The sequence below is a fragment of the Paenibacillus sp. FSL R5-0473 genome, assembly GCF_038004565.1.
GTDB classification, from domain to species: domain Bacteria; phylum Bacillota; class Bacilli; order Paenibacillales; family Paenibacillaceae; genus Paenibacillus; species Paenibacillus amylolyticus.
The window spans coordinates 1-57,671 of sequence record NZ_JBBORL010000003.1 but is presented as its reverse complement, the minus strand read 5'-3'; the positions used below and the strand labels follow the sequence as shown (position 1 = coordinate 57,671).

General features: G+C 46.1%; 51 protein-coding genes and 1 riboswitch (1 of these 52 running past the window's edge). Of the genes, 16 read left to right on the top strand and 35 right to left on the bottom strand.

Translation table 11 applies throughout. The features are described 5' to 3' along the window. The 8 genes from MKY28_RS31650 to MKY28_RS31615 form a co-directional block, all read right to left on the bottom strand. A protein-coding gene (locus tag MKY28_RS31650; protein WP_340938585.1) for a glycoside hydrolase family 32 protein crosses the window boundary here: on the bottom strand, positions 1 to 582 show its 5' portion. 981 nt of this gene lie to the left of the window's left edge; the window shows 582 of its 1,563 coding nt (coding positions 1–582); it begins with the start codon at positions 580 to 582; its stop codon lies off the left edge, out of view. Positions 583 to 624: 42 nt separating this feature from the next. After that, positions 625 to 1,452, bottom strand: a complete 828-nt coding sequence (locus MKY28_RS31645; protein WP_026081462.1) for a carbohydrate ABC transporter permease — start codon at positions 1,450 to 1,452, stop codon at positions 625 to 627. Beyond that, the gene (locus MKY28_RS31640; RefSeq protein WP_340938581.1) at positions 1,452 to 2,336 is read right to left on the bottom strand and encodes a carbohydrate ABC transporter permease; all 885 of its coding nucleotides are present in this window, start codon (positions 2,334 to 2,336) and stop codon (positions 1,452 to 1,454) included. The genes MKY28_RS31645 and MKY28_RS31640 overlap by 1 nt, the downstream gene beginning before the upstream one ends. Before the next feature lie 147 nt (positions 2,337 to 2,483). Further along, the gene (locus tag MKY28_RS31635) at positions 2,484 to 3,809 is read right to left on the bottom strand and encodes an ABC transporter substrate-binding protein (protein ID WP_100529866.1); all 1,326 of its coding nucleotides are present in this window, start codon (positions 3,807 to 3,809) and stop codon (positions 2,484 to 2,486) included. A 160-nt stretch (positions 3,810 to 3,969) separates the two neighbouring features. Continuing rightward, on the bottom strand, positions 3,970 to 4,950 hold the full coding sequence (locus MKY28_RS31630; protein ID WP_340938579.1) for a LacI family DNA-binding transcriptional regulator: 981 nt from the start codon (positions 4,948 to 4,950) through the stop codon (positions 3,970 to 3,972). A 92-nt stretch (positions 4,951 to 5,042) separates the two neighbouring features. Then, the gene (locus MKY28_RS31625; protein ID WP_076253541.1) at positions 5,043 to 5,486 is read right to left on the bottom strand and encodes a FixH family protein; all 444 of its coding nucleotides are present in this window, start codon (positions 5,484 to 5,486) and stop codon (positions 5,043 to 5,045) included. A 19-nt stretch (positions 5,487 to 5,505) separates the two neighbouring features. Beyond that, positions 5,506 to 5,955: a disulfide oxidoreductase gene (locus MKY28_RS31620; RefSeq protein WP_047841622.1), complete on the bottom strand. Its 450-nt coding sequence runs from the start codon at positions 5,953 to 5,955 to the stop codon at positions 5,506 to 5,508. A gap of 187 nt (positions 5,956 to 6,142) precedes the next feature. Further along, positions 6,143 to 7,765 carry a copper amine oxidase N-terminal domain-containing protein gene (locus MKY28_RS31615; RefSeq protein ID WP_100529916.1) on the bottom strand — a complete coding sequence of 541 codons (1,623 nt, stop codon included), beginning with the start codon at positions 7,763 to 7,765 and terminating at the stop codon, positions 6,143 to 6,145. A 336-nt stretch (positions 7,766 to 8,101) separates the two neighbouring features. On the opposite strand from MKY28_RS31615, the gene MKY28_RS31610 reads away from it, so the two are divergent. Beyond that, entirely contained in the window at positions 8,102 to 8,308 is a 207-nt protein-coding gene (locus tag MKY28_RS31610; protein WP_017692174.1) for a hypothetical protein, read from the top strand. 203 nt (positions 8,309 to 8,511) lie between these two features. Beyond that, entirely contained in the window at positions 8,512 to 9,618 is a 1,107-nt protein-coding gene (locus MKY28_RS31605) for a stalk domain-containing protein (RefSeq protein WP_340938577.1), read from the top strand. 74 nt (positions 9,619 to 9,692) lie between these two features. On the opposite strand, the gene MKY28_RS31600 is transcribed toward MKY28_RS31605, so the two are convergent. The 3 genes from MKY28_RS31600 to MKY28_RS31590 form a co-directional block, all read right to left on the bottom strand. Next, positions 9,693 to 11,651, bottom strand: coding sequence for a hypothetical protein (locus MKY28_RS31600; protein ID WP_340938575.1), 1,959 nt, complete (start codon positions 11,649 to 11,651; stop codon positions 9,693 to 9,695). 221 nt (positions 11,652 to 11,872) lie between these two features. After that, complete coding sequence (locus MKY28_RS31595; protein ID WP_340938573.1) at positions 11,873 to 12,916, bottom strand: hypothetical protein; 1,044 nt, start codon at positions 12,914 to 12,916, stop codon at positions 11,873 to 11,875. Between the two features lie 95 nt (positions 12,917 to 13,011). After that, positions 13,012 to 14,727, bottom strand: coding sequence for a DUF6138 family protein (locus tag MKY28_RS31590; RefSeq protein ID WP_340938571.1), 1,716 nt, complete (start codon positions 14,725 to 14,727; stop codon positions 13,012 to 13,014). Positions 14,728 to 15,024: 297 nt separating this feature from the next. Between MKY28_RS31590 and MKY28_RS31585 the strand changes: the two genes are divergently transcribed. Further along, entirely contained in the window at positions 15,025 to 15,267 is a 243-nt protein-coding gene (locus MKY28_RS31585; protein WP_036606815.1) for a DUF7662 domain-containing protein, read from the top strand. 123 nt (positions 15,268 to 15,390) lie between these two features. On the opposite strand, the gene MKY28_RS31580 is transcribed toward MKY28_RS31585, so the two are convergent. From MKY28_RS31580 to MKY28_RS31570, 3 genes are all read right to left on the bottom strand, one after another. Next, positions 15,391 to 17,043 carry an extracellular solute-binding protein gene (locus MKY28_RS31580; protein ID WP_076328860.1) on the bottom strand — a complete coding sequence of 551 codons (1,653 nt, stop codon included), beginning with the start codon at positions 17,041 to 17,043 and terminating at the stop codon, positions 15,391 to 15,393. A gap of 120 nt (positions 17,044 to 17,163) precedes the next feature. Next, a complete protein-coding gene (locus tag MKY28_RS31575) occupies positions 17,164 to 18,756 on the bottom strand; it encodes a response regulator transcription factor (RefSeq protein WP_340938568.1) in 1,593 nt (530 codons plus the stop codon). After that, positions 18,731 to 20,491: a sensor histidine kinase gene (locus MKY28_RS31570; protein WP_340938566.1), complete on the bottom strand. Its 1,761-nt coding sequence runs from the start codon at positions 20,489 to 20,491 to the stop codon at positions 18,731 to 18,733. Before MKY28_RS31570 ends, MKY28_RS31575 begins: the two co-directional genes overlap by 26 nt. Positions 20,492 to 20,806: 315 nt before the next feature. Here MKY28_RS31570 and MKY28_RS31565 point away from each other — a divergent pair, with 315 nt between their 5' ends. Both MKY28_RS31565 and MKY28_RS31560 read left to right on the top strand, forming a co-directional pair. Continuing rightward, positions 20,807 to 21,727, top strand: a complete 921-nt coding sequence (locus MKY28_RS31565; protein WP_237178266.1) for an ABC transporter permease — start codon at positions 20,807 to 20,809, stop codon at positions 21,725 to 21,727. A gap of 12 nt (positions 21,728 to 21,739) precedes the next feature. Further along, on the top strand, positions 21,740 to 22,618 hold the full coding sequence (locus tag MKY28_RS31560; RefSeq protein ID WP_211084928.1) for a carbohydrate ABC transporter permease: 879 nt from the start codon (positions 21,740 to 21,742) through the stop codon (positions 22,616 to 22,618). 45 nt (positions 22,619 to 22,663) lie between these two features. Here the strand turns inward: MKY28_RS31560 and MKY28_RS31555 are convergent, their stop codons facing one another. The 6 genes from MKY28_RS31555 to MKY28_RS31530 form a co-directional block, all read right to left on the bottom strand. Next, entirely contained in the window at positions 22,664 to 22,855 is a 192-nt protein-coding gene (locus MKY28_RS31555; protein WP_340938561.1) for an aspartyl-phosphate phosphatase Spo0E family protein, read from the bottom strand. Positions 22,856 to 23,102: 247 nt separating this feature from the next. Continuing rightward, the gene (locus MKY28_RS31550) at positions 23,103 to 24,122 is read right to left on the bottom strand and encodes a hypothetical protein (RefSeq protein ID WP_340938560.1); all 1,020 of its coding nucleotides are present in this window, start codon (positions 24,120 to 24,122) and stop codon (positions 23,103 to 23,105) included. Between the two features lie 27 nt (positions 24,123 to 24,149). Beyond that, positions 24,150 to 25,148, bottom strand: coding sequence for a hypothetical protein (locus tag MKY28_RS31545; RefSeq protein WP_340938559.1), 999 nt, complete (start codon positions 25,146 to 25,148; stop codon positions 24,150 to 24,152). Between the two features lie 28 nt (positions 25,149 to 25,176). Continuing rightward, positions 25,177 to 26,097: a helix-turn-helix transcriptional regulator gene (locus MKY28_RS31540; RefSeq protein ID WP_339284352.1), complete on the bottom strand. Its 921-nt coding sequence runs from the start codon at positions 26,095 to 26,097 to the stop codon at positions 25,177 to 25,179. A gap of 83 nt (positions 26,098 to 26,180) precedes the next feature. Then, positions 26,181 to 26,369: a hypothetical protein gene (locus MKY28_RS31535; RefSeq protein ID WP_074096524.1), complete on the bottom strand. Its 189-nt coding sequence runs from the start codon at positions 26,367 to 26,369 to the stop codon at positions 26,181 to 26,183. Positions 26,370 to 26,511: 142 nt separating this feature from the next. Then, positions 26,512 to 26,835: an ArsR/SmtB family transcription factor gene (locus tag MKY28_RS31530; RefSeq protein ID WP_340938557.1), complete on the bottom strand. Its 324-nt coding sequence runs from the start codon at positions 26,833 to 26,835 to the stop codon at positions 26,512 to 26,514. Between the two features lie 205 nt (positions 26,836 to 27,040). On the opposite strand from MKY28_RS31530, the gene MKY28_RS31525 reads away from it, so the two are divergent. Then, positions 27,041 to 28,420, top strand: a complete 1,380-nt coding sequence (locus tag MKY28_RS31525) for an MFS transporter (RefSeq protein ID WP_340938555.1) — start codon at positions 27,041 to 27,043, stop codon at positions 28,418 to 28,420. Positions 28,421 to 28,622: 202 nt separating this feature from the next. On the opposite strand, the gene MKY28_RS31520 is transcribed toward MKY28_RS31525, so the two are convergent. The 3 genes from MKY28_RS31520 to MKY28_RS31510 form a co-directional block, all read right to left on the bottom strand. Next, the gene (locus MKY28_RS31520; protein WP_074096526.1) at positions 28,623 to 29,072 is read right to left on the bottom strand and encodes a nuclear transport factor 2 family protein; all 450 of its coding nucleotides are present in this window, start codon (positions 29,070 to 29,072) and stop codon (positions 28,623 to 28,625) included. A 213-nt stretch (positions 29,073 to 29,285) separates the two neighbouring features. Beyond that, positions 29,286 to 29,693: an RrF2 family transcriptional regulator gene (locus MKY28_RS31515; RefSeq protein ID WP_017692155.1), complete on the bottom strand. Its 408-nt coding sequence runs from the start codon at positions 29,691 to 29,693 to the stop codon at positions 29,286 to 29,288. Between the two features lie 106 nt (positions 29,694 to 29,799). Beyond that, on the bottom strand, positions 29,800 to 30,639 hold the full coding sequence (locus MKY28_RS31510; protein ID WP_036606789.1) for a helix-turn-helix transcriptional regulator: 840 nt from the start codon (positions 30,637 to 30,639) through the stop codon (positions 29,800 to 29,802). A gap of 118 nt (positions 30,640 to 30,757) precedes the next feature. Between MKY28_RS31510 and MKY28_RS31505 the strand changes: the two genes are divergently transcribed. Together MKY28_RS31505 and MKY28_RS31500 are read left to right on the top strand one after the other, a co-directional pair. Next, positions 30,758 to 31,762, top strand: coding sequence for a Gfo/Idh/MocA family protein (locus MKY28_RS31505; protein ID WP_047841637.1), 1,005 nt, complete (start codon positions 30,758 to 30,760; stop codon positions 31,760 to 31,762). Between the two features lie 20 nt (positions 31,763 to 31,782). Next, on the top strand, positions 31,783 to 32,730 hold the full coding sequence (locus MKY28_RS31500) for an aldo/keto reductase (RefSeq protein WP_340938554.1): 948 nt from the start codon (positions 31,783 to 31,785) through the stop codon (positions 32,728 to 32,730). Between the two features lie 271 nt (positions 32,731 to 33,001). Here MKY28_RS31500 and MKY28_RS31495 read toward each other — a convergent pair whose 3' ends face one another. Together MKY28_RS31495 and MKY28_RS31490 are read right to left on the bottom strand one after the other, a co-directional pair. Continuing rightward, positions 33,002 to 34,021, bottom strand: coding sequence for a Gfo/Idh/MocA family protein (locus MKY28_RS31495; protein ID WP_127546673.1), 1,020 nt, complete (start codon positions 34,019 to 34,021; stop codon positions 33,002 to 33,004). A 55-nt stretch (positions 34,022 to 34,076) separates the two neighbouring features. Then, positions 34,077 to 34,853 (bottom strand): sugar phosphate isomerase/epimerase family protein, encoded by a 777-nt coding sequence (locus MKY28_RS31490; protein WP_036606781.1) that lies wholly within the window; start codon positions 34,851 to 34,853, stop codon positions 34,077 to 34,079. A gap of 375 nt (positions 34,854 to 35,228) precedes the next feature. On the opposite strand from MKY28_RS31490, the gene MKY28_RS31485 reads away from it, so the two are divergent. From MKY28_RS31485 to MKY28_RS31465, 5 genes are all read left to right on the top strand, one after another. Beyond that, positions 35,229 to 36,059: a helix-turn-helix domain-containing protein gene (locus tag MKY28_RS31485; RefSeq protein ID WP_036668130.1), complete on the top strand. Its 831-nt coding sequence runs from the start codon at positions 35,229 to 35,231 to the stop codon at positions 36,057 to 36,059. Between the two features lie 236 nt (positions 36,060 to 36,295). Then, on the top strand, positions 36,296 to 36,997 hold the full coding sequence (locus MKY28_RS31480; RefSeq protein WP_340938549.1) for a response regulator transcription factor: 702 nt from the start codon (positions 36,296 to 36,298) through the stop codon (positions 36,995 to 36,997). A gap of 20 nt (positions 36,998 to 37,017) precedes the next feature. After that, entirely contained in the window at positions 37,018 to 38,460 is a 1,443-nt protein-coding gene (locus MKY28_RS31475) for a HAMP domain-containing sensor histidine kinase (protein ID WP_340938548.1), read from the top strand. 113 nt (positions 38,461 to 38,573) lie between these two features. Next, complete coding sequence (locus tag MKY28_RS31470; RefSeq protein ID WP_340938546.1) at positions 38,574 to 39,332, top strand: ABC transporter ATP-binding protein; 759 nt, start codon at positions 38,574 to 38,576, stop codon at positions 39,330 to 39,332. 2 nt (positions 39,333 to 39,334) lie between these two features. Further along, positions 39,335 to 41,737 (top strand): ABC transporter permease, encoded by a 2,403-nt coding sequence (locus MKY28_RS31465; protein ID WP_340938544.1) that lies wholly within the window; start codon positions 39,335 to 39,337, stop codon positions 41,735 to 41,737. A gap of 83 nt (positions 41,738 to 41,820) precedes the next feature. On the opposite strand, the gene mmuM is transcribed toward MKY28_RS31465, so the two are convergent. The 8 genes from mmuM to MKY28_RS31425 all read right to left on the bottom strand — a co-directional run bounded on the left by mmuM (position 41,821) and on the right by MKY28_RS31425 (position 51,334). Then, entirely contained in the window at positions 41,821 to 42,888 is a 1,068-nt protein-coding gene (gene mmuM / locus MKY28_RS31460; RefSeq protein WP_340938541.1) for a homocysteine S-methyltransferase, read from the bottom strand. Next, a complete protein-coding gene (gene mmuP / locus MKY28_RS31455; protein ID WP_340938539.1) occupies positions 42,866 to 44,278 on the bottom strand; it encodes an S-methylmethionine permease in 1,413 nt (470 codons plus the stop codon). The genes mmuM and mmuP overlap by 23 nt, the downstream gene beginning before the upstream one ends. A 92-nt stretch (positions 44,279 to 44,370) precedes the next feature. After that, positions 44,371 to 44,472, bottom strand: a riboswitch (SAM riboswitch). 70 nt (positions 44,473 to 44,542) lie between these two features. After that, positions 44,543 to 45,745 (bottom strand): Ger(x)C family spore germination protein, encoded by a 1,203-nt coding sequence (locus MKY28_RS31450; RefSeq protein WP_340938538.1) that lies wholly within the window; start codon positions 45,743 to 45,745, stop codon positions 44,543 to 44,545. Next, positions 45,742 to 46,842, bottom strand: coding sequence for a spore germination protein (locus MKY28_RS31445; RefSeq protein ID WP_340938536.1), 1,101 nt, complete (start codon positions 46,840 to 46,842; stop codon positions 45,742 to 45,744). Before MKY28_RS31445 ends, MKY28_RS31450 begins: the two co-directional genes overlap by 4 nt. A 38-nt stretch (positions 46,843 to 46,880) precedes the next feature. After that, the gene (locus tag MKY28_RS31440) at positions 46,881 to 48,593 is read right to left on the bottom strand and encodes a spore germination protein (protein ID WP_036668138.1); all 1,713 of its coding nucleotides are present in this window, start codon (positions 48,591 to 48,593) and stop codon (positions 46,881 to 46,883) included. Between the two features lie 148 nt (positions 48,594 to 48,741). Beyond that, complete coding sequence (locus MKY28_RS31435) at positions 48,742 to 49,647, bottom strand: methyl-accepting chemotaxis protein (protein ID WP_036607056.1); 906 nt, start codon at positions 49,645 to 49,647, stop codon at positions 48,742 to 48,744. 490 nt (positions 49,648 to 50,137) lie between these two features. Continuing rightward, positions 50,138 to 50,662, bottom strand: coding sequence for a VOC family protein (locus tag MKY28_RS31430; RefSeq protein WP_340907159.1), 525 nt, complete (start codon positions 50,660 to 50,662; stop codon positions 50,138 to 50,140). 228 nt (positions 50,663 to 50,890) lie between these two features. Continuing rightward, positions 50,891 to 51,334 (bottom strand): VOC family protein, encoded by a 444-nt coding sequence (locus tag MKY28_RS31425; protein WP_076253518.1) that lies wholly within the window; start codon positions 51,332 to 51,334, stop codon positions 50,891 to 50,893. Between the two features lie 87 nt (positions 51,335 to 51,421). On the opposite strand from MKY28_RS31425, the gene MKY28_RS31420 reads away from it, so the two are divergent. Further along, the gene (locus MKY28_RS31420) at positions 51,422 to 52,390 is read left to right on the top strand and encodes a helix-turn-helix transcriptional regulator (RefSeq protein WP_340938533.1); all 969 of its coding nucleotides are present in this window, start codon (positions 51,422 to 51,424) and stop codon (positions 52,388 to 52,390) included. Positions 52,391 to 52,428: 38 nt separating this feature from the next. Here MKY28_RS31420 and MKY28_RS31415 read toward each other — a convergent pair whose 3' ends face one another. Beyond that, positions 52,429 to 53,610, bottom strand: a complete 1,182-nt coding sequence (locus MKY28_RS31415) for an MFS transporter (protein WP_340938531.1) — start codon at positions 53,608 to 53,610, stop codon at positions 52,429 to 52,431. Between the two features lie 168 nt (positions 53,611 to 53,778). On the opposite strand from MKY28_RS31415, the gene MKY28_RS31410 reads away from it, so the two are divergent. Both MKY28_RS31410 and MKY28_RS31405 read left to right on the top strand, forming a co-directional pair. Further along, positions 53,779 to 54,660 carry a LysR family transcriptional regulator gene (locus MKY28_RS31410; RefSeq protein WP_340938529.1) on the top strand — a complete coding sequence of 294 codons (882 nt, stop codon included), beginning with the start codon at positions 53,779 to 53,781 and terminating at the stop codon, positions 54,658 to 54,660. Between the two features lie 21 nt (positions 54,661 to 54,681). After that, positions 54,682 to 55,356, top strand: coding sequence for a VOC family protein (locus MKY28_RS31405; RefSeq protein WP_340938527.1), 675 nt, complete (start codon positions 54,682 to 54,684; stop codon positions 55,354 to 55,356). Between the two features lie 112 nt (positions 55,357 to 55,468). Here MKY28_RS31405 and MKY28_RS31400 read toward each other — a convergent pair. Next, positions 55,469 to 57,671, bottom strand: a 2,203-nt coding sequence (locus MKY28_RS31400) for a condensation domain-containing protein (protein WP_340938525.1), incomplete at its 5' end; no start/stop codon positions are given.

Sequence of the window (57,671 nt, the reverse complement as noted above, 5' to 3'; positions counted from 1 at the left end):
ACGGAAGTCCTTCGTACTCGTATGCTCCGGAATCTGATCCAGCCGAATGACCGGATTCATCGTGCTTTTGACAAAATCAATCCCATTGTCCGAGACAGCGATATTCTGTGTCTGCAAGTAATCGTTATCCTTGTCAGGTCCAGTCACGACATGTCCCGTGTACATCAGCACCAACTTGCCATCCTGCACGATTGCACTTCCGGAGAAACAGCCTCCACTGTCGTAGCTCTGATCGGGCGCCAGTGCAACAGGCAGGTAAGACCACGTAACCAAATCACGGCTCACCGCATGGCCCCAGTGCATCGGCCCCCATACCGGTTCATAGGGATAATGCTGATAGAACAAATGATACATCCCACCGAAGTATATGAAGCCGTTGGGATCATTCATCCAGCCCACCTCTGGCATCAAATGATAGGCCATTCGATAGGTTGGATCAACCTGATGTCGATGCGCCTTGATATATGCGTTGGCCCGGGCGAGTGTATACCTCTCCTTTGTTTGAGCCGAAGAACTCGTCAGTCCAAGGTCTGTCTCTTGCCTTGTGTCTATTTCCTGCTTCTCGTGTCGTTCCTGGTTCATATGTCCTTCACTCCTGTCTCTCTCTATATCACCCGACTGAACTTATTTGATTGCCCCTTGCATGACCCCCTGAATAATGTACTTCTGCGCAAACAGATAAACGATCAGGACAGGTAGCAGGGTCAACACCAGACCAGCCATCAATGGACCGTAATCCACTGTATATGTCCCATAAAAATAAAACGTGGACAACGGCAGCGTACGCTGCTCGGATGAAGTCAGTACTAGAGAAGGCAGCAAAAAATCATTCCATATCCACAATACATTCAGCACGCTAATCGTTACGGTTGTTGGCAGTAACACTGGCAGTACGATACGGAAAAAGGTCTGCACTCTGCCGCAGCCATCCATTAGAGCCGCTTCTTCAAGCTCCAGGGGAATACTTTTGATAAAGCCATGGTAGATAAATACGGCGAGCGGACTGCCAAAGCCAATATACATGTAGATCAGCGACCACTTGTTATCCAGCAGGCTGAGCGAGCCGTATATTTTAACCAATGGAATCATAATGGCCTGGAACGGAATAATCATCGCAGCTACCATCAGGAAAAAGAGATACTGATTTAGCTTGCTTTTGTGACGAACAAAGTAATGGGCTGTCATCGCCGCAAAAAGAGCAATCAGTAATACACCTGCAATGGTAATGAGCAACGAATTGCTGAATGCGGATACATATCCCATTTTGTCAAACGCATTGACGTAATTATCGAATTGAAAGGAGCTTGGCAAGCCCAGCGGATCGGAGGTAATTGCCTGGTTAGCCTTGAACGAATTGACGATTAGAAGCACAAACGGAAATACAAACAAAATCATCACAATGATTAATGCAATAAACTTCATCCAGTTGAGAATGCGCGATTGTCCAGCCATCATGCCTCGACCTCCAGTTTTTTGCTGAAATAGACCTGGAGCAATGTAATGGCGGCTACAAGGATAAACAGAACAAAGGCTTCTGCCTGACCCAATCCGTAGTCACGAGCAAGAAAGGCCTGCTCATAAACATGCATGGATACCATCTCTGTGCTCTTGAAGGGCCCGCCACTGGTCAAAGAGACGTTCAGATCATACACCATGAATCCCCGTTGCAGTGACAAAAAGATGCATACAATAAACGAAGGAACCATCAGTGGCAATACAATGCGCGCCAGCATTTTGCGATTACTTGCCCCATCAATGCTGGCTGCCTCCATAACATCCTTCGGCACATTCATCAGTCCTGCAATGTAGATAACCATCATATAACCGGCATACTGCCAAACGGTCACCACAACGAGAGCCCAGAACGCTTTATCCGGATCAGCCAACCAAGAGGTGGAGAACAGCGTGAGATTCATTTTTTGTCCTGCAAAGACGAGTACTTGATTAAAAATAAACTGCCAGATGAAACCAAGCACGATTCCGCCCACCAGATTTGGCAGGAAAAATCCAGCCCGAAACCAGCCCTGTGCCTTCATTCCCCGAGTTACAACGTAAGCGAGCAGGAAGGCAACCGCATTGGTCAGCACAACGGTAATAAATACGTACTCCAGCGTCATCCCAAATGATTTCCAGAACACGGTGTCCTTGAACACACCGATGTAATTATCCCAGCCAACAAAGTTTTGATCTATGGCAATGCCATCCCAGTTCGTAAACGTCAAATAAATACCATACAAAAATGGAATAATCATCACCGTAGCAAACGCAAATAATGTCGGGCCAGTAAAGATCAGGCGGGTGCGCAGACGTGTCCATAATCCTTTTTCGGTCGGCATTGTCAACCTCCACTCTATCCAAATGATTAGCCTGGCGGTTATACCGGAAACAAGTCGAACAGACCTCGTGTGGAAGCTGTATGTTCACCATCTCCGGCGTAACGCAAGTCTCTCTCTATGTGCTGCACAGGGCTATGATTAATTCCTTTATTTCACGTTGCTCCAGTATGCCTGAATTTCACTGGCAAGTCCGGCACGGTCAATGACGTCAGCCAAATATTTCTGCATGGATGCACCCAGTTTGGACCAGTGATCCGCAGGAAGTGTGCTCATTGATTCCTCGATTTTGCCTGCCTTGATGTATTCACTAATGGATTTGCCAAGTGGATCGGTTGGCTCCAATGTAATGTTGCTGAATGCCGGAATAATACTGGCTTGATTCACCAGGAAATCCTGACCTTTTTCGTTATAAACGATCCAGTCCAAAAATTTCTTCGCTGCTTCCTGCTGCGCTGGTGTGCTCTTTTCCTTATCCAGCAATATTCGTTTGGATACGGCAGCAGAGATTTGCGTATTACCGAAATCATCTGGATTATTGCTCACAGGTACCGGGAGGAAGCCATATTTTCCATCTGCTGTATCAAAGCTTGAAATTTGTGGCCATGCCCAGTTGCCCTGGAACCAGATACCTACCTCACCCTTGCCAAGCACTTCAGGTCCACGCTCATAGGTTCCGGACAGTGGAGAAGCCTTGTCAATATTGTAGGTTTTCATCAGATCAAATGTATCTAACAAGCCATTAAACACGGCATTGGAAGCAAGGTCCACTTGACCTGCCTTCAGATCAGTAATGAATTGATCCACCTTCGCACGGTCTGAAGACTGCCCGCCATATGCAAGCCCCAGATAATGCGCACCAAGCGACCAATCCATCGGAGATACAATCAAAGGTGATTTTCCAGTAGCAGCGATCTTTTGGAACAACTCATCAAGCTGTGCAGTGGTCTGTACAGACTTTGGATCGAATGTCCCACCTACCGCCTGATCCAAGACATTCTGGTTATAGATGAATCCATATCCTTCAATAGAGAACGGGAAGGCATAATTTTTGCCATCAAACGTTGTAGCCACTGTACTGTTCTCCACAGCATCCTTCATCCAAGACTCGGATGTGAGATCCAGAACACGATCCTTGAATTTCTCGACATCTCCTGTATCCAGCATCATCATCGTTGTAGGGCTGCCGGAGGCATACAGAGCAGACGCTTTTTCAAACGGAGACTGTCCACTGCCTACAGGTACAATTTCGAGTGTTATATTTGGATTTTCGGCATGGAAGTCTTTAGCTGCTTGTTCCAACTGACTGTTAATTTCCGACTTGGAATTAAGCAAGGTGATTTTGACACTCTCACTGCTGCTACCCTCTGAGGAGGAGTTGGACTCCGTCGCTGCTTTACTTCCACATGCCGACAATACAAGCATCATAATCAATGACAATACCGATAATTTCATCCATCTCTGTTCTCTTTTCATCTTGTTATGGCCCCCGATCAATAGTTTAAAAGGAAACGCTTACAAATCGAATTATAATGTCAAAGGTTTGACATGTCAATCGTTTGACATACCATTAAAAAAAATTTTCTCGACTTCATTTCTTCGTGGCAAAAGGACGAATAGGAAAAAACGACCTGTATCAGGTCGTCTCTCTCTCCACGATGTTAACTGGCAAAATATGCTCCATTCCGATCTTCTCTTCCGCGAGCTGGCGCCGAATCAGATCAATCGCCAGCTTAGCCATGGCCTCCACCGGCTGCCTGATCGTTGTAATGCCAGGCACCGTATACGCTGCCGCACGACTGTCATCATAACCTATAATAGCAATATCGTCGGGTACCTTGCGCCCACCTAACACGATCTGCTTCAGCGCATGCACCGCCATCAGATCACTCGTTACAAAGAGCCCCTCCACCTCGGGGTGTTGTGCAAGCAGCTTATCCACCAATTTCGTATACTGATGCTGATCAAACACATTCAGATCGGTTTCATGAATCATGACCGGTTTGACTCCATGAGCCTGCAATGTATCAACGAAACCTGTCGTCCGGCGATTGGACAGCATTTGCAATTCCAAATTACCGCAGATATGTGCCAAATGTCGTCTGTTCTTCGAGAGCAACAATTCAGCAGCCATAACCCCACCCTGATAGTTATCAGATGAGATAAACGGGATGTCTTCACCGATCTTACGATCAAAGGTCACGATTGGGGAATGCAGATTCATATACTCATCAACTTCCAGTGTATGACTTCCCATAATAATGCCATCCACGCGATTACCCTTGAGCATTTCCACATATTCACGCTCTTTGGAAGGGTCCATGTGGGAATTGCATAACATAATTTTAAATCCATTCTGGTAAGCATGATACTCAACATAGCTAGCCAGTTCTCCAAAAAACGGATGGGATACATCGGGAATAATCAAGCCTATCACATTGGATTGCTTACGCAGAAGAGAACGGGCAATTTCGTTGGGTCGATAGTTCAGTTCGTCCATGGTTTGATACACTTTGTCCCGAGTCTTCTGACTGATATATCCCCGGTTGTTTAATACACGCGAGACGGTAGTTACAGAAACTCCTGCCCTGAGTGCAACATCATGAATAGTTGCCATAACAGCCTCTTTTCCTACAACATTCTTCATACCTTTAACATTATAAACCTATTGTTAAACCTGAACCAAAGCCTTGGTACCCGCCTGTTGCTTCATTCCGCTACAATTCTCGCTCTCGGCATGCTATGCATAGCTCCGTGCGTAACATGGACCTGTACCACATACGTACCTGGTTCTTCAAAGGTATGCTGGATTTCATACTGCCCTTCCTCTGCCTCCTTGGCAGTTATAGCCCCTTGATTCTCCAGTTCGTCCGCTGTCATCATACCTTGTTCCGGAGATACAGAAGGCGGATCATCAAGCTCATTCCAGATCTGGAATTGCACATGGTCAGCATGACTTAACGGTGCATCTCCCTGTGTAAGCTTCACCTGCAACCGTGTTGGTTCATGAAGAGAAGCTTTCTCTGGAACGTCAAGTTTCACTTTGATCATCTCCGGCATCTCGCCCGATTGTGACTGTTCTTCATAAGAGCATCCCACCGTCAGGAGGAGCAGAATAACGAAGGGCATGAACCAACGAGCTTGTCCGCTCATCACCATCTATCCTTTCTTATTAAGAAGATTTTGGTGTTTTGCCGATACCCCACAGCATCACGATGATGATAATAAAGGCGATCAGTGCCAGTAATGGAATCGTGATGAAACCAAACCAGTTCAAATAGTCGGTATAACATGGAACCTTACCACATGCGACGGCATTACCTGTAGCCGAAAAAATACGCTGGATCGTTACATGATATAACGAAATGCCGCCACCGACGAAACTCAGTGGGAGTACGTATTTGGTGATGCCCACGTCATCCTTAAAGTAGGCAATGCCCAGCAAAATCGTTAGTGGATACATGAATATGCGCTGGTACCAGCATAGATCACATGGAAGAAAGCCCTTGATCTCACTGAAATAGAGACTCCCCCCTGTTGCAATAACGGAAACGGCCCAAGCAACAAATAACCGGGTATCCACATTTCTCGCTGGGCGCTCCGATTTTGATGATGTACTCATTCCTCTGTCCCCCTTTTCATTTTGCTTATACCAAATTATCATACATCATTCTAGACTCCATCGGCTATTCAAGCTGTTATGTAGGTCATTACTCGATGATTATACCAAATATTTGAACTTTTGGGTGAATACAAAAAAGCTGCCGTATGGGGCAGCTCTTTTGTTTTAATCTTGTTTCACTCTACTATTACATCGATTTCGTCAGCGTAATGGAGCCATCTTTTTGTGCCCATTTCACGTCCCAGTTCAGAAGTTCAGCAATGAAGCGCAGAGGTACTTGCGTACGTCCATCTTTGTTTACAAATACCGTTGCACCCACATTTTTCTTCACGCCGTTCACTTCCATAACGTTGTTGTTCACCCAGAATTCAAGGGTATCATCACCAGCCATTACCGTTACTTGTTGTGCTTTTTTGTCCCATTTCACCGTTGCGCCAATACCTTCACTCAAGAAACGCAGTGGAATGTATGTTGTGTTTTTCCAAAGCACTGGTGTGGTGTCCATGTTGGTTGTTTTGTCGTTAATTTTCAGCATTTTGCTGTTCAGTTGCATCCACACCGTTGTCATTTCTGGCGCTGGTGCAGGTGTTGCTGACTCTTGGAATTTGTCATTGAATTGAGTCACAATAGCGTTACCCAGAGCTTGACCTACACCAAACATCACTTTGAAGCCTTCACGATTTGTTGTGTAAGAAGCATCATAGTTACCTGCTGCATATTGATTCAATACGTTTTGTACTTGATTTTCATGCGTTGTCAGCGCTTGTTGTCCTGCTGCTTTTGGCAGATTGCCAGCTGTTGCTGAATCCAGGAATGTAGCGAACTCTGTTGTAAATCCATCAATACGTTTCTCTACTGCTGCACGAGCCGCAGCATCGTTGTTTTTAACAGCTTTTACATAGTCGCTTTGCGCGTTAACGTGATTGGTCACCCAAATTTTCTCGAAAGCATTGGCACCATCGTTACCGTAAACGGAAGCAATCGCTGCTTTGAAGTCAGCTGTGTTTCCAGCTTCAGCTGTAATCAGTGCGTTGGAAGCGGCTGTACGTCCATCAAATTCCTCTTGCATTTGCAGAGCCGAAAGCGCAAAGTGTTCGGAAGCCAAGTGGTTGAGTGCAGATCTCAGATCAGCTGCTTTTGTATCCGCTTTGGTATTTTCGAATTTCTCAGGCATCTGTGTAGTAATGGCCGTGGAGAGTGCCTTACTTACGTCGAACATTTCTTTGAAACCTTCACGGTAAGCCTTGTATGCATCAGCGTAATCTCCAGCTACATACTCATCAAATACTTTTTGCACGAGATCTTCATGTACTTTCAGCGCCTGTTTGGCTGCTGCTTTTGGCAACTTGCCTTCGGTAGCTGTGCTCAGGAATGTGGAGAACTCATCCACGAAACCGTTGATGTTTGCCTGTGCTTGTTTGATTCCAGCCTGGTTGCCCATTTTGGTTGCTTTCACCAAATCATCTGTGTATTTGTTATGAGCGCGGAAGATGCGTTCGAATTCTTTGGCACCTGCGTCACCGTATAGGGAAGCGATTGCTGGTTGCATATCCAGTGCATTCTGGTCGAGTGCTTTGTAGGCTGCATCTGCATCTTTTGCTCCGTCATATGCTTTGGCCATTGCCGTTACTGCGAGTGCAAAGTGCTCGGACAACAGGTGGTCCAGGTTTGCTCTCAGGTCAGCCGCAGGTGTGTTCACGGATGCTTTCATCATGGTCATTGGTGTCTGTGGTGCGGCAGCTGCTCCAGCGATCCCCGGCATCAACAGTGTCAAGCTAAGTACAGGTGCGATAAACTTCTTCATCTTCATTTTCATTACGTGTTCACTCCTCGATTATGTTGTGTGTATAATTTCTTTCCTCGTCGTTGTCTTCATAGGGTGTAACGCAGGGTTCTCTATTCTGGATCACTCTGTGGGCAAAAAAAATTCACAGCTTTCAGTGAAGAAAGCTGCGAACTCCTGTTGTATCAAGGTTTTTTTGAATTAAAAAAATATAAAATTGTAGTGATCTTTCCGATCCAAGACCACATACATACTGTAATATAGATACTTCATTTTCCTTTATTTCTCAACTAAAGCTTACATCAAAGGTTATCCTGAAGTACAATAAGGACATAACATATTATTCGCAAAGGAGGTCCATTCATGACCTGGTTGCCTTATGTTTTAATTGTGGGTATCGCCTTGTTTGGAGGTATTGCTACCATGATCATCGGAAATTCCAAAGCCAATCAGACCAGCAATCCCGAATATGATCGCCGCACAAAGCAAAACCTTAGCAAACTTTCCTATGTATACGTTGGTGCGATTGTCCTTGGTTTTGGCGGACTAATCCTCTATCTTTTTAACTAAATTGTTTCGATTCGGCAAAGAATACGTTCAAACACACCAAGCAGCTTCAGTTTTTGTTCTACATTCTCCGTATATATGCACATGTTTACAAGTTGGAGATAATTCAGAATTATTCTGGATATGTTCGGGGTTTAATATAAAGCCATAAGGGACAGCGAGCCCATTAAACAAAACTAACCCCCAACTTGAAGGAGAGATATATGATGAAAAAAAACATGAAGAAATCCGTAGCAACGATGATGGTACTGGGCATGACATTAACAGGAGCAACGGGTGTATTTGCCGGAACGCAACTGGAGAAAATCTCTGCATACCTTAACCATGGAATCAGCTTTAATGTTGATGGGGCGGCTTACTCACCAACGGATGGCAATGGCAACAAACTTGCTCCAATTACCTATAACAACTCCACTTATCTGCCTGTACGTGCGCTGGCCGATGCGTTGCATGTACCCGTATCCTATGACGGCAAAAAAGGGCAGGTTATTATCGGCCAAGCTACGAGCAATCCATCAGCTCTGACGAATGTAACGTATAGTGCAGCACAAAAAGAGGCCATTCAAAAGGCTTTTGCACAATTCGAGGGGTTCGAGACCCCTTATGCCCCTCAGCAGATGATCGCAGGTGACACGTTCAAAAGTGTAGGTGCGGGTGGCGACGGCGTAAGCTTTATTTTTAGCCATATGAAAGTGGATGTATCTCCAAGAGATTATTCGGACGGCTATACGAGCAAAGACGTGAAACTATCCAATGGCGTTATCGCCAAATGGTACACACCCGATCAAACGGGCATGCTCACATTCCAACTGGATGATCGCTACGTTACCCTAAGCTCACCGGATCATAAGCTGAGTCAAGCTCAGTTGCAACAAGTCGCTGTCTCTGTTCAGAAGGCAACTGGCAACAACGATCAAGGGATCACTGCATTCGCAGATGTGAACTATAGCAAGCAACAATTGGATAACATTCGCAAAGCATTTGCGAAGTTTGACGGGTTCACCACAGCCTATGCCCCACAACATATGGTTGCTGGAGATACGTTCAAAAGCGTAGGTGCGGGTGGTGATGGTGTAAACTTTGTTTTTAATCGTATGAATGTAACGGTATCCCCTAAAGATTACTCGTTCAGCTATGATGGTAAAACGGTAAAACTGCCTAATGGCGTATCAGCCAAATGGTATACACCAGACCAAACGGATATGCTCACATTCAAGCTGGATGATCGTTATGTAACACTCAGCTCGCCGAATAACCAATTGACTCACACTCAACTGGAGCAAATGGCGGTATCTGTACAAAAAGTGAAATAAACAAAAAAAACACACATCATCTCGGTCCCGCTCTATGAGCTGGGGCTGATTTGATGTGTGTTTTTTTTGAATCTTTAGAATTTATTTTTATCAAATGGTTCTGGAAGCTTTAAGGAGTACACCATCGTTGATTTTCCTTCTTTCACGGGAACAATCACGTTAAGCACACCATCTTGTAACATGTTTTCTGGAATCTTGGCTGTGCTAAATCCCCACTTCCTCTCAGGTATGTCCGTTAAAGATACTTTCCCGAGCACCGAAGTGTAGTCTGGATTGATGAACAGCAACTCTGTAATTGAATCTTTAGAGGAGGAAATGGTCAATGTTCGATCAAAATTCAGCACCACACCATCAATTCGGTCTGGCACAGCTGATTCCATCGGCCTTGTATTTACCGGATCTAATTGGTAACTCTCCCCTACCCGATCCATCCATAGTGCTCTTGCATGAAAAGGCAGAATTTGGGGATCCATGGCTAGATCAGTTCCCTTTTCTTCATCGCTCATGCTTAATTGTTTGTTGTAACCAGTTGCTTTTGTTTCCGACACTTTGAGCCCCAAATCCTTACTCCACTGACCTAAAGGAATAAAGGTCTGATTGTATAGCGTCAACAATTGTTTTGAAGGTTGATTCACACTGGAAGAACGCTGTCCACGAGTGAAGGTGAGCCGATCCTTCCCAAGATTATATTGAATATGAAATGCTTTAGTGAATTCTTCTAAAGGAACATAATGCTGCCCTTCCATGTAGAAAGAAGGCTGTCCTTTATACTCCAATACACCCTGATCAGACTTAATAGCTACAGGCTCCATCGGGAAAAAGACAGTAGAAAACTGAAAAGAATTCCAGTATTTTTTCCAGTCACTGTACGTACCATAATTCAATTTAAGATGTTTATTTTCTGAAATAACATATAAGGATGGCGGGTAAGAGCCTGGATCGGAAAAATACTGTTCAATAATATACTCATCCTCAGTAATCCACTGGATACTTTCGGTACGAGCGCGATAAGGAGAATCATAGGAACGAATCCGCTTAAGGGTCTTCAAATCATAGACTTGTACCTTGGACGAATCCATTTTACTATCCAGACCGTTCTCTGTGACCAGAACCAATGTTTTTCTTTCGGGTGAGATAAATGATTGCACATAGCCCACTCGCTCTTTAATCAGTGTAGTTTTTTTGCCATTTTTGGTTACAACCACAGTCCAGTCTGATTTCCGATCCCTCGTGTTGCCTTGAGAAACATTTAGATGAACATCTGCACTTACCTGAAAAGCTTTAGTAGACAACCCTGTCTTCTGGTCAGGCTTCATCCACACGTCGCTTACTTTGGCCTTCTTCCCCTTTATACCGCCATATTCAAGATAGTGACAATCTAAAGTATCTGTGCAATATACCCCAAAATTACGGGTTTGTGGAATCGGTGATACCACATATTTGGTATCTGTAAAATCCCTTTCCAGCAAAAGCTTTCCGCGAGTGTATACTTTTTTTCCTGTGACCATGGAATAGTAGTTGGATTTAGGTACGTTTTTCTCATAGATCGTATAATATATTCCGATTTGAGGTTCCAAGTGGATACGGTTTTCGCCCTCATGGACCTTGCGAAGTGTGTTCGAGCTATAGTCATACTCGTACAAAACGTAATAATACTGCTTATCATCCGTGGCATAATAAGTTATGTATCCTTTTAACCCTGCTGGTGTGTCACTAACAATAGGATCATAATGATGGGAAGTTGTCGTCAGACCAGTATGTATCCGAGGAAGAATAGCTGGATCGGTAAAATGGTGCTCATTTTCTTTGATTTCACCAGTATCAAAACTTGTTCGAAGCGTAGTCACGGCCACCTCCGTTCCTCTGACTGCAAAACGAATGTTGTGTTGCACACGATCTTTGGATGAAATGGATCGCTCTGCGTTCTGTGCGGTTTGAACTATTGAAGTGGACGCTGAGACTGTGAATTGCGACATGCTGAGTATAAAAATTGAAACTAAACTGACGATGAGCCATTTGGATACTCTGGACATACTTAACTCCTTCTCTGTGTAATGGATTTGGTTGAGACTCGTTAAGTATAGAACTTTTGATCTAAATATTCATTACTTTTTCTTCCATCTTCTGGCCCTAATGGAACATTCCAAAGGACAGCGACAGATCTATTCATTTATCTGTCAACTGCCCTTTAGAATTCACTAAATCTCTTTCTACGTATGGATGCTACCGCTTAATAGCTGTTTCGGTTAACCCATCAAACCTTTAGTTCAGCCAAACGAATAACCCTGCGATACATCATCGCATCCATCAAATCCTCCCAGTCGAGTTCACTGGCATTAACGTCTCGATAATAGACCGCAGCAGCAGGCAAGAAACCAACCAGCGGTCCTGTACCGCCACATATCAGGCTACCGCCGTCTCCGCCTTTGGGCATCACATCTCCAACCGAATCCAGTGTAAGCTCATACTTGTAGGGATCACCGGCAAATTTCACTCCGAAGAAATTTGGCAGTTCCAGATCATAAGGACAATCATCCTTTTCTTCAACCCGTGAAGAGGCCGTCTCTGCCAATCCATCCACAATTTCATCCACGCCTTCCAGACTTCCAAAGTGCTTCAATCTCATCGTATAGTCGAAGCTGTCACCCCAGGGAAATAACGTGCGACAACCGCCGCCATAGATATACTCCCATTCGTCTTCAGTCAGCAAACCAAAACCCGCCGCAGCTTCCTCCCTCACAACGTCTTCCAACTCTATTCCTTCGTTGAACCACAGGATTCGGACTTCATTCTCACTTTGGCGAATCAGACGAAACTGTTGATGCAGTTCATATTCACGGATCTCCGACTGCTTAAACTGCTCCAGTGCTGAAGGGAAATCAGGATTTTCCTGTGCAAATGCTTCCTCCTTGGACACTTCAATCCAGCCAAGTGAGATCAGTTCGCATTCAACAAGCATCGGCGCAATGTTGACCGTTCTTACAGGTGACATTTGACTCGCTAGAAACGAATCCACGTCCTCCACACCATACTCACTGACCGTTTCATGCAGGTCGGCTGAGGTCTCTTCGTTCATACCATGCTGCCAACGATCCCAGCCGAGTGTTACTTGATCCCCAGGCACAAACACAAATCTCAGCCCATCCTCCGTAAATACACCTGTCTCCATCCGCTGACCAAATCGTTCAAATGTCTCGAGACCCTCATATACCATACCGTCTGGTAACTGACGAACAAGCTTACGCATCCAAGCCTCTTTGTCCTGAGCATTCAACGCCTGCCACATGTCTCGTCTCAATGCCTCCACAACTTCCCCCACCTTTCCTTATGCACTTTCACTTCACTAAAATAATTTACTAGCGAAGCACAATCTTACTTGTGTTGTTTACATTTTTATTTCTCTGCGGCCTGCAAAAGTTCCATCAATAATTCCTTCCGTCTTCCTTCGGCCTTGCGAGCAAGCGTTGAGAGCTTCTCCACTTTGCCAAAGATCGGATAGAGTACACGTTCCGCTTCATAATGCTCAAGTTTTTGAATCTGTCTAACCAGCAGTTCGAGTATTTCCTCATTCTCCAGCTCGGGCTGAATCTTCAGCTTCAGACTATCGGTCGAACGACGCAAGCTGGCGACTAACGCAGGTATGGATTGAGCCGTTACACCCTGTTTTTCCACAAATGCCGCAATGAACTTATCCTGAATCAACTGATGCTCATCATCCACTTCACCCATGTAATATTCAACCAACGGGAAATACTGCTCATCCACAAGCCCCAGTCCAAAGGTTGCATAACTGCCCGGCATACAGCTTTTCTCTCCCTCGGTATCCTCGTAGAACTCAAACTCTTGGATAGCCTCACGCGCATACTCTTCCAGGAGTGGATGTAGCTCCGGGTACTCCAGTGCATTGGCAAAGAATCGGTGGGTATCCGACTTCGCGAGCCCTTTGATCGGCAAATACTGCTTTACGCTGGACTTGAGCTTGATCTTATAACTTTTCGGAAAGCCCTGTTTCAATAAATGAGTGATAAAGGTAAGTGCCTGTTGATAGGCACCAGCCTCTTCCTTACGAATGTGAATAGTCATCAGAGCAAATACATCATTTGCTTTGCATTCTACTTCTTCCGTTTTCACATGAATATCGTCCTTCGCATACGTTCCGCTACCTTCTGTCATCATACGTGCCGCACGTTTGCTACCGAGTTGCTTCGCGAGTTCCAGAAAAGTCACACCTTTGGGTTTGCTATAACTCGGCTCAAAACGTAGAATCATGACCGCCGCGTATAACAGCAGATCGATTGGTTGAGTCCCGGCTGTTTGCGCCTTCCCAGGCTCGTTTAAATGTTGGACTGCCTGTGTCTCAACGTTCGACTCCAGCATTGCTCCGGGCTTTAGTGAATACTCATTGGTACGATAAGGCGAAGATTGAACATCATAATACTGTGGCAAAAACTGATTCTCCGTCCATACCGTCACCGCACGAGTTATCTCACCACGATGTTCCGCAAGTGCCTCCGGACGACCCTGATTCAACTCTTGAATCCGGTCATACTGCCCGATCGTCCATGCTACATCCAACTCCGGGAACAGCTTTGGATCGAGCAGATGACTCGTCAAAAAGAAGGAATCCAATGGCTTCGTTGGATATGTACTGTTCTCCAGATTCTTGTCTACATAGGTATGAATATGCTCAAGGAGCAGCTGTCTTTTCTCTTCGTTTATCCATTCCAATAAAGTCAGTTGCAGCTTGCCTTCAGTTGTTGGGAATTTCCCTCGCAAGGTGAAGCGGTAGTCAACCAACGGAGTATCTGCCAGCTTGTCCAATCTTTCCTGAACAACCTCTACAAGCTTAGGCCCGATCTCGTTCCGTACCTGTTCCTCGGTAAAGGCTCCTGCCTGCTTTGATTTCACATCATCATCCAAACCCAGATCCAGGCTGTCTACCGTGGTTCGTCCAGGTTTGTAATCCAGTACAATATCATTGAAAATACCCATTTGCAGTGTAGTTCGCTTCACAACACTTTCCAAGTCATCCCGCTTTTCCTGTTCATCAAACCATTCATGGATCGTCGTCATCATCTCTTCCATCGCCTGATCATAAAGTGTACTCATCTAATCTCCTGCCTTCCCATGCATCTTATGATGTTCATCAAACACACTTGAACCTCTATTCATCCCGGATTAGTCCGAGGTATCTATGTTATACATACGTATTGATGTTCGTATATTACCTATTATTTTACTCTCTCAAGTACAACGGAACAATAAGGCTTACGCACGGTTGCTCGCTAGTCAAAGAGATCTACGGATTCCTTTTTTTTCAAATTTATGTACGCTCTCGGCATGCCCTCGCTATCATCATCCCCACGTTGTATAATCATTGTATTCCTTTTCAGGAGGTCTGACGAAATGAGCTACAGCAAATACTTCCCCTTGGAAAACTATTTGAATCAAGTTTCAATCACCCTTACATATGCAGAGCTTGAGGAGATTCTCGGATTTACGTTACCCCCTACAGCGTATAATCGCGAACAATGGTGGGTGAATAATTCCAATAATCATACACAAGCACTATCCTGGTTAAATGCCGGATGGAAGGTTGAGAATGTGATTCTAGGAAAACAAGTAACTTTTGTCCGCTGCGAGTCATAATCGATCTGTACGATATAGATTAATAGTTATAACTCCAAAGGTTCTATTTTTCCATAAATGTTATTCGAGACAAAAAAAGCAGGGTAGACTGATGAACTCATCAGTTCTCCCCTGCTTTGTAAATTAATTAACTGTCTTATACCACTCGTTCACTTCGGCGGTAATATCATCGCCGCCCATGGACTTCCACTTCGTCACAAATGCATCAAATTCCTCAATGCCTACCTGACCATAGATGATCTTGCTGAACGTATCTTTCTCCAACTTGTCGATTGCGTCCTTCTTCATTTTCATCGTCTCGGTTGGTGCCCCGGTGAACTTATTCTTAATGGCGTTATCTTTATTCGCAACGACCACCTCAGCGGCTACAAATACTTCCGGTTTGTTGGCAATCTTCGTATTTTTCTCAAAAGGAGTCTCCGGTTCCTTGCCCTTTGCAAGTTCCGCCAGCGTATCCATCATGAGATTCGGAATCCGTGCACCATCATACGTAATCGTATATTTGAGTGGTGATACGCCGTCCTTCACTTCAGCTTCACCAACGACTTTGCCATCCACGATGTCATAGTCATATCCTTGTGCGAAGCCATGTTCGAACTCGCTGCCCACTTCCGGATTAGCAAAGTTGTCGAACAGATAATTTTGGTACGTGAAGAAAATCTCCGGGTTCGCCATGTCTTTGTTAATCAGTACAACGCCGTTACTTGCACCAGAACCATGCTGGTGGCTCTCACCTGTTGGTCCTGTAGGTAAAGCAATGGCCTTGTACGTGGCACCGTCCACATTTTTCTTCACATCATCAATCGGCCAGTTTGGCATCCAGTGTGGTCCCACGATAATGCCAGCTTTGCCTGCGGTGAACAGTTCTGCTGCCTTGATCTCGTCATAGACACCCGCTTCTTTGGGCAGGTAACCTTTGGACAACCAATCTTTCATCGTTGCAAGGCCTTCCTTCACACCTGGCTGAATGGAGCCATATTGCAGTGTTCCGTCTCCGGCATCATTCCACTGTCCAGGCATCGTGTTGTACATGCCGAAGATCCAGCCGGATTCCGTCATCCAGGTATTAAGCGCATTTTTCATGCCCACGGTCAGACCGTACGTATCTTTCTTGCCGTTCCCATCAGGGTCTTGATTCGTAAAAGCATCCATAACCGTAACCAGTTCATCCATGGTTTTTGGTTCTTCCAGTCCCAGCTTCTTCAGCCAGTCTTCCCGGATAAACATGACCGAATCGCCGTTGTACGCATAATCGAAGATTGGAATGCCATAACGCTCGCCCTCATACATGTATGGATACCATTCCTCGGATGCTGATTCGGATGCCTGTTTCCATGTGTCCGAAGCATACTTGTCAAACAACTCGCCTGCATTCGCAAATTTGCCGGACTCAATTAATTCCCGGACCAGATTGTAGTCTCCCCGAATGGAGACGATATCCGGCAGTTCTTCGTTAGCGGACAGAGACAAGCGTAATTTCGTGTAAAATGCATCATTGGTAACCGATACAGCCCACGGTGTGGTCAGATCGATGCCGAGTCGTTCCTTGGCCCATTTGGTATGCACATTGTTCTGTGCCGTTTCCCCATTCTTGAACTTCGTGTCATCATTCCAGGCCCGCAGATAACTCATCTGTACCGCCGGTTCATACTTCCCATCTTGCAGAGCAAGTGGTGCAGCGGCTTCCTTCGCCGGTTCTTCCTTGGCCCCCGAACTACATGCCGTTACAGCAACCATCGTGATTGCGAGCAATGCCGTCATCATTTTTCTATACATGAACTAACCCCTCCTCAGGTAACTTGGATACCCTTATGTGCCAAATGCACCTTACATGAAAAGGATAGTGCAGCCGGGGAGGCAAACATATATCACAATTTCAATGTTCATATCGATTTGTTAACCGTTCCGAAAATCCTGCGGGGTCAGTCCATAATGTTTGCGGAACACCTGAATGAAATAAGGTGTGTTATTGTACCCCACTTCCTGACCGACTTCATAGATCTTCATCGCCGTATGCTTGAGTAAATGAACCGCGCGTTCCATTCTGGAACGGATAATATAATCACTAATGCCTTCACCTGTGGATTGTTTGTACATTTTCGACAGATATACGGGGTGCAGATGCACCTCTCCGGCAATGACCTGCAACGATAAATCTTCACCCAGATGATGGTCAATCCATTGCTGCACCTGCCTAATCAGCGTTGATCCCGCATCCTGTCCCGCATCGCTGGTGCTCTCTTCCCACTGCTTCATCACACATTTGGTCCACGTTTCCAGACTACGCAGCGAGATACCATATCCATCCTTGAGCAGCTGCTGGTATTGCTCGCCAAGCACTTCGGTTAACTGCCTTCCTTCCCGATGAGCCATATAGGAGAATGCTGCCGCCAAATAATGAAAAGCCACATACACATGCTCCGGGAACACACTGTTCGACAGTTCGGTAAAGATCTGATCAATCTTACGGTGTGCATCTTCCATGCGCCCCGCTTCCAGTAACGTCGTTAGACCCGGTGGTTCATACAGCGCTGCAAGAGACTTCAACGTGGCCCCATTGGTTCCCGCCGCCGCATTCAGATGTAATCCTTTGCCTGCCTCGGCCTGCTTGCGAAGTGCACTCACAGCTTGATGATATAGCTGCGGCACCTGATCTGGGAAACGCCCCATACGACTAACGGACAGGGAAATGGTCGCGTTCAGATACTGCCTCACACTGTGGATCAACCGCTCTCCAAGTCGGCCCATTAACATTTCTGGTTCGGCCTGAGTTTGTTTGGGACTGGCCATGAAGACCAGATCATCATAGGCATCATCCGTATGGCAGAGATGATAGGTACTGCCGTAGATCTCTTCCACCACATTTGAGATGGCGTACTTCATCAATCGAAACGCTTTATGTGTGGGTTGATGGTCATCATACCGGATGAGCAGCAGTTGCATTTTATCCTGTGGACGGAACTCAATCTCCAATTGCTCCAGCTTGCCTTGGAGTTCAGCATCCGCAAATTTATGGCCTAACAATACATCCTTCATCAGTTCCGCCCGCTTCTCGGGCAGATGTTCCCTCACGGAATACATGGCCCGCTGATGCAGCATTTGTTTCTCACCCTCCAGGCGAATTTGCACTGCGGCCTGCTGCACGGATTCGATCAGTTCCTCGTCCCGGACCGGCTTGAGCAGATAACTGACTGTCCCATGTTTGAGTGCCTGCTTCGCATAATCAAAGGAAGCATGCCCCGATAAAATAATACATTTGGTCTGTTCCCACTTTTGGCGGATGTGACTGACCAGATCCAGACCGGACATACCCGGCATACGGATATCCGTGATAATAATATGGACCTGATGTGATGCCATATGTTCCAAGGCTTCTTTGACAGAATAGGCTTTGAATACCTGACCAATCCCGTGTTCTCTCCACGGTATCGAGACAGCGATCGACTCTACTGCGGAATGTTCATCATCCACGACCATCAGATTCATCATGCGGTTGTTCCTCCTCAAACCATCGAATTTCTACACTGAGTCCACCGTACGGAATCGCTCCAAAATGAAGCCCGGACGACAGCCCATATCGCGTAACGAGACGCTGGTGCACATTCCACGTGCCTGTTCCAATCTCTTCACCCATTGGTTCATTGATCTCCCGTTCCAATTCGGCAATCTCTTCTGCTGTCAGAGTGACACCATCATTATCAACAAACAGGCTATATCTTGTATATTTCCGACCCTCAATATGTTCGGGTACCGCCATCCCCGTTACGACGACATGCCCACTGCCTTCCATCGGCTCAATGCCATGGATCACCGCATTCTCTACGATGGGCTGAATGAGCAGTCGCGGAATGTGAAGCTGCATCAGTTGCTGCGGTACGGCGATCTCGTAGGTAAGCCGGTTGGTCCGCATCTGTTGAATGGACAGATAATGGTCCAGCAGCCGAATCTCTTCTTCTACTGTTGTCATGTCATTCTCTCCCCGCGTAATGTAGCGATAGTAGTCTCCCAGACTTAGCGACATGGCAATAACCGCTTCACGGTTGCCGAGCTGGGTCATATTTTTAATATAAAACAGGCAGTTGTACAGGAAATGCGGATTGATCTGTGATTGCAGATGTTTCAATGTCGCTTCCCGTGAACGGATACGTTCCTCGTATACCTTCTCAATTAGTTCCTGAATCTGCTCCGCCATATGGTTGAAACTCTGGGTGAGATACGCGAATTCGTCACGAGAGTGATCGACCGGAATCCGTGTGGACAGCTGCCCTTTGCGAATCTGTTGTAGCCCTTTCATCAAGCGATGGATGGGCACCTGAACTTTTCGATACAAAAGCAGTGCGGCCCCGATACTCAGCACGAGCAGTAACAGAATGGAGGTAATAAACATATTTCGGCTCTTGTCCATTGGGGTCAGCAAATCATCCAATACCACAGGGTTCACGTATACCGCTTGCAGTTGTTTGGAGTGCACGTAACTGACCAGATATTGTTTACCGCCCACCTCCAGCTGATGATTACCTTCCCTCTCCGGCCCGTTAAAAGGCATATCACGCATAATCGCTTCGACCAGTTCGGGGTCCGCCGTACGGTTCAGCAACGGCTCATTGCCAGGTACCAGCAAGAAAGGATCTCCTCCTTGTGTCTCTTTGAAATCATCCAACATGGCAACCACGTTCATCGGGTCAAAATTAATCTCCATCACCGTTCGCACGCCTGTATTCACCGGTTTTTCATTCCACTCGTAGTTATCCGTGAAAAAGTAGGTGAAACTCCCCTTCTCCAGCTGCCATTGGCCAGGTTGCGGGAACGTCAACATCTTCTCATCGTAGACCGTCCGGCTGGACATGGTGGATAACACAAGTTCCGCTTGTGGCAGGACAATGGTAATATCGTTCTTCCAGCGGCTGGTGGACTGGTACAACGATAATTTGTCGAGAATATCCAGATAGATACTGTTCTTCTCATATTGGCTGGTGGAGTCCGTCATGTAACGGTAATGCAGGATACTCGGATCTCGCAGCAATGTCAGGCCATACAGCGAGAGCTGCTCGATATTTTTATCCACCTGCGAACTGAAATAATTGAACTGGTTCAGACTCGACTGTTGTTTCTCTTCAACGACCATGTCCACATTTGCCTGGTTCGCGTATGTATACAGCAGCAGAATGGGTACGAGCAGGCAGATTAAGAGAATGACCGTCTTCGCAAATACTGTGAATTTCATCGTTTCACCCTGTCCCTAAATTTGGAGTCGTTCTACACCGAAGTCCTATTTTATATTGAAAGCCCTTACAATTCTATATGATTTTATATTCTCTCGCTTTCCAGTGGCTTGAATCCTCTATTCCCATCAACAAGTTAATATTTCAACATCCGCATTGAAATGTTGTTCTATAGTCCGCCCTTTTCCGTTGCTATAATTCAGTTGCTCCACTCTGTAGAGAGGCTTACTCGCCTCACTTTCAGGGCTGGACGAGATAAAGGAGGGACCCTGATGGCTATAGAACAACCGTTAACAACCAATACGCCGGTGCGAAAAATGACACCCCATCCACGCAAACGTACCCGCTGGAATTTCAAACGCACATGGCCGCTGCATCTAATGCTGTTGCCTGCTGTACTGCTCACTTTACTGTTCGCCTATGTGCCCATGGGCGGCATTATTATTGCTTTTCAAGATTTCAAACCGTGGCTGGGATTCACTGGCTCCAAATGGGTGGGCTGGGACAACTTCCGGTTCATGTTCGAATATCCCGACAGTGTTCAGGTTATCTGGAACACGGTGCTGATCGCTTCGATGAAAATCGTGGCCGGACTTCTCGCCCCCGTGGTGTTCGCCATTTTGCTGAATGAGGTTCGGAACTCTACGTTCAAACGTTTCTCACAGACCTTGGTGTATCTGCCCCATTTCCTGTCCTGGGTTGTCCTGGGCGGCATTCTGCTCGATATGTTATCACCGGAAGGTGGGCTGGTAAACCAGGTGTTAGCGGCGGCTGGTGTTGAACCGATCTTTTTTCTGGGAGATGGCGACTGGTTCCGTGTAACGGTGGTTGTCAGTGATGTATGGAAGGAGTTTGGATTCGGAACGATTGTATTTCTGGCAGCACTTGCGGGTATTAACCCGGCATTGTATGAGGCTTCAGAGGTGGATGGGGCAACACGGCTTAGACAGACATTACATATTACCCTGCCTGCACTCGTACCGATGATTATCGTGGTAGGTACGTTATCGCTGGGCAACATCCTGAATGCAGGTTTTGACCAGATCTTTAACCTGTACAATCCGCTGGTATATGAGAAAGGCGATATTATCGATACCTTTGTCTACCGGATGGGAATTCTGAATGGCAAAATGAGCTTTGCGACCGCCGTTGGACTATTCAAATCATTTGTCGCGATGTTCCTGGTCATCTCTGCGTACCGGATGGCGTACAAAATCGCCAATTACCGTATTTTCTGAGGAGGAATCAAGGTGTATCACAAAACAACCGGGTACCGTATATTCAATGGTTTTAACCTCATATTCATCGCGGCCGTCTCGATCCTGTGCATCCTGCCGCTGGTCCATATTCTGGCGGTTTCCTTCAGTGGTAAAGCGGCAGCATCCGCCAATCTGGTGACACTATGGCCGATTGATTTTACGGTGGACGCCTATACCAAAACATTTGGTAACAGTAACTTTCTCAGCGCGCTTTGGATTTCAGTTCAACGTACCATTCTTGGCACACTGCTCAGTATGACACTTGTTTTCCTGACGGCTTATCCGTTATCCAAGGAGAGTCTGCACTTTAAAGGACGTTCGTTATATGCGTGGTTTTTCATCTTCACGATGCTGTTCAGCGGGGGATTGATTCCATCCTATATTTTGATCCAGAAGCTTGGATTGATGAATACGATGTGGGCTCTCATTTTGCCGGGAGCGGTGGCTGTCTGGAACCTGATTCTCATGATGAACTTTTTCCGCAACGTGCCAAAAGAGCTGGAAGAAGCCGCATTTATCGATGGAGCCAACCATATCACAACCCTGTTCAAAATCTATCTGCCTGTTTCCATGCCCGCCATTGCCACGATCTCCTTATTCACCATGGTAGGTCAATGGAATTCCTGGTTTGACGGTTTGATCTATATGAATGATGCTTCCAAATATCCACTCGCCACGTTAATGCAGACCATAATTGTACAGCAAGATTTCTCCAACATGAACGTGGATGCAACGCAGCTCCAGAACATGTCTCAACGTACGGTGAACGCGGCTCAAATCTTTATTGGCGCTCTGCCGATTCTGCTCGTATATCCGTTCTTACAGCGTTTCTTCGTAAAGGGGATTGTGCTCGGGGCGGTAAAAGAGTAAGGCAAACACACGGAATCCCCTCTTGGAATTCTTTGTTCAGAAAGGTCATGATTTCAGTTGATTCGAGATCTTTCTCCCGCGAGTAGCATTGTTATATTCATTAATCAACTCATCCAGCACCATGGATTGGCGAATAACCTCCGGATGCCATAGTTCCGGGTATTGACTTGCAATCTGGTAGAGTCTTTGCCGTGCATGTTCGATACATTCCTGAATGGTTTCCGGATTATGTACCATACTCCCGCCCCCTGTTGTCCTTAAATATCATCATCCAAAAAAGACCATCTAATATAATATTCGGAACAAGAGGGGGTTTGGATTACCCCAAAATTAAAATTTTGGTTATTTTTTCTTGTAAAAGTTATGATTAGCGTGGATCACATGAGTTGATGTGCATATATGTTCAATACAAATAAACCGGATCGGCTGCGCCTGTCCGGTTTTATTCCTGCTGAGTTTTTCAATTTTCTCTATCATGCTCCATTCATCTTAATCCAACATCCTTAAAACGATTGCCTATCGTCTCTGGAAAGGCACGTTTAATGGCATCAATGGCACGTTGTTCCGTAGCCCCTGCCTTCCGGATAAGCTCAATCACGCTTTGCACACATTCCGGTTCTCTCGAATCCCAAGAGATGGAGTCATCTATTACCTCAACGATCATTGTGTACAGGTTTGCGAGTAGCTCATACTCGTCTATGACCTGGTCCATTTGAATGGACAGATGCTTAAGTCCTGCAACATAAGAGGCAATATCCAATCTTGATTGGGCATAATAGCGAAGTACAGTTGCCGCTTGTTCAACGTCATATGTTCCTGACTGCAAAGCAGCAGCAATAGCGGCATACGCAGCCGCCCCACAGGCATAATCTTGGGGCGGCAGCATATAGTCATGGGTTTCCCATTTGTACACGGCCTGGATTAACGATTCCTTGCAGACTTCCCATAAATCGATAGGTGCACAGGCTTCCAGAACCTGATAATACCAGTAGGGTGTACTGTTCCTCCCAAACGAATCATAGGGCAGACGAATGATTTCATCACCTTTACTTTTACAGATGAATAACACCCGTTCCGCATCATCATATCCAGTAACAATGACAAATTGATCGTGCCAGAGAATCGCACCTACGCCCCGGTCAATGGAAGCTTTGATATCCAGCAGAGCCTGCTTCTGATAGAGCGGAAAAGTCGGTTCAAATGAAAATCCACCATGTTGTCCCGTTGTCACACCAATGAAGTCTGCTGCGACAAAGTTCTCTGCCATCCAATTGTATGCGGAGATTGACTCTGACGTCAGACACCGATCCACTACTAATCGGAATCCACTTGCCGTCATGCCTGCAATCATGTGGTGTGGGAAAACCGTCCACTGTTTATGTAATAAAATGCGAAACAACGCATCTGTATACGCGCTCACACCGCTCCATGATCTACATTCATCAGCAGAATTCACAGATTGCGGGGATTGAATCCAGTCCTGCAATACTACTTTTGTCGCCATTATCCTTCACTCCCTTCCTCTCTCATCCTATCGTGCGGAATGTGCTCCCCACCGTGGTATAGTGGACCTTTTACGGTCAGGATACTTCCTGGATATCACTCGAAAATAATCAATAGCCTGCTCTTCCAGTGCTTTCGCCTTCACGAGTACTTGTGCTAAATTTTCTGTGGTGTCTGGTCGCAAGACACGTCTATTCTCCTGCTGAACCATATATCCTTTCATTTGGTCAATTAACGTCCCAAGCTGTTCATAACATGCACAAGCCTGGTCCAGTTCGTTCCATATCCCTCGAACACCCTGCAAATACATCCTTATTTCGGTTCGCGAATGGCAGAAGGATTCCAAAATATAACCTGCACCGGATTCATCGAAATCCCCACTCCGCAGGGCCTCCACCCACACATCATATGCCTTTCTACCTGAAGCAATATTCTGATCAGGTAACAGTCGATAGGGAATATCCCAATCCTCAATCGCCAGTCTCAGGGATTCCAGCAGCATCTGTTGTTCAGGGATGCGGACCTGATCACCAAATACCTGACAATACCAAAATCCGGTAAAGTTCAAGCCAAAATTGTCATACAACAAAATCTGCGGTTCCTTGCTCCATCCGTCTTGCACATAAAAGATGCGGTCACTGTCATCATATCCATGAATAACACCGAACTCAGGAATCCAGTAAATCACACCAGTGCCTTCATCAATACTCCGTCTCACCCAATTCACTGCATCCTGCTGATAATAACCGAACGTGGAATGACGTGTACGTCCCCCATCCCAGATCGTGAATATCCCCAGGTTATCGACTCCGGGACGATGTGCTTCCCCCCATTGTCCATACGCTGTAACCGACATGGGAAGTAGTCTGCGATGTACCGACAGCTTGAAAGCCATGCCCGTATATCCGGCAAGTACAACCTTGGAACCTTGAAACTGGCCTGTATGGGTTAGTATCGCATGCAGACTATCCACGTACGATTTGGACTCCCGCTTCATGATGAGGTTATCTAGAATGTTCTCAGCCAAGGATGGATCTTCTCCTCTCTACACTGGTTTATTCCACGTTTTGTTTACCTTGTATCGCGAGCCTGTCAATTAATCTTTCTGCGCTTTGCTGAAGCTTGCGTCTAAGCCACCCAGGAGACAAAAGTTCCTCCCATTCACTAACAAACAAATGCTGCAAGAAAGCGTCCGTGTCATAAAATTCAATTGAATAAATCTGATCTTGCCTAGCCCGAATACGATACCCTTCCCATAGGTCCATTTGCTGCAATTCCTTCAAGCGAATCTCAGCTACAAACGGTTTACGCACGGGCAGTGTTTCTTCCCATCCACTTAGAAGAGCATCTGACTTGTACTCAAATCTCTCATTCAAGATCGATACATGAACAATGCCCTCCAAGCGAATGGCCACTTGCTGTACAGGGTCTGCTTCATAACCCACCACGTAATCGGCGTTAAACTGGGATATCATCTTTAATGGACACAAGGAAAACTGCCGTTCTCCATCGTGATCCCTGTAATGAATATGTACTCTACGCAAGTCAGTTATGGCGTGGGACAACAATTCAAAGAATTGCAGTTGCTTCGGTTGCGCCGAAAATACTGGGAGTTCACTACTTCCCATCTGTTGTTCCTCCAACGTAAAACGCTCCAGCAAATGCGCTACACGTTTCACCGCGTCCGATTGATCATAATCGTAATGCCGGTAACGATGCGCCAGATATTTCAGCACACGCTGCTCTTCTTCGGTCATATACAAATGGGGCAATCGAAAAGTCTGATCCTCATAACAATAGCCCCGATATTTTGCCATATACACCAAAGGGGCTCGCAAGGAACTTGCCATATATTCAATATCACGCTGAGCCTGACGACGGGAGATTTCAAATTCACGGGCAAGCCAGCTGCTATTCGGAAAACGTCCCCCCCGAATCTGTTCGTCAAACCAGTGAATCCGATGCATGTTACTCATCTTCCCGCCCCCATCTCATCCATTCTTAATATATTCGATTATATCAAAAGACATGGCCCGTTCCGAAGAACAGGCCAGTTATGTTATACATGTGCCTTATCCACTCTGGATTGCACGGCTTTGAAGCATTTCTTGCATACTTTCAGACTTGTACCGTCTGTTTTTGTTTGCGTATACAACAATTTAATTCGGGTACTGCTACACACCGGGCATGTTCCCCGGCCCCTGGAAGGAAGACTCCACAAAACGCGTCCTCTTTTAGTTTTTGCCAATGGTTGTGAACCTCTTTTCGATATGGTTTGTGTGTTCACCGTTATTATATAGGGCATGGTACGACACAGAATGTCGCATCAGTATTAGAGGTATTTCAGAAAATAAAAATGTCCCCTCTTCAACCTGAAGAAAGGACAACATTTAGGAAAGACCTGTGCTCGACTGAGCTGCGGCCTGCAATAACGGTTGCAGGAGTCCTGGAAAGCGCGTTTCCAAATCATCGGATCGCAGGGTGAGAAAATGCTGTGTGCCCTGCACTCTGACCTGAATAACTCCGGCTTCCCGCAGAGTGCGAATGTGATGCGACATCGTTGACTTCACAACAGGTGCATGAAAATGACTGCACGGCTGCTCCCCGCTTCTCGCTGCTTCGGCAACAATCCCAAGACGGGTCGGGTCGCTTAATGCGTACAATACGGAGGAAAGTTCAATATCTGATACTTGTGGATGATGTAAAATCTTCATATTGTAGTCTCCTTTTTTCAGACTATCCATTGTATTTTAACACAGATCCATGATATATTTCTAATGTTCGACACCAATCGAACTTTAATGATTTCGTTATGTAACCCCTGCTGTTAGGCACGGGATTGACATCATACTACATTTTGCAAATGTTACACACCGTTTCTGAAATGTTGCGAAATACACATCACTCTAGGAGGTTTTTATGAACAACACCGCAACCGCATCATCAGGGGAACGGACCGGAATACAGGAAGGTTTAATTGTAAGCTTGCTTGGCTTCACCGTTGTACTCGTTGTTATGAATACAATGATGTTTAATCTGGCCCTGCCCAAAATTGCAGCCGAATTTATGCTTACATCCGTCGCTTCCTCATGGATTGTTACAGGGTATTCCATTGTATTTGCCATTTCCTCGATTACGTTCTCACGTCTATCGGATTTCATACCTATTCGTACATTATTCACGACCGGGCTTACGTTACTTGGCGCGGCATCCGTTCTCGGGTTCTTCAGTAATCATTTCATCATTTTGCTCATTGCACGTCTGATCCAGGCTGCGGGTGCTGCATCGGTTCCGGGGCTTGCCATTGTACTGATTACCCGGTACATTCCACATGATCGCCGGGGTAAATCGATGGCTGTAATCATGTCCGCGAGTTCACTGGGGCTTGGACTTGGTCCCGTCATTGGCGGAAGTATTACTCAGTTTCTGGGATGGCATGATCTGTTTATCGTTACGGGATTAACGTTATTCTTGATTCCTGTATTCTTCAAACTGCTCCCGCGGGAAACACCGCAAAAAGGTTCATTTGACCTGCTGGGTGCCGTGCTTCTCGCCATCGGTACTACCGGTGTGTTGTTATTCCTGACTTCCCGTCAGTGGTACACGCTTGTTATCGGTGTTGCGGCACTGCTTCTGTTCTGGCTCCGAATTCGGAGCGCGGCAGATCCATTTGTTCAACCTGCTTTGTTTAAAGACAAAAAATATATGATGCTCAGCTCGCTGGGGATTGTATCGTACATTAATAACTTCTCAACGTTGTTCCTGTTACCTCAAATTTTGGCGCATCTGTATGGACTGACACCTGCTCAATCCGGACTTGTCATCTTCCCCGGTGCAGTCGTGTCTATGCTGCTGTCCAACCGGATCGGCCGCATGATTGACCGACATGGCAATACGTTGCTGCTGAAGTTTGCACCATGGCTACTACTGGCAGCTGCCGGGTTATTCGCCTTATTTGCAGACAATAACATCTACGCCATCATGGCCGTGTATGTCCTGCTCAGCGTTGGCTTCTCTTCCCTAACCACCAGCGTGTCCAATGAATTGTCTGGCAATCTGACCATGGATCAGGTTGGCGCAGGTATGGGACTGTTCCAACTTAGTCAGTTCTTCAGCGGTGCTTTCAGTGTTGCTGTTACTGGTGTAGCATTGACGGCGATGCAAAACTTGCCACTGTCCTCAGCGTACACCAATATTTTCTGGGGCATGACTGTGGTCGCACTTGCATCCGTTATTTTCTCTCAGGTGTATCTGAGAATGCAGTCACGGAAAGTCACGAAAACAAGTAGCCCGATCTAATATCTCATTTAACCAAAAGAAGTCAGGAAGGGACCCTCGGGTTCTGAACCTGGCTTTTTTTCTACCTACTTTCTATGCATGATACATGTATCAGCTGCCCTCTTCCACTAACACAAAACAGCCCCAAGGACGCGTTCATCACGCTCCTCGGGGCTTTTATTTTATGGTTGACCAACTTCTCTATTCTTCTAAACTGAGTATACTATTCAAACAGGTCCAAACGAAGACGTTTCAGACTTGTATGTTTGATGTACCACTGACCGTCGATTTTGACAAAAGTCTCGTGGTAGTGCCCAAACCCGTGGAAAGATTTGTTCTCATTGCCCTCCGGAAACGTGACCCAATCTTCCATTGGGGAGATGACCTTTGCTTCGTTCTCAGATACAAATTCAACTTCGGCGCTATGAACATGATGCACGGTTACGGCAACATCCACCAGATCACGGAATACTTGTACGATCGTATCACGGCCTGTTAATACCGGAATTGGATTGCCTTCCGTGCTGAAATCGGCCACTGCATCCGGAGCAAACACATCACCCAAGGTATCCCACTGCTTCGTATCAATATAGCGGCAATAACGTGCCTTGGTATTCCTAATATTTTCCAGCGCGAGCAATTGTTCCAGTCCTGTAATCGTTGATTGGCTCATGTGTTGTCCCTCCAGAGATGTAAAATGTGATGTAAGATTAGGATCATGTATGTATGCATACTATACCTTCCTTATTGTACCATTCGCCTTCTATTAGGTACAACGATACAAAAAAATCTTTCCTTACCTCTCGCGAGGTTGGGGAAAGATCTGGATATACCTATGTGCCAGACGAGTTAACCACGTCGATTGAAGTTCACTTCTATCTGCAAGTTACAGGGAATGTGCACCCTTCATCTGGGAAGCCAGTTCTGACATTTTTTTATTGTTCAAAAAACTTTCCATCTCTTCTTCCGCCTGCACCATCACCTGCTGGATCAAACAGCCCGCGTTATGATTCTGGGAACATTCGAACAGGGACGCCTGACCTTCAATCGCATGAATGATCTCCAAGAAAGAAGGATCCGGATTTTTACGACTAAGCCGGTAGCCACCATTGGCGCCAGAAGTCGATTCGATCATGCCCGCCTTAACCAATTTGGTCAAAATTTTGGACAGATACGTTGGTGATACCTTCTGCAATTCTGCAAGTTGGTGTACACTAACCAGCTGTTCGGGGGCAGTACTTACAAGATGAAGCATCGTATGCAAAGCATAATTTGTCGCTTTTGAATATTTCATGAGGGCACCTCATTATATACGGATTTAATTTATCCATAATAGACTTGATTGAGCTCTGTGTCAAACCAATATACCTCAAGCGCTGGCAACATCGAAAGGATACGGGTTAATTGTGATACAATCCGCGGTAATCCGTAGGTGTCATCCCCTCATGGGCCATGAACTGGCGGTTAAAATAACTGGCATTGGGATACCCCGCTTCCTCCGCGATTTGTCCAATGTTGGCCGTAGGCCGTTCGAGTAACCATTGCTTCGCCATCTGTAGTCGAGAACGAGTGATAAATTCCATGGGCGTCATCTCCACAGCACTCTTGAACATTTTGCAAAAGTAATACGAACTCACACCTGCAAGATCCGCCCAGTCCTGCAACAGGAAAGGTTGACAGGCCTCCTGCTGCATCTGTGGAAGAAGTGCAAGAACCCGATTCTCCGCCTTACTTGTGGTACGTGTGCTCTTTAAAGGTACTGCATGCTGCACGAACTCGGCAAGTACGGCATAGGTCAGTGTGGATAGCTGAGCTGGACGCAGCATGGTGTTCTGTTCCGCTTCAGTGAGCAAGGCCAGATGAGCCTCTTCCCAAGAGCTGCGTTGCCGCAGTGTCCACAATAGATTGCGATGTAACCCCCGCTCGATCATATAATCATGCAGACGTTCACCGTAAAAATGAACCCATCGTACATCCCATGGATCATCTTCACTACTATAATAATGCTGCCGCTGCTGCGGGAAATAGAGAAACGCCTGACCTGCGCGAAGCTCATGCACCACCCCGTCCACTTCTACATATCCCTTGCCCGAAGCGACGTAGTGAATATTAAAGTTGTTCAGTGCGCCGGCCTCACGCAACACGGCATGCTGGACGTGGTCCATATAATGTCCAACGGACTCGGGATAACAAAAATATGGAATATCCTGCAGGGTAAGCAATACGGTTTGTCTCATCATAGCCGGTTCTCCTTGATCAACAATATTGTGTTAACTAACTTCAATATATTATCATTTTAATTCATTGATCTATTCTTTATAATCACAATATACATTTATAAACGGGAGGATACAACACATGAATTCAGTTCAAAAATTGCGTTGGGGCATTCTTGGTAGCGCTAGCATTGCTGTGGAATCCGTCATTCCAGGCCTGCAACAATCCGAGTTAAATGAAGTAACCGCGATTGCCAGTCGAGACGAAGATAAAGCCAAACAGACGGCCGAGAAACTTGGGATCGACAAGGCTTATGGCAGTTATGAAGCTTTGCTCGCTGATGATTCCATCGATGCCGTATATATCCCACTGCCGAATCATCTTCATCGAGAATGGACGATCCGGGCTGCTGAAGCAGGCAAACATATTTTGTGCGAGAAACCACTGGCTCTGACAGAACAGGAAGCTCAGGAGATGGTTCAAGCTTGTGAAGATGCAGGTGTGCATCTGGCTGAAGCATTCATGTACCGCCATCACCCACGATATGAGCAGATTCGGGATATCATTGCCAGCGGTGAGATTGGTGAGATTCGTGGTATGCACAGCACATTTTCATTTAATAACTCCAATGCATCCGGCAATGTCCGCTTTCGGCGGGATTGGGGCGGAGGTGCACTGTATGATATCGGATGTTATTCCATCAGTGTAGCACGCCTGCTGCTTGGTCAAGAACCAAGTGCAGCCACTGTTATTGGCATGTTCTCCCCAGAGCATGATCAGGTCGATATGATGGCCTCTGGACTGCTAGAATTCGATAATCACGTTGGTGTGACCTTTGACAGCAGCATGTGGGCAGCCTTCCGCAATACGCTGGAGGTACTGGGGTCCGACGGGATTATTGAAGTCCCTTCGGCATTTATCAGCGGACAGGACCGCAGTTCCAACTTCTATGTAACGGCTGGTGGTGAACGCAGAGAGATTGAAGTCCCGCAAGTGAACCACTACTCTCTACAGGGAGATGATATGGCACGTGCTGTACTTCAGGGCAAGGATCTGCGCTTCGCCCCTTCCGATGCGGTAGCTAATATGAAAGTACTGGAAGCTTGCCTTCGTTCAGCGGAAGAACGTACACGAATTACACTATAATTGAGAGGATGAACTGACTTATGGAATATATCGAAATTGCTGGTGCAGGTAAACGTGTCTCCAGATTGATTAAAGGAACCGATTATTTCGTGCATAATGCCTACGATAAAGCAGCTACGAACATGGATGCTTTTCTGTCGATTGGCGGTAACACTGTAGATACAGCACATATCTATTGTGGTGGACAGAGTGAAGAAGTCCTTGGTCGTTACATGAAAGAACGTGGTAACCGCGACCAGATCGTCATTCTCACCAAAGGCGCGCATCATGACCAGAATGGGCCACGTGTGAATGCTGATGCCATCCGCAGTGACTTGATGGAAAGTCTGGAGCGTCTTCAGACAGATCACGTAGAGATGTATGCCTTGCACCGCGATGATCCCAATACCCCTGTCAGTGTTATTCTTGAAGCACTGAACGAACATATTGAATCCGGCAAAATCGGCGCAATTGGCGCATCCAACTGGACCTGGCAGCGGCTCGAGGAAGCCAATGCATACGCTGCGGCAAATGGCCTGAAGGGCTTCACATTCAGCAGTCCAAATCTCAGTCTCGCCAAAGCAAACGAACCTTTCTGGGAAGGCTGTGTGTCAGCAGATGCAGAGACGCTGGCATGGCATGAGCAAACCAAACTACCATTGCTATCCTGGTCCTCCCAAGCACGTGGTTTCTTCACTGGAAGATTCACACCTGAAGTTCGGGATAACGAAGATCTGGTGCGTGTATTCTACAGTGATGATAACTGGGAACGGTTGCATCGGGCTGAACAATTGGCTAATTCGAAGAAAACATCACCCATTCAGATTGCACTCGCTTATGTATTGAATCAGACGTTCCCAACCTGTGCGCTGATCGGTGCCCAGAATCAGGCGGAGCTGCTGTCCTGTGACGAGGGGGCCCGCATCACGCTGACTCCTGCTGAAATCGCATGGTTGGATCTGGGCAGTAATGTGCCAGCTGGCATCTAAAGAGAGTTAAACATTCTATCATTCAATTTAATGACTCCAAGAGGCTGATATTCCGCGATAGCGTGAAATGTCAGTCTCTTTCTGTTCTGCACAAGCGATCAGATGCTTTAACCTTGTTGCACAAATTACCATATATACTGTTCACTTTTCCCCACTTGTCTGGGAACAAATAAAGAAGGACTTACCCCAGAACACTTCTCTGAAGATAAGTCCCTTATATCATAGATTAAGCCATTTAGAATGTTAGGAATTGCACTGTCATTTGTATGGATTACAGTTTAACGATCTGACCTGTTTTCTCGGATTCGAATGCTGCCAAGATCACTTGCAGTGAACGCAAGCCCTCTTCCCCGGAAATCGCTGGAGGTGTTTTGGTTACAATCGACTCTACAAATGCGTCAATTACACCACTCGGTACTTGTTTCTCGTTGGTAGCCATGGCACCAACTTTGTACGTCTCAACTGTACCATTGGTCAGCTCAACGATAACTTCATCGCCTTCCACTGTTCCGATCTTCATAACACCATTCTCGCACCACAGCACTGTACTGTTGTCTCCAGCTCTGTATTGTGTCCAGCTTGCTACGAGCGTTCCGATCGCTCCGCTCTTCATACGCAGCAAACAAGTTGCGTTATCGTCAACCTTAGTGCCTTCTTTGTGCAGTGTGCTGATGAAACCAGCCACTTCAGATACCTCATCATTCAGCAAATAACGGATGAAGTCGGATTTGTGCACGCCCAGGTCGCCCATTGCGCCCATAATCGCTTCTTCTTTACGGAAGAACCAGCTTTCAGCTCCGTCCACACTCCAGCCTTCCGGACCCGGGTGACCAAATGATGTACGGAAATTCAGGACTTTACCGAGTTTGCCGGATTCGAGAATTTCTTTTGCTTTTACGTGAGGAGGCATCAAACGTTGGTTGTGTCCAACCATCAAATACACGCCATTTTTCTTGGCAGCTTCGATCATTTGCTCGCCTTCTTCAGTGGATACTGCCATTGGTTTCTCAACCAATACATGCTTGCCTGCATTTGCAGCAGCAATCGCCATTGGCGCATGCAGATAGTTTGGTGTACACACACTAACGGCATCCACTGTTTCGTTTGCAAGCAATTCTTCGTAACTGGAATACGCTTTACCGCCGTAAGTTTCGGCCATCTTCTCCGCACGCTCCACAACCGGATCGGCAAAAGCGACAAGTTCTACGTTCTCATTGGCAGCGTACTCTGGAATATGTCTGCGCTCGGCAATGGCTCCACAGCCGAATACAGCAACTTTAATTTTACTCATGTACATAAGTCTCCTTTGACAAATAGATTAGCATTTTTCATGGTTCGATGGTCCATTAGAATTGATTCAAGTAGTTTTCTTTCAACCAGTTGTAGCTATTGGATACGCTCTCAAGCGGAGGATTCTGACATACGTCTTGTTCCACGATCAGCCATTCCACGCCTGCATTCGTAGCGCCTTCAATAACAGCTGGCAGGTCAACCGAACCTTGTCCCAATTCCAGTGTTTTCATCTGGCCCTGTTCGTCTTTGCTGAAGTCCTTCAGATGAAGCAGCGGCAAGCGACCCGCATATTTATTAATATACTCGATCGGATTTTGTCCCGCAAATTGTACCCAACATACGTCCATTTCCACTTTTACCGCTTCCGGTGATGTTTGAGCGAACATGGCATCAAAGGCATTGGCATCGCCAACCTGGCCATGGAATTCAAAGTCATGGTTATGGTATCCGAAGATCAATCCTTGTTTCGCTGCTTCAGCTCCATATTGTTGTAACTCAGCGAATAGCTTGGTCCAACCTTCTGCATTCTCAGGACGATCTTCTGGCATCAGGTAAGGGCAAATGATATATTGTGCACCAATTGTTTTTAGGTAATCGATTTGTTTTTGCAAGTCTTCGCGCATTGCATGTAGTGAAACGTGGCTGCTGAATCCTTTCAGTCCAAGTTCATCTAGTAGCGCTTTCATTTCCTCAGCTGGAATATCGCCATATCCGGCAAACTCCACACCTTCATATCCAAGGGCCGCTACTTTACGCAACGTACCACGAAAATCTGCTGCAGTTTCATCACGGAGTGTAAACAATTGCAAACCAATATTAAGTTTTTTCATGTAGGATACACCTCTGTTCTCAAATTTGCTTTCATTGCTCTATCTGGTATCATCCTAACGCAAAACAGGCTAGAATGAACATATACAATATAGTCAGAACATGAACTATCTGATCAAATTTTATTTCCATCATTTTGCATCAATTGAATGTAGCTAATTTCAACTGAAGATATTTACACTGGCACTCCGATGACAGAACAACCTTCCGATCGCTGTTATCCCCAGATTTTTTTGATTTCCTTTTCAAAAGGATAAAATCCGGAGATAAAGGCGAACACTTCGTTTCTTCAGGTTCTTTCTGTCCTCTCCGTTTTCGTGTAAATGTTAAGTTAAACTTATGATGTAAAAGGATGTACATATTGGGGGATTTTATCTTTGGATACGTTAGAGACATCTGTACTGATCTGTGACTACTCATACCACTATAAAGCGTTCACTCATAATATGAAGGGCGAGTTGCAAACCTATCTGTTCCGTCTGCAGACCGAAGGCTCGTGCAAAGTGTATGTACAGGATGAAGAATTCAGGATGACTAGCGGGGATTTGCTGCTCTTAAAGCCTGGTGACGACTACCATCTCGTTGTAGATGAACCACATAAGGAAGGACGCTTGTCTAGCGGAGATTATTATCTGTTCTGCGAGGGCAGCTGGATCGAGAACTGGTGGAAACGGCAGCATCGATCTACCGTGAGCCGGATTGGACTTGATGACAAGCTCATCAGCCTGTGGAGAAATATGTTACTTGAGAAACGTCGCGGACCTCTTGAGGAAAATGCGGAGCTAAAGGATGCGTTACTGCGCGGATTATGTCTATATATCGACCGGGCAATTAAAGAGAATATTCAGACCGATCGGGCAGTTTCCTCTGCGCTGAAGTTAAAACGTTTTATAGAGGAGCATGCCACGGTTACGTTCAAGCTTGATGAAGCGGCTCGTTATGCGGGCCTCAGCCTGTCACGTGCAGTCCGTTTATTTAAGGAGCACTACAATCAGACCATGATTCAATATGCGATTGAGATCCGTTTGAATGCGGCATTGGAACGAATGAAATACAGTGAAATGACACTGGAGCATATTGCCGAATCCTGCGGTTTTGCAAGTTACTCCTATTTCCACCGGGTATTCCGGGCGCACTTCGGTGTATCTCCGGCGGAATATCTCAAATCCAAGCAGCATGAGCCTATCGATGATCTGGAGCATGTATGATGTTCAGTACCAGAAACCCATGACCTTAAAGAGGTTCATGGGTTATTTTGATACATTGAACTGTAATCAACTTTCAGTACGACTGGAAGTCAGAACGTTTTATATAAGAATGAAGTTCACTTCAATATTTTTTCATGTGACTCCCACAGAACAAGACTGTACAATTATAGAGACAGTTTTTTTACAAATTCATACATATCCATTAAATCCATATCTATCATACTGGAGCGATACATATGCTAACCCACCAGCGCAAAGTCCTCATCATTGAGGATGAATCAGATATTTCGCGCATTCTGCGAGATTATTTAACCAAAAATCAATATGAAACCGCCGTGGCAGCCACTGGTCAAGATGGACTTCAGGTTATGGAGCTTATTCAACCAGACTATATCATTCTGGACATTATGCTTCCGGACATGGACGGGATCGAGGTCTGTCGAGAGATCAGAAGGCGCAACAATATCCCCATCCTCATTCTAAGTGCCAGAGGCAGTGATACCGATAAGGTACTTGGTCTTGGCTTTGGAGCAGACGACTATATGACCAAGCCCTTCTCGCTGAGCGAATTGTTAGCACGAATTAATGCCCACTTCAGGCGTTATGACAGTATGACATCCGTTGGAGACAGAACAGATCTGTTGCATCTTGGAAACCTGGTGATTGATAAAAAAGCCTATAAAGTTACATTAAACGGATCGGAAGTTTCTCTGTCTGCCAAGGAATTCGAATTACTTCATTACTTGGCAAGCCATAAGAATCAGGTATTCTCCAAAGCCCAGTTGCTCGACGCCATCTGGGGATATGCAACCTACGGTGATGAAAATACCGTAACCGTATACATTCGCAGACTACGTGAAAAGATTGAGGCAGATGCCTCGCATCCGACCGTTCTGAAGACGGTATGGGGTGTCGGTTACAAATTCAATTACGAATAAGTGAGATTGGAGGCACCCACATGTCATTGAACAGCTGGTCCAAACGCTGGTTGTTAACAACACTTGGGCTTCTCATTATTATCGTTTTAAGTATCCTTGCACTGTCGATGATGCTGTTACAAGATCGAAATTCAGGCGAATCCAATCTGTCCCTGAATCAGGTTCGACTCAAGGTCAATCCAATCTTACTCGCTTTGGAGCAAAATCATCAGCATCTTAATGAACAAAATATTCGTGAAGTCATACGTTCCACCGCCAGAGAGACCGGGGTTCTGCTTACCTATCTAAACTTGGATGGAAAAGTCATTCTGTCCTCCGCCCCCACCTCTGAAGGGACGCAAGCTAATCTGCGTAAAGCTCTTCATTATGATCTGCATCATGCCACTCAGGCCGCGGACGGTAACGATTTGCTTGATATTGCGTTTCCTGTGATGGACGGACCCACGGGAAGTCAGATCGGCAATGCCATCTTTTCAATCCCCCAAGCCATGGTTACGGTTCAGCAATCGATGACTTTTCCGGTTATATTGATTAGCGCACTCCTGCTCCTGTCACTGATTCTGAGCTTATTTCTATTCTGGATGAAACGAAAACTGGACAAACACCTGCTCTCTCCCATCCATCAATTGAAGCAACATGCGGAATCCATGCTTAAAGGCAATTATGAAGAAAAAATCCAGTACAACCGGAACGATGAATTGCTCGAAGTATATGCCATGTTTGATCTCATGCGCACGGAGATTAAACATATGAGCGAGAAGCGTATTCAGCAGGAACAAGCACAAAAAGAACTCATCACCAATATATCTCATGACATTAAAACACCAATTACCACGATAAAAGCATACATAGAAGCTATTGAGGAAGGACTATGCAACGATCAGGAGACGCTGATGGAATATATGGGAGTGATGCGAACCCATACGGATAAAACAGCCCGCCTTGTGGAGGATCTGCTGGTTCATGCACTTCAGGAATTGGGGCAAATTTCGGTGGAAACCCGTGAGTTGTACAGTGGGCCTATACTGGAGACGATGTTGAAACCTATTGAACATGTTGTCCTAACAAAGGGGCTTATCTATAAAGGACCCAACTACATCCCCAATGTGTTAATCGCTATCGACCCCACTCGAATTGAACAGGTGATCTCCAATCTTGCCGCCAATGCCCTCAAGCATACAGCTCCAGGAGACACGATACGTATAGATATGGAACTGGAATCTGAGCATTTGAATGTGACGATTGCCGATTCGGGTCAGGGAATACGTGTACAGGACATGCCGTTTGTTTTTCAGCGTTACTTCAGAGGCCAGGCGAGTCATGCAGAACAACGTGTTCAGGAAGGTACAGGGCTGGGCCTTTCTATCTGCCAAAGCATTATTGAAGCACATGGAGGCCATATTTCCTTTACTAGTAAAGAAGGACAAGGTACAACCTTCCGGTTCTATCTGCCGATCTGCTGAGCCCACCTGAACCTACACTCCACAGCTGTAATACTTTATTCATAATTTGATAAGGCTTCCTCAACATCCCTCCTCTAGAATGAATCCTATACTGCACTCGGGAGTGATTCGACTTGTCCAAAAAAGTGATTATCCGTGCACAAAATCTGTGCAAAACATACAACAGCGGAAGTGAACAACATCATGCCATCCGTAATGTTGATCTTGACATCTATGAAGGGGAATTCACGGTCATCATGGGTAACTCTGGCTCTGGAAAATCAACCCTCTTATATCTGCTAAGCGGACTGGATCAGATTACAGCAGGTGAGGTCTATTTTCGCGACCAGAGGATTGACGCTTACAGTGAACGCCAAATGTCCGACTTCCGCACCCGCCGGATCGGTTATATCTATCAAAGTATCAATCTGGTCCCAGACCTTTCCATCAAAGAGAACATTGCTTTACCGGGATATATTGCAGGAAACAAAAAGAAGGACATCCTATCCCGCGCTGCTGAGCTGATGAATGCCATGGATATTGATGGACAGCGTAACCGCCTCCCATCCCAAACTTCCGGAGGACAGCAGCAACGAGCTGCGATTGCACGGGCTTTGATCAATTCGCCGGATATCATTTTTGCCGATGAACCGACCGGAAGCTTGAATATGGAACACGGCACAGCTGTTCTTGATATCCTTTCAGACCTCAACCGGAAAGGACAGTCCGTTGTTATGGTGACGCATGATATCAAGGCCGCCTGTCGGGCAGATCGCCTGATCTACATTTTGGACGGCAAGATTGGCGGAATCCTTGAGTTTGACACTTATGACAAACATCAAATTCAAGATCGTGAAGCGATCATCTTCGCTTTGGTTACGGGGAAGGAATAACGATGGCGGTCATGTTTAAACTTAGCTTGTCGTATCTGAATAGGAACAAATTACAAAATGCGCTGATTGCGTTGCTCCTGCTACTCTCGACACTTCTTGTATCAACAGCTATTGTCATTCTGGCGAACACAGGCAATCAGTTTTATGAAATGCATACCCGAACCCATGGATCTCATCAAATCCTGACATTTGAAAAAGGGCTCAATGACCCTGACGTTGTGCACAACTGGTGGGCTTCTCAGGATGGAGTTCAGGTGTCCCCTTTGCTAAAGTATCGTACATTGTCAGGCATCATTTTGAATGAAACTCACATCCCTAACATCTACCTGTACATGTTTAATACGCCTCCGCCGCCATGGGGTGTGGATGAACTAATTTTCTCAAGCGGGACGCCCGACACAGTTCCCGAACAAGGCTTCGTCTGGATTCCAACGTCCATGGCCAATGCTTATCATATTTCCGTAGGTGATACCATTGGCTTCAAAACCGGCTCAAGCACACTCGAATTAAATGTATCGGGCATTGTCATCGATGTACCATATGGGGCACCCTTCTCCAATACAGCACGGGTCTGGATGAATCCTACCGATTATCAACATGATCTCGCTACACTTGCTGGCAACGAGAATCGTATGATGGGCATCCATTTTAACGATTACAGCATGAATTCGGTGTATTGGGAACGATACAATCGTGAGACAGATACTCCGTTTCTGGAATCCAAAATGGAGTTCGAGGCCATTGCCTCTTTTTATCTGATCATCAATCAGGTTATTGGATTCATCATGATATTCATGGGTGTTGTCATGCTCTCTATCGCCCTGATGACCATCGGATTTACGATTGCGGATGCCATCCTGGCCAATTACAGAACGATAGGAATCCTCAAATCACTAGGTCTGACTTCCCGAAAAACGATAGGCACCTATGTTATTCAATATGCATTGATATCCATCGTAGCCATTATCCCTGGACTTGCACTCAGTATATGGATATCCAAATGGATCATTAATATTTCTGTATCCTCTCTTCGAGTGGGGAATCAGAACATTCCAGTTCAAGGATTGGATGCGGCCATACTGGCCGGCGTACTACTATTTACTCTAGTGATTCTGTTCACTGTGTTATATGCCAAAAAGGCACGCAGCATACAGCCCGTGCAGGCTATTCGTTATGGTATGTCGGAGACAGATCACAGCCGGATGGCTGGGAAAATGAATTCGCCATGGGCACACTGGATCGGATTTACACGACTGCCTATCACCGCCGTACTTGGATTCAGACATGTGTTCAAAAACACCAAAAGCTCTGTTCTAACACTCCTGCTAGCCACCATGGCTTCCTCCGTACTTGTTCTGGGTTATGTTCTGCTGACCAGTATAACCGGAATTGAACAGACCGCAGCTAAATGGGGGTATGACAATGCCAATATCGCAGCAGTAGTCGTGAACAAAGGTAACTTTCCAAAGACTGAATTGAAACAAACGTTAGAAGAGGATACAAGGATTAGCAATGCAGGCTGGCAAGGGAACACAACGGGTGTAATTAGCCCGGAGTCTTCTGCAACAGTGAAGGGCCAATCCCTCAGTCTCAACTTGAGTGTACTGGACGGGAGTTATCAGGAACTTGGATTCGAAACGTTAAAAGGGGTTAACCCACAACATGCGAATGAAATTGCCATTGGTGTAAGTGTAGCCAAAACATCAAATAAAGATCTCGGTGATCTTATCGATATCTATATTGAAGGAGAAAAGCGTACATTCCTCATCACAGGCATCTATCAGGCGATCGCCAACATGTCTGTTTCAGGCAGAATCACCATTGATGCCATGAGAAGTGTGAACCCCAGTTATAGTGAATTTGATGTTATCTTCATCAATGTGAACGATATGGCACAAGCGGGTAAGGTTGCCTCTGAATTAAATGAGCAATTTAAAGATTTTGCTTCGGTAGTCACTCAGAAGACTTTGCTTGATTCGGTTTACGCGGAAGCCGCTAACATCCTGATCTATCCGATGAGCCTGATCGGATTGCTCTTTATCATTGTGACGTTCATCATTATTTTCAGTACTTGTAGAATCAATATCCGTAAAGAAAGCAGAACGTACGGGATATACAAATCGCTGGGAATGACATCTCGCCAAATCCGGTTGTCGCTCTCCATGGGAATGTTCATACTGTCCTCCGTGGGAGCCATACTGGGTATTTTCGTCGGCGTATACCTGCTGCCTCTTCTACTTGAAATGGTCCTTTCCGGTTATGGTATCGTACAGCTTCCACTGATCCTGCATTGGGGTGGAATGGTACTGTTCACCTGTCTAAGCATCATTGCAGCCAGTCTTGGCTCGTGGTTCTCTTCGAGAATCATTCGGGAAGCATCGCCACGTATGCTGGTTATCGAATAATGTAATCAGAATGCCTTAACACAATAAAACAAGCCCTTCCATACCTCTATAGGATGTGGAAGGGCTTGTTATCATGATATGAACTAATTCCGCCATTTCTTCGCAAGTGCACCAATCTGATGTGGCGTAGTACGGCAGCAGCCGCCAATAATCTGCGCGCCCGCAGCAACCCACTGCTCCGATGCGTCCCTCATACTACCACAGGTCCCCTGTCCGCTCCACGTCTTCGTTGCTGCATCATACGTCTCTCCCGAGTTCGGATACACAATAACAGGTTTATCGCTGGTACGGCGCAAAATACCCACTGCTTCCGTTACCACTTCCATCGGAGCACAGTTCAGGCCAATCGCCGCAATCTGCGGCTCGGAGCCAAACGTCTGTGCACATACCTCAAGTGGCGTACCCTCGCTGATGCTTGTCCCGTCTTTTAAAGAAAAGGATAGCCAAGCATACGCATGAGGAAACTCCTTCAGTAAATCAACCAGCACTTGTGCTTCCTGCAAGGAAGGAATCGTCTCAAACGCAAGAATATCAGCACCTGCTTCAATTAGCGCCGCCATACGCGGACGGTGAAATGCGACAAGCGTCTCATCCGACACGGCGTAATGTCCCACATACTCTGATCCATCCGCCAGATAGGCGCCGTACGGCCCAACGGACCCGGCAATAATTGGACGTGGACGAAGACAATCTCCTTCGTGATCTACTGTACGTTCTGTTATTTGCTCCTCATTCTCCACCGTCTCGGCACGTACCGAAGGAGCTTCTACAAGCTGACCTGTTGAGCTTTCTCTCCCTACTAAATCACTCTGCACTTCCGCCCATACGGCATCTCTCGCCTGAGCAGCCAACTCCACCGTCTTGCGGATCAGCTCAAGTGCTGCCTGTTCATCGATTCCTCTCTTGCGGAAGCCATCCACCGTCGCCTGATAACTGGATGTAATCGCACAGTCGGCTCCTGCTCGAAAATAATCTGCATGGACCTGAACAATAACATCCGGATTCTCAAGCAACACACGAGCAGACCATAGTGGATCATCGAGATCACATCCATGCTGTTCGAGTTCCGTAGCCAACGCTCCATCCAGAATCATGACTGGATGTTCACGCAGGATCTGTTCTATGGGGTTAGTCTGTTGTTCTTGCGTCATGTACTTTTCCTCTTTTCTTATTCACACGTTCTGTCAGATAATAAGCAGCGTAACATAATGCGATAAACGGAACCCCACAATACAGAGCAATTCGCTGTGTCGGGTCAAAGGCAATACCTATGCATGAAGCCAGACATAATATAAATGAAACAATTGGTACCACCGGATACAGTGGTGTGCGGTAGACCAGATCTTTGACCGCATGTCCTTCCCGGATATATTGTCTGCGGAACATGTATTGGGAAGCGCTGATGCTCATCCATACCGCAACGACAGCCAGACCTGAAATGGAAACCAGCGTAATATACACCGTACCTGGCGCAATAATACTGGACAGCAATGCCAGCGCACCACCCACCATACTAATCAGAAGTGCATTCAGCGGTACTCCGCTTTTGGTCAATTTGGCAAACCACGGAGAGATCGTTCTTTTGTCAGCCAGAGACCAGAGCATCCGTGAAGAAGCATATAGGCCTGAATTGGCAGCAGAGAGAATCGCCGTCAGAATAACAAAGTTCATAATGTCTGCTGCATAGGGTACACCCACCCGCTCCATTACCGCTACAAACGGACTTTCCAGTACACTGGCATCCGACATGGGCAGCAAGGCCGACAAGATAATAATCGTTCCGATGAAGAAAATAACCAAACGCCACAGCGTTGTATGAATAGCCTTTGGTATCGTCTTTTCCGGGTTCTCCGTCTCCCCGGCGGCAATGCCGATTAACTCGGTGCCTGAGAAGGCAAAGTTTACAGCAAGCATGGTCATCAATATCGCTGTAGCTCCATGAGGGAACCACCCGGATGCGGTAATATTCGATAGAAATGGAGCCGGTTCAGAATCCGCCATGGGAATAATACCAAACATGGCTGCGCCACCGATAATAATGAAAATTACGATAGTCACTACTTTTACAGATGAGAACCAGAACTCGGATTCCGCAAAAAATTTCACCGTTAGAGCGTTGAACAGAAAGATCATCAGTGCAAAAACCGCGCTCCATATCCATACGTTCACCGATGGGAACCAGCGCTGCATCAGCAATCCGGCGGCTGTGAATTCGGAGCCAAGCGCAACAGTCCAGGTTAACCAGTATAACCAAGCCACCGTGTAGCCTGTTGCCGGTCCAATATACTTGGCTGCATAACTATGAAATGCTCCCGTCTCTGGCATATGAACAGACAGTTCACCAAGACAGAGCATCACCAGATATACAACGATGGCTCCGATCAGGTAGGACAGAATGGTTCCCAGTGGTCCCGCCTGCTGAATGGTGTAACCTGAGCTGAGGAATAATCCCGTTCCAATGACTCCTCCGAGAGAGAGCATGACCACATGCCGTGCCTGCATTTTCCGCTGAAAATGCCCTTTGTCGTTGTTGTTCTCCATACCTGCTGCTCCCCTACTTCTTCATCCAGAAAAAACAAAAAAGACCCACTCTGCCTAAAGAGTGCGCCGTTACTGACAAATAAAAACAAACGCTCCTATCTATCAGGCTTTCACCCGCTGGAATTAGCACAGTATCCTTCAGATCTGTTGCTGAGGTTTCTAAGGGCCAGTCCCTCCACCTCTCTGGATAAGAAAATGATTTTTTACTAATATAGCGATCTATCATGAATGTGTCAACATTTAAATATTAAATGGCACACCTCGCTATTCGGTGGAAGACCCCGGATTCGTGATGGTGGTCTTTACCTCATACGTGATCGGCACGGTGCTAAAAATTTTATCCCAATCGTCTTTGACTTTTTTCCATGTTTTAGGTTCTTTGATACGCAAGCTATCCCGAAAATCCGCAACATCTACTTTATAGGTATGCTGCAGTTTGTATAACAACTGTCGAATCTGTTGTTTGGCAAGTTCAGCAAATTCTTTTTCCAATTCACTGAGATACGCACCTTTTTCCTCTTCCTCGGGAGCGCGCCAATCCTCCATCAACCAGCCTTCGGATTCAGTCTTCACATGGAATGAAATATCATCGCCAACCACTTTTGGAATTATTGTTGTTTTTTTCTTCTTCATTTCATATACAACAGTGAATCCCGCTTTATTGTATGTCTTCAAGATACCTCCTTTTTCTTTAGGTCTGATCCACGATAGCCCTTCTAGATCCGTTTGGCTGAGTTCCCCGATGAATTTGGTCGTTTTCCCATCAAAGATACTGGCACCGGAGAATTTGTCCTCTCCATTGGAGTTCAGTACATTCTGGAGCAAAAAGCTGGAACCGGATTGCATTTGTGCATCTAATTTGGAGAGTAGAACGGGGTCCAGGATTTTATTGGACAAGTACGAATTACTGGTAATGCCTGTAAGATAAAAGGCTGGAATCCGGGAAGGATCATCTGAAGTCAGTACATCAACAGCGCGATGATGGCTAATCAACACCAGACAGTTAGGACGAATATCGTTATCCCGAAGTACAAAATCCAGCAGCTGGTCCAGACCATACTTTTTGGCGATATCCTTGGACACAACGATAACCTTCAGATGATGTCCGATGAGCGGATGATCTCGTCTCAGTGCAAACTGACGAAAGATTTGCAGCAAGGAATCTCCGGTAAGCTGTTCATTGGAATAGGACGTTTTACCAGAAGCAGGCGAACCGGATTGTTGGCTCTTCTGACTGCTGGAATTACCGGGAGCAATCTGTACCGTGGCCGTCAAATTGTTCTGCTTGGAATACGCTCCTCCCTGAGTTGCGATGTCTTTCTCAAATTCTGTCTCTTTACCGATATCAATTCCAAGACCGACATAGACACTTAGATCCTCTATCTCCCGACTGCTCCAACATCCGGATATCGTTAAGAGAATGCATAATACAGTGGCTAAGCGTAACAACATACGGAATGTAATCATGCATGCTTGCCTCCTTTTTTGCGAATCAGACTTAACAACAGTAGTACCAGAGGTAAAATGCCAAACAAAAATACGGACACATTGCCCAGCATATCTCCTAGTGCAAAAGTATCATCCACTGTTTTGGGTATCATTGCTGTCAGATAAATGAACGGAAGCAGGCCGTACATGATGCCTTTGATTTTTTTGGAACGAAACAAATCACGAATACCCACTGAAGCGCAGTAATGTGTAATTGCTGTAGTCGAAAAGATTTGCATAATCCAGATGACCAGCAATAAGGATTCAAAACGCTCGAATATCAAACCCTGAATTTCGAAGCTTCTTACCAAATCCAGCGTTGGCCAAGTTCGAGTTTTGATGCCATCGAGCGATAAACTGCCTATAACCATCACCACCGTGATCAAGTAGATAATAGTGGATATGAGTATCCCCCAGGTCATCGCTTTATTGCTCTTCTTCGGATTTTTCATATAGGCAGTCATGATTAACATCACCTCATAGCCCGTATAAGATAATAGTGAAGGCTTCAACCCTTGGAAAACGGGCATAATCCCATCACCGAGGACGGGTCTCAGATTGCCAATCTCGAATAGCTGATTACTAAGCAAAATTTCAATCACAAATATAATAATCGTAATCGGAAGGATGATCTCAAACACGCGTACGATAACGCCAAGCCCGCCTGAAATCATATATACACCGATCCACATGAAGACCATCACAATCGCCCAGGTGGGGGTACGTTCGAGCAGATACATCCCAGTCACTTCAGCCATAACTCTGATTTCGAATGCGGCAATAACTATGAAAAACATAATCATAGACAATCCCAGTATGTAAGCAATCCAGCTGCCCGTAATCTCACGGGTGAACTGGAAGACGGTTTTCTCCGGAAATCTGCGACACAGGGTAACCAGAATTATTCCCACACCTATGATAATGAATCCAGATAGGATAATGGAAATCCAGACATCCGGTGTTCCGACAGCTTTGCTGGTCGTTCGAGGTAGTGTCAATATCCCGGCACCAAGCATGTAATTGACAATAATTACAACGGCCTGTGTCGTGGTTAGCTTTCCTTGGGAGCCATTCACTTAGTTCACCTCCAGACCTTCAGTAGATGGAATTCCATTTATTTTTTCCGATCATCATCGATCGGATTAGTCATTTTGGGACGCATTCTCATCATATTTAGCGGTGCACGGATAACAAAATCCTTCCATTCATTCATGTGATAGGGAACGGCTGGTGCAACATAAGGTACGCCAAAGCTTGAGAGTCGTGCCAGATGTGTACACACAAGCAGAAAGAACATAACCACGCCAAACAATCCGAGTACGGCTGCGCTGAACATAGCGGCAAATCGTAGAATCCTTAGCGTTAATCCCGCACTATAGACCGGAATCGTAAAGGAAGAGATGGCTGTTACCGCAACGACAATGACCAGAAATTGGCTTATTATTCCCGCTTGCACCGCTGCTTGTCCAATAATCAGACCTCCTACGATACCCATCGCTGGCGCAATCGGTTTGGGCAAGCGTATCCCAGCCTCCCTCAGAATCTCAATCGAAAGCTCCATGATGAGTACCTCAATAATTGAGGGGAATGGCACTCCAGTACGCGTTTCAATAATCGTCAATACTAGCTTGGTTGGAATAAGACCCGGATGAAACGAGATAAACGAGATATAGAGCGCAGGAGCAAGCAATGCCAGCATCGCGGCCATAAAACGAAGCACTCGCAAAAATGTTCCGGGAATCCAGCGTTCATAATAGTCCTCTGGAGACTGAAGCAACATGCTAAAGGTCACCGGTACAATTAATACAAATGGCGTTCCATCCAACAAAATTGCCACTCGGCCTTCCAGAAGGGCACCCATCACCCGGTCAGGTCTTTCCGTATTCAGTACCTGCTGAAAAGGACTCAGCGTATTATCTTCGATGAGTTGTTCCACATAACCTGATTCGAGCATTGAATCCATATCCATCTCTTCGATTCGCTTGCATACTTCTGCAACGAGATTTGGATCGGCAATATCCTGAATATAGGCTATCGCCAAATCTTTTTTGATCCGTGAACCCACTTCATACTTCTTAATAAACAGGCTCTGATCACTTCCATAACGACGTAAAATGCCTGTATTATCGCTTAATTGCTCTGTAAAACCAATACGAGGCCCACGAAGCAGTCCCTCTGACAAGGGTTCATTCATACCTCTTGTTTTGATCTTATGAGCTCCAATTAATAAAGCACCTGGCAAACCATCAACCAGCAGTGCATTTTTCCCAAACAACACACCAACTGCGAGTTCTTGGAGGGACTTCGTCTCCTCAACCAGACTGACAGGAAGTAATTGATCTTGCAGATATGCCGACAGTAAGTGTGCGTTGTCTGGATGAAGGAAACCCTCCTGCTTAAGTAGGGGAACACCTTCGAACATCAACGGTGTAATCAAGTGATCATCAACTAAGTCTTGATCTACCAGGCCTTCGGTATAAATGACCGCAGCCCGTGTATTCGTTCCCCTAATAATAAATTCCCGAATATGCACGTCTGCATTGAGTCCAAAGCTTTCTTTCACACTCGTCAGATTTATGCTGTACTTTTCGGTTAATTTAATATTGGCATAGTGGCCTGTTTCGGTCCCTTCACCCTGCCCTTTGGCTGCTGGCGAGATATCCTTCGAGGATATGGACGATGGCTTCGAACGAGAGAAGCTTCCGCGCTTAATGGCAGCATTGATCCAGCGCATGCTCAATGTAATACCAATTGGAATGATGAAGACCAAGAATGCCTGAATCCATATGGACCAATCCGGCACGTAGGATACAATTGTTGACCACATGTTCCCACCCCAACATTTCTCTGCATGACATAGCTGCAGGTATTCCCAAGTATTGTGTCCCCGTTTGATCACAATAATTCCCGTTTTTTTGAGTACTGAACGACAAAAAAACGGTTCCTGTGCAAGGAACCGCTATTACTATATATTGTTATACGATTCTGGTCACATGCTCCGCTTTGGCATCCAACAAGTGAGCTGAAGCAGCAATTGCTGTAAAATCATTCAATGCGATCTCAATCTGCTTCTGGCTCTGCTCCACATATTCTTCTACTTTTTTGGTACCACCCGTGATATTACCAATCTCCTTCGTTATTCCAGTCACGCTATCACGAATCTCATTAATCGAACTCTCCACCATTGCAGATAGTTTCTTAACTTCCTTGGCCACGATATCAAATCCTCGTCCGTATTCTCCTGCATGTGCAGCCTCAATGGCAGCATTCAACGCGAGCAGTTGCGTCTGAGACGAAATCTCGCGTATCGTTCGTACCACGCCCTGAATCGATCCGGCCTGTTCCTGCAAATGAGTTAACGTTGCACGGTTAGAAGTTGACACCTCTGAGATATAGGAGATACTGGACATTAATTCCTGGCTCCGTTCAATGCCTACATCTGCCTGCCCATTCAGTTCATGGGACATCGTTTTCAGCTCATTCACTACGACCGAAATGTTGTTCTGACGGTTGGTAATGTTGGTGGCGATTTTGGAGACACCCAGTATCTTCTGATTTGTCTCATCGTACACCGGCATATATGTCGCCTCAAGCCATACGGAATTCCCCTTTGCATCCTTGCGTTCAACCTTGTCCTGAAAGCTGACACCATTAAATATGCTATTCCAAAAAGCATCATATTCCGGAGTATTTGCAAATTGACCGAAGCACAGTTGCTGATGCTTCATGCCGTACATCTCATCTACCGTATATCCCATCGTCTGGGCAAAGACTTCATTCACGTAGGTTACCCGGCGATCCAGATCAAATCGAATGATAGCAAGACTTTTCTCCATCGCCTTGATGACCATTGCATCGGTGACAACATCTTTCTTTTCCATATCTAATATAGACACTTGATAACCCCCACAGTTCATTCCATAATAGACAGCCTTTATTTAACTAGCAAAAACGATCATAACAACATATGTATCCATCAGGTTCTAGATGGCTCTACTATGGATACCCGATTTGCAGCATTTTGGATCACCTGTTGTCATTTATTTTTATTGCAACCCTGTTCAGTCAAAATATATAGTTGTTCCTTCGTTTCAATGCTTCTTCAAAATCCTGGATAAAAGGCTTCCATCAACATACTTTCGGAGCATGTTCATCGTCCAGAAAAGAGACGTTATAACTTATCTTATCCGTAAAATATCTCTGTATCTACTAGTACGTATCGTAACATAAGGCAAAGAGGTATACACTTCTGTATTTGTAACGTATTTGTAACATAATTTCTGTTTTTTAATAACCGTTTAACCCCTATATACAAGAAAAACAGAACGATTTGTCGTGCATCGTCCTGTTTCTTATCCAGTCTCATCTTTATTATTTTTTTCGTGGTGTCCAGCGCTTCGTTTCACTGTGATTCGGATACTGAATGCCCGCAGGATAGGAGATCAGCTCGATCAGCATCCCCCAAGGTGCTCTTCCATACACAAACTGATTGCCTTCCCCACCTTCAATATGACCGGTCAACGCCCCAGGCTCTGTTAGCAACACCCCGCCCGCTTCTTTGAAGTGTCGTGTAGCTTCTTGCATATCGTCCACATACAACGCCATATGCTGCAATCCGTAATCTGATGCCCTAACTGGCTCCGATTGCGCTGTATTCGCGTACTGAAATAACTCTATACTGGCGCTCTCCCCTAGCGATAACATCCGAATATGAATAACCTTTGCTCCTGAACGCAGTCCTAATTTACGCTCTGCCTCGGGTCCTTCCTGTGGGGGATCATCCGGCGTTATATGGTCATAGGCAAGTTGAGCTCCAAACGCCTGTTGTAGAAATAGTGTCGCCTGCTCCATATCCGGTACAGTTATTCCAATATGGTCAATTCCTCTCGTAATCATGTTATACCTTCTTTCCTTTATCCATTGAACTTGCTTGTACACAGCGACATCCGTACCTATATGATTTACACGAAAAGGGGTCCGCTATAACCATCGGTTGCTCGAACAACCTTGTATAGAAACCGAAGAAAGAAGAGCGCATGATATCCATGGCTCTTCTTTTTTTGATGTTTTTAAGTTAGTTACAGGTTTATATACCGAGTGCTTAACCGAGGGCCTGAACTCATTTTAAAAATCGTGTACAGTGACACATAGCTGAATCGCAATGCCAAATGGGTCCCGTACAATCCCATAACCTGGGCTGAATTCATTTTGTTCATACGGTACTAGTACCTTCACACCCTCATGTTGCATCAGAGAATGATACAGTTGATCGATGGTATCTTTATCTTTGGACTGAATACATAGTGACGTGCTGTTCCCCAGCTGCCATGCTCTCTCCGTGTCCATTGCTTCTTCCGCAATCATGACTTTGTTAACCCCAATCTCCAGCACCGAATGTGTAATATACTCATCTTGACCGGCAGGGTACTCGAAACCCGGGTTCATTTCCTTCATCTCTTTATAACTTTTCTTGAATATCACCTTGGCGCCCAGAAACTCTTCATAAAAAGCAATGGCTGCCGCCGCATCCCCGTTCATCGACAAAAATGGTATCACTTCAAAATTCATTATATTGCCTCCTTGTTCCTATTGGATTACACTTATCACTATAACAACGAAAGGTGCCAATACATGGCACCATTAAGAGGGTTTGATATGAAAAAATCAGAACGTATGAACCAGATGCTGCGCTTCATTAATCAAAAACAACAGTTCACCCTGCAAGATCTCATGCAGGAGTTCCAGATCTCCAAACGAACCGCGTTAAGAGATATCACTTCATTGGAAGAGTTAGGTGCGCCCATCTATGTCGAATATGGACGCTACGGCGGATATCGACTGCTGCAACAGATGCAGCTGCCTCCCATTTCGTTTAATACGGGGGAGCTTCATGCCCTTTATTTTGCGATGCAGGCTCTCCGCAGCTTCTCCAGCTTACCCTTTCAAGTCTCTTTCCGTACCATTCATGAGAAATTTATGAGCGCGTTATCCGACAAGCAACGACAGGATATTGAGAACATCCAACACCGGGTTTACTTCCAACATACCGAGCAGATCCGCGACAGTGCACATTTGGAGTTTCTGTTGATGGCTGCTGTTCAGAATATAGTGATCCAGATTACGTACGCTAATCAGCGTAGATCCTCTGATCAAAGGCCATCTTCTGCAAACACCAATATCCGCACCATTCAACCCATCGCGCTTTATGCCAGGAAAGGTTATTGGTATTGCCAGGCCTATGATCTGCATAAACAAGCGTATCGTGTTTTTCGCTGCGACCGCATCATTTCAGCCGAAACAACGGAGATTGAACCTTTAACTCATGTAAAGGAACTCTATTCACAGGATGCCCAATCTCTATGGAAACCATCGGAACAAGCAATTCCATTCAAATGCCTGATTGATGAAGCCGGAATGGAGCTATTCCAGCAAGAACATTTCCCATCTATGCAGATCATCGAGAAGAGGGGACACATGTATCTTGTCGGTTCATATGAACCTCACGAGCTTGATTTCATAGTGAGATATCTTGCAGGCTATGGTAAATCGATTAAGATTATGGAGCCCGTCATCTTACAGAAAGCATTAAGGCAGTACTATCTGGACTTGTTGGATCATGTCTAAAGATCATATTTCTATATCCATTTTACTTCACATGCCTTTTAGCTCTGCTCCCGGCTAACTTTTAAACTTTTTTTATTGCCAATAGCCAATTCAACGATAATCTGCAACACGATGATGATAGCCAAACCATAAAATGCTTGCACGAAGCTGCCTGTTAGATCGCGGAGCCAACCAATCGCCAGCGGTCCAAGTGCTCCAAGAATGTAGCCACCAGATTGAGTCATAGCCGACCAGCTACTCGCTTCCTGAGCATTGTTTGTCTCATCAATCGGCAACATGAGTGCAATTGGGAACAGTCCACCTGCACCAATACCGAGCGGAATCGCAGCGAGCCACGGACTGACAGAGAGATTCAGCATCAGGACACCTATTAACTCCAACATCGCACATCCAACAAGCCAGAAGACACGTCTTTGGTACCGATGTACAAGCATGGGAATGAATAACGTTGAGGGCAATGATATCAATGTAAATAACGTTTGGATGTTGCCAGCAGTCTCTTGGCTATATCCATGGCTCTGAATGGCTGGCGCAAGCCAGGCGGTTAATGAATAGAAGATCGCGGCCATCAGTCCAAAGAACAGTGTCAGCACCCATGCACGCCTGTTCTTCACCGGAAGTGATGCGTGGACTACAGCCGAAGTTTGTCCGGATTGCCGCTCTGTACGCGCAGACCAAGCTAATTTTAACCAGATCGGCAATGCAATGGCTGCGAGTAATGCCCATGTAGCCAAAGAACCTCTCCAAGATCCACCCAACGTCTGCTGAAGCGGGACCGATAATCCCACACTAATGCTGGCCCCCATCACCATTGCTGTAGAGTAGATGCCGACCATGGCTGCCACTCGGTTAGGGAAATACTGCTTAATGAAGCTGGACAACAGCGGCCCTGCCAATGCAATCCCTACACCTGACAGAAAAGAAGTGAACATCATCAATGGAGTTGCGCCTACGAACAATCGTAATCCCGTACCTATCCCAATAAGGATTAAAGCCAGCACAATGGCTCCTTCGTTCCCCCACCTTCTACTTAGTCTTACAGAGAATGGAGCGAATATGCCCATACATAATACCGGTAGTGTAGTTAACAGACTGGCGGTCATGCCGCTCAAACCTAGATCATTCTGTATGGTACTCATCAGAGGAGAAATGGAAGTAATCGGTGGTCTTAAGTTCAGTGAAGCCAGAATAAGCGCCAATACAATATAAAAAAGTTTCATTATGGATCACCTCATGGGAGTAGTATTCTTGCCTTCACCAAAGATCCTATTTGTTAATGTCAGGATCTTTGAGTGTTGCACGATTAAGTATAGATTCATTATAATGATTGAACAATACTATTGTTTCTATCAAAATGATTACTAAAACCAATGATTAGAGGTGAATTCATGGAGATTCGTCAAATGGAAAACTTTATTACGGTGTGTGAGGAGCTTCATTTTACACGGGCAGCTGAGAAACTTGGCATATCTCAACCTACGTTGAGTCAACAAATACGTGGGTTGGAGGATGAACTTGGTGTTCCTTTGTTTGACCGCGTCGGCAAAAAGATTGTGATGACCCAGGCAGGCACTCTGTTTCTGGAGCACTGTGTACAGATGATCCGGCATTTACAGAATACCCAGGATGCGCTAGCTGAATTTCGGAATGATCAGCGGGGACGATTGGTTATTGGTGTTCTTCCATCCGATTTGGATTACCGTATCACTCCGCTGCTCGTTGATTTTCATGCCCGATTCCCCAAGGTACAATTGAAGGTTATCTCTTCGATCTATGTAGTAAATCAAGTGTTGGAAAATGAAGTCGACATCGGCATCGAGATCATGTCTCCCCCGGATAGGCGGCTTGTACGCATTCCTTTGTGCAGTGAAGAATATGTACTGGTCGTATCCGAGAATCATGATTGGGCTGAACGAAGCACAATTGAAATTCAGGAGTTACGTGATATCCAAACGGTGATGTTCCCCGAAGGATTTACGGGCAGAGAATTGGTCGATGGCTATTGCCGTAAATATGGATTTACCCTAAATACCATCATGGAGACCAGTTCGGCAACCTCCATCATTAGCCTGGTCAAAGCCAACGTCGGAGGAACACTGCTGCCTTATCCTCTGATCAAAGCCATGAATGAGCCCACGCTACGTTGCATCCGAATTACAGACGATCCGCCATACCGGCACTTTGAGATCATCCATCGGTCCGACCGTTACCTGACGCAATCGGCCAAGGCATTTATTGAGAAAACAATCGAGTATTTCAATCAAAGGTGAGATTAAAAGGAGGATGTTGAAATGATAATAAGAGAAGTTGGTTTGTTGACACATCAGGTCGAGGCCATAAAAGAGTTTTACGGTACACTACTGGAATTGAATCTTGTGGAGGATACTGCAACATGCGTTTCATTCCGTGCGGGGAACTCGGTCCTCTCTTTCAAGAAGGCGCCAGAACAAGAAAAGCCCTACTATCATGTAGCATTTACGATTCCAACGAATAAACTTGCTGATGCAAAAAGATGGGCTCAAGACCGTAACATTTCATTGCTATCCAAAGATGGACAAGATGAATTCTATTTCCCCTACTGGGATGCAACAGCCTTCTATTTTTATGATCCAAGCGGCAACTTGATGGAATTTATCGCTCACCATTCACTCGATAATGGAGTTGATGAAGCTTTCGAAGCGAAGCATCTGTTATGTATTAGTGAAATCGGTCTGCCTGTCGATGATGTTCCTGAGACAATGAACACATTGAATGAGCATTATCAACTTGAACCATTTGCCGGAGACGGAAAACAATTCTCCCCCACGGGTGATGCAGAAGGCATGTTTATTGTCATTGATAAACAGAAGCCCTGGTTCCCAGACGGACGTATGCCTGGTGTATTTGTTACAGAGGTGAAGGTAGAAACTGGGCAGACCGGTAATCTGCGTATACAGGACGGCCTATACTCCATTGTATCTAATTAAAGGAGAACAACTAAAAAAGCCGAATGAACTCAGGAATATGATCCTGACTTCACTCGGCTTCTATGACTTGACTTTAAACTCGTCTGCAACGATTGGCAATTACTTCTAAGAATTAGAAAATAATATCAATAGCCTCTAGCTCATCTTGCTCCTGTTCGGATTGCCCGTTCAGGGAAATATCCTTGAGCAGCACCGAAGGCTGTTCGCCAATTTGGGTGATGATCACGAGCAGGTCCTGAGCGAAATTGTCGATCAGATTGTGCGTAAACAACTTCGTCGCATATTCAAACTGCCCGTTCATTCCCTCATCCAGCAACGAAATGACCAAGGTAAGGTCAAATTGGGAAACCGCATGCGTTTCCGGATAAGATTCGATCTGGATATCCCCGAAGTTTTGAACGTTATCTTCCTTCGTTTCCAGCGCAAACATGACATCAAATACAGGATTGCGGCTTTGATCTCGCGGCACCTGCAGCTTTTTCACAAGCTCTTCAAACGGATAATCCTGGTGGTCGTAGGCCCCCAGCATCGTGTCTTTGACTTCGTTCAAGTAAACAAGGAACGTCTTCTCCCCGGATGGATAATGACGAATCGCCAACGTGTTGACAAACATTCCGATGAGCGGCTCCAGGTCGGCATGTGTGCGGCCTGAAACCGGTGTGCCTACAATGAAGTCTTCTTGTCCCGAGTACTTGCTGAGCAGGATTGAATAGGCCGCCGATAACACCATATATAGGGTAGCACCGTTCTCATCGGCAATGCGCTGCAAGTTGTCAGTCATCTGCTTGTCGATACTGAAAGGCAGCACATCTCCCTCAAAGCTGCGAGCGGCAGGTCTGACAAAGTCCGTAGGTAGCTCAAGCGTTGGCAGTTCACCTTCCAGCATGTCCAGCCAGTAGGCTTCCTGGCGTTTCAGCCGTTCTTTTACAGGTTCGGACTGCTGCCAAGTGGCAAATTCCTTGTATTGAATCCGGAGCGGTTCCAGCGTCTCACCGTTATACAGGCGTAGCAGCTCTTCGATGAAGATACCCATCGACATGCCATCCGTGACGATATGATGAATGTCCAGCATAAGCAGATGACGTTCCGCTTCCCATTCAACTAAGCCTACACGCAGCAGCGGCGGCTGCTCCAAATCAAAGACACGTACAAAGGCATCCGCAATGCTTTTCGTTTCACTTTCCGTCGCCTTTGTATACTCGACGGCAAACTCCAAGTCCGAATAAATCCGTTGTACCGGTTCGCCGTCGACCATTTCGAAGCCGGTTCGCAAAACTTCGTGACGAGCGATTAATCCTTTGAGCGCCGCCTCGAATTGATTCCGCTCCAAGCGCCCGACGAGAACCGTCATGCCGGACATGTTGTAACTAAGCTCGGCCCCTTCCATCTGCTGCTGGATGTACAGCCGCTTTTGCACAGAGGAAAGCGGATAATACTCCCTTTTATCCAGAACCGGAATGGAAAGGAACTCCTGCTGCTCCAATCGGCTAATCACTTCAGCCATCGCTTCAATAGTCGAGTACCGGAATACATCGCGCAGTGGCAGGTCCACGTGCAGCTCCTTGTGCACCTTGCTGACCAGCGTCGTCGCCCGCAGCGAGTGACCGCCGAGGTCGAAGAAGTTGTCCGTCACACCAATCGTAACTGACCCAAGCACGTCCTGCCAGATGGAGACCAGTTTCGTCTCCAGATCGGTGCGCGGCGCCACGTATTCGCGCCCTGCACTTGCTCCCTCTTCCGGCGCCGGCAGCGCTTTCCGGTCGATTTTCCCGTTTGGTGTCAGAGGTAAATGCTCCAGCTCCACAAAGTACGACGGGATCATATAACCTGGCAGCTCGCTGGAGATCGCTCGTTTCAGGTCGGCCGCCGTCAGTTCGATATCCGTTGTGTAGTATGCGCACAGTGCCTTTTGCCCGTTCGCATCACTTCGAACCAGCACCACCGCTTCGCGTATACCTACCACCCGCAGCAGCTGCGACTCAATCTCACCCGTTTCGATCCGGTAGCCCCGGATTTTCGCTTGATTGTCGATCCGGCCGATGAAATCCACGTTTCCGTCCTCCATCCACCTCGCCAAATCTCCCGTGCGATATAACCGCTCACCCGCGGTGAAAGGGCTGTCTACAAACTTCTCTTCCGTCAGCTCTGGACGGTTCAAGTACCCACGTGCTACGCCAACGCCGCCGATGACCAGCTCGCCCAGCACACCGACGGGTACGGGATTCAGATGTGCATCCACGATGTAAAACTTCGCATTCAACCACGCTTTGCCAATCGGCACATGGCCTGTTTGCGGCAGTTTCTCCAACTGCTCG

What these genes read in the sequence shown, in the direction of transcription:
- MKY28_RS31645 (WP_026081462.1), bottom strand. Translation starts at nt 1,452, where the DNA reads ATGGCTGGACAATCGCGCATTCTCAACTGGATGAAGTTTATTGCATTA.
- MKY28_RS31640 (WP_340938581.1), bottom strand. Translation starts at nt 2,336, where the DNA reads ATGCCGACCGAAAAAGGATTATGGACACGTCTGCGCACCCGCCTGATC.
- MKY28_RS31635 (WP_100529866.1), bottom strand. Translation starts at nt 3,809, where the DNA reads ATGAAAAGAGAACAGAGATGGATGAAATTATCGGTATTGTCATTGATT.
- MKY28_RS31630 (WP_340938579.1), bottom strand. Translation starts at nt 4,950, where the DNA reads ATGGCAACTATTCATGATGTTGCACTCAGGGCAGGAGTTTCTGTAACT.
- MKY28_RS31625 (WP_076253541.1), bottom strand. Translation starts at nt 5,486, where the DNA reads ATGAGCGGACAAGCTCGTTGGTTCATGCCCTTCGTTATTCTGCTCCTC.
- MKY28_RS31620 (WP_047841622.1), bottom strand. Translation starts at nt 5,955, where the DNA reads ATGAGTACATCATCAAAATCGGAGCGCCCAGCGAGAAATGTGGATACC.
- MKY28_RS31615 (WP_100529916.1), bottom strand. Translation starts at nt 7,765, where the DNA reads ATGAAGATGAAGAAGTTTATCGCACCTGTACTTAGCTTGACACTGTTG.
- MKY28_RS31610 (WP_017692174.1), top strand. Translation starts at nt 8,102, where the DNA reads ATGACCTGGTTGCCTTATGTTTTAATTGTGGGTATCGCCTTGTTTGGA.
- MKY28_RS31605 (WP_340938577.1), top strand. Translation starts at nt 8,512, where the DNA reads ATGAAAAAAAACATGAAGAAATCCGTAGCAACGATGATGGTACTGGGC.
- MKY28_RS31600 (WP_340938575.1), bottom strand. Translation starts at nt 11,651, where the DNA reads ATGTCCAGAGTATCCAAATGGCTCATCGTCAGTTTAGTTTCAATTTTT.
- MKY28_RS31590 (WP_340938571.1), bottom strand. Translation starts at nt 14,727, where the DNA reads ATGAGTACACTTTATGATCAGGCGATGGAAGAGATGATGACGACGATC.
- MKY28_RS31585 (WP_036606815.1), top strand. Translation starts at nt 15,025, where the DNA reads ATGAGCTACAGCAAATACTTCCCCTTGGAAAACTATTTGAATCAAGTT.
- MKY28_RS31580 (WP_076328860.1), bottom strand. Translation starts at nt 17,043, where the DNA reads ATGTATAGAAAAATGATGACGGCATTGCTCGCAATCACGATGGTTGCT.
- MKY28_RS31575 (WP_340938568.1), bottom strand. Translation starts at nt 18,756, where the DNA reads ATGATGAATCTGATGGTCGTGGATGATGAACATTCCGCAGTAGAGTCG.
- MKY28_RS31570 (WP_340938566.1), bottom strand. Translation starts at nt 20,491, where the DNA reads ATGAAATTCACAGTATTTGCGAAGACGGTCATTCTCTTAATCTGCCTG.
- MKY28_RS31565 (WP_237178266.1), top strand. Translation starts at nt 20,807, where the DNA reads ATGACACCCCATCCACGCAAACGTACCCGCTGGAATTTCAAACGCACA.
- MKY28_RS31555 (WP_340938561.1), bottom strand. Translation starts at nt 22,855, where the DNA reads ATGGTACATAATCCGGAAACCATTCAGGAATGTATCGAACATGCACGG.
- MKY28_RS31550 (WP_340938560.1), bottom strand. Translation starts at nt 24,122, where the DNA reads ATGGCGACAAAAGTAGTATTGCAGGACTGGATTCAATCCCCGCAATCT.
- MKY28_RS31540 (WP_339284352.1), bottom strand. Translation starts at nt 26,097, where the DNA reads ATGAGTAACATGCATCGGATTCACTGGTTTGACGAACAGATTCGGGGG.
- MKY28_RS31530 (WP_340938557.1), bottom strand. Translation starts at nt 26,835, where the DNA reads ATGAAGATTTTACATCATCCACAAGTATCAGATATTGAACTTTCCTCC.
- MKY28_RS31525 (WP_340938555.1), top strand. Translation starts at nt 27,041, where the DNA reads ATGAACAACACCGCAACCGCATCATCAGGGGAACGGACCGGAATACAG.
- MKY28_RS31520 (WP_074096526.1), bottom strand. Translation starts at nt 29,072, where the DNA reads ATGAGCCAATCAACGATTACAGGACTGGAACAATTGCTCGCGCTGGAA.
- MKY28_RS31515 (WP_017692155.1), bottom strand. Translation starts at nt 29,693, where the DNA reads ATGAAATATTCAAAAGCGACAAATTATGCTTTGCATACGATGCTTCAT.
- MKY28_RS31510 (WP_036606789.1), bottom strand. Translation starts at nt 30,639, where the DNA reads ATGATGAGACAAACCGTATTGCTTACCCTGCAGGATATTCCATATTTT.
- MKY28_RS31505 (WP_047841637.1), top strand. Translation starts at nt 30,758, where the DNA reads ATGAATTCAGTTCAAAAATTGCGTTGGGGCATTCTTGGTAGCGCTAGC.
- MKY28_RS31500 (WP_340938554.1), top strand. Translation starts at nt 31,783, where the DNA reads ATGGAATATATCGAAATTGCTGGTGCAGGTAAACGTGTCTCCAGATTG.
- MKY28_RS31495 (WP_127546673.1), bottom strand. Translation starts at nt 34,021, where the DNA reads ATGAGTAAAATTAAAGTTGCTGTATTCGGCTGTGGAGCCATTGCCGAG.
- MKY28_RS31490 (WP_036606781.1), bottom strand. Translation starts at nt 34,853, where the DNA reads ATGAAAAAACTTAATATTGGTTTGCAATTGTTTACACTCCGTGATGAA.
- MKY28_RS31480 (WP_340938549.1), top strand. Translation starts at nt 36,296, where the DNA reads ATGCTAACCCACCAGCGCAAAGTCCTCATCATTGAGGATGAATCAGAT.
- MKY28_RS31475 (WP_340938548.1), top strand. Translation starts at nt 37,018, where the DNA reads ATGTCATTGAACAGCTGGTCCAAACGCTGGTTGTTAACAACACTTGGG.
- MKY28_RS31465 (WP_340938544.1), top strand. Translation starts at nt 39,335, where the DNA reads ATGGCGGTCATGTTTAAACTTAGCTTGTCGTATCTGAATAGGAACAAA.
- mmuM (WP_340938541.1), bottom strand. Translation starts at nt 42,888, where the DNA reads ATGACGCAAGAACAACAGACTAACCCCATAGAACAGATCCTGCGTGAA.
- mmuP (WP_340938539.1), bottom strand. Translation starts at nt 44,278, where the DNA reads ATGGAGAACAACAACGACAAAGGGCATTTTCAGCGGAAAATGCAGGCA.
- MKY28_RS31450 (WP_340938538.1), bottom strand. Translation starts at nt 45,745, where the DNA reads ATGATTACATTCCGTATGTTGTTACGCTTAGCCACTGTATTATGCATT.
- MKY28_RS31440 (WP_036668138.1), bottom strand. Translation starts at nt 48,593, where the DNA reads ATGTGGTCAACAATTGTATCCTACGTGCCGGATTGGTCCATATGGATT.
- MKY28_RS31435 (WP_036607056.1), bottom strand. Translation starts at nt 49,647, where the DNA reads ATGGAAAAGAAAGATGTTGTCACCGATGCAATGGTCATCAAGGCGATG.
- MKY28_RS31430 (WP_340907159.1), bottom strand. Translation starts at nt 50,662, where the DNA reads ATGATTACGAGAGGAATTGACCATATTGGAATAACTGTACCGGATATG.
- MKY28_RS31425 (WP_076253518.1), bottom strand. Translation starts at nt 51,334, where the DNA reads ATGAATTTTGAAGTGATACCATTTTTGTCGATGAACGGGGATGCGGCG.
- MKY28_RS31420 (WP_340938533.1), top strand. Translation starts at nt 51,422, where the DNA reads ATGAAAAAATCAGAACGTATGAACCAGATGCTGCGCTTCATTAATCAA.
- MKY28_RS31415 (WP_340938531.1), bottom strand. Translation starts at nt 53,610, where the DNA reads ATGAAACTTTTTTATATTGTATTGGCGCTTATTCTGGCTTCACTGAAC.
- MKY28_RS31410 (WP_340938529.1), top strand. Translation starts at nt 53,779, where the DNA reads ATGGAGATTCGTCAAATGGAAAACTTTATTACGGTGTGTGAGGAGCTT.
- MKY28_RS31405 (WP_340938527.1), top strand. Translation starts at nt 54,682, where the DNA reads ATGATAATAAGAGAAGTTGGTTTGTTGACACATCAGGTCGAGGCCATA.